General features: G+C 62.7%; 50 protein-coding genes (1 of these 50 running past the window's edge). 25 read left to right on the top strand and 25 right to left on the bottom strand.

Features of this window, described 5'->3' with window-relative positions; translation table 11 throughout:
• Together AC0L2V_RS28870 and AC0L2V_RS28865 are read right to left on the bottom strand one after the other, a co-directional pair.
• Window positions 1-1,038, bottom strand: the beginning of a protein-coding gene (locus AC0L2V_RS28870; RefSeq protein ID WP_473521838.1) for a heavy metal translocating P-type ATPase. Its footprint begins 1,479 nt before the window's first position; only the first 1,038 of its 2,517 coding nucleotides appear in the window; its start codon is at window positions 1,036-1,038; its stop codon lies off the left edge, out of view.
• Window positions 1,039-1,267: 229 nt separating this feature from the next.
• Complete coding sequence (locus tag AC0L2V_RS28865; protein WP_473521837.1) at window positions 1,268-2,434, bottom strand: FAD-dependent monooxygenase; 1,167 nt, start codon at window positions 2,432-2,434, stop codon at window positions 1,268-1,270.
• A gap of 208 nt (window positions 2,435-2,642) precedes the next feature.
• Between AC0L2V_RS28865 and AC0L2V_RS28860 the strand changes: the two genes are divergently transcribed.
• The 6 genes from AC0L2V_RS28860 (at window position 2,643) to AC0L2V_RS28835 (ending at window position 8,615) form a co-directional block, all read left to right on the top strand.
• Window positions 2,643-3,305: a hypothetical protein gene (locus tag AC0L2V_RS28860; RefSeq protein WP_236373921.1), complete on the top strand. Its 663-nt coding sequence runs from the start codon at window positions 2,643-2,645 to the stop codon at window positions 3,303-3,305.
• A gap of 447 nt (window positions 3,306-3,752) precedes the next feature.
• Window positions 3,753-4,472 carry a FadR/GntR family transcriptional regulator gene (locus AC0L2V_RS28855; protein ID WP_473521836.1) on the top strand — a complete coding sequence of 240 codons (720 nt, stop codon included), beginning with the start codon at window positions 3,753-3,755 and terminating at the stop codon, window positions 4,470-4,472.
• 60 nt (window positions 4,473-4,532) lie between these two features.
• On the top strand, window positions 4,533-5,507 hold the full coding sequence (locus AC0L2V_RS28850; RefSeq protein WP_027151856.1) for a sialic acid TRAP transporter substrate-binding protein SiaP: 975 nt from the start codon (window positions 4,533-4,535) through the stop codon (window positions 5,505-5,507).
• A gap of 79 nt (window positions 5,508-5,586) precedes the next feature.
• Window positions 5,587-6,159, top strand: a complete 573-nt coding sequence (locus AC0L2V_RS28845) for a TRAP transporter small permease (protein WP_023798555.1) — start codon at window positions 5,587-5,589, stop codon at window positions 6,157-6,159.
• Window positions 6,160-6,162: 3 nt separating this feature from the next.
• A complete protein-coding gene (locus AC0L2V_RS28840; RefSeq protein WP_473521835.1) occupies window positions 6,163-7,569 on the top strand; it encodes a TRAP transporter large permease in 1,407 nt (468 codons plus the stop codon).
• A 20-nt stretch (window positions 7,570-7,589) separates the two neighbouring features.
• Window positions 7,590-8,615 carry an L-idonate 5-dehydrogenase gene (locus AC0L2V_RS28835; RefSeq protein WP_473521843.1) on the top strand — a complete coding sequence of 342 codons (1,026 nt, stop codon included), beginning with the start codon at window positions 7,590-7,592 and terminating at the stop codon, window positions 8,613-8,615.
• Between the two features lie 43 nt (window positions 8,616-8,658).
• Here the strand turns inward: AC0L2V_RS28835 and AC0L2V_RS28830 are convergent, their stop codons facing one another.
• Entirely contained in the window at window positions 8,659-11,262 is a 2,604-nt protein-coding gene (locus tag AC0L2V_RS28830) for a TRAP transporter permease (protein ID WP_473508429.1), read from the bottom strand.
• A gap of 72 nt (window positions 11,263-11,334) precedes the next feature.
• Window positions 11,335-12,318 (bottom strand): TAXI family TRAP transporter solute-binding subunit, encoded by a 984-nt coding sequence (locus AC0L2V_RS28825; RefSeq protein WP_473508430.1) that lies wholly within the window; start codon window positions 12,316-12,318, stop codon window positions 11,335-11,337.
• Between the two features lie 117 nt (window positions 12,319-12,435).
• Here AC0L2V_RS28825 and AC0L2V_RS28820 point away from each other — a divergent pair, with 117 nt between their 5' ends.
• Entirely contained in the window at window positions 12,436-13,308 is an 873-nt protein-coding gene (locus AC0L2V_RS28820) for a MurR/RpiR family transcriptional regulator (RefSeq protein ID WP_473521834.1), read from the top strand.
• A gap of 12 nt (window positions 13,309-13,320) precedes the next feature.
• Here AC0L2V_RS28820 and AC0L2V_RS28815 read toward each other — a convergent pair whose 3' ends face one another.
• Entirely contained in the window at window positions 13,321-14,643 is a 1,323-nt protein-coding gene (locus AC0L2V_RS28815; protein ID WP_473508432.1) for an aspartate aminotransferase family protein, read from the bottom strand.
• Window positions 14,644-14,737: 94 nt separating this feature from the next.
• Between AC0L2V_RS28815 and AC0L2V_RS28810 the strand changes: the two genes are divergently transcribed.
• Together AC0L2V_RS28810 and AC0L2V_RS28805 are read left to right on the top strand one after the other, a co-directional pair.
• The gene (locus AC0L2V_RS28810; protein ID WP_473508433.1) at window positions 14,738-15,595 is read left to right on the top strand and encodes a beta-keto acid cleavage family enzyme; all 858 of its coding nucleotides are present in this window, start codon (window positions 14,738-14,740) and stop codon (window positions 15,593-15,595) included.
• Window positions 15,596-15,709: 114 nt separating this feature from the next.
• Window positions 15,710-15,985 carry a hypothetical protein gene (locus AC0L2V_RS28805; RefSeq protein WP_287051813.1) on the top strand — a complete coding sequence of 92 codons (276 nt, stop codon included), beginning with the start codon at window positions 15,710-15,712 and terminating at the stop codon, window positions 15,983-15,985.
• An 86-nt stretch (window positions 15,986-16,071) separates the two neighbouring features.
• Here AC0L2V_RS28805 and AC0L2V_RS28800 read toward each other — a convergent pair whose 3' ends face one another.
• Window positions 16,072-16,758 carry a N5-glutamine methyltransferase family protein gene (locus AC0L2V_RS28800; protein ID WP_473508434.1) on the bottom strand — a complete coding sequence of 229 codons (687 nt, stop codon included), beginning with the start codon at window positions 16,756-16,758 and terminating at the stop codon, window positions 16,072-16,074.
• A gap of 371 nt (window positions 16,759-17,129) precedes the next feature.
• On the opposite strand from AC0L2V_RS28800, the gene AC0L2V_RS28795 reads away from it, so the two are divergent.
• Complete coding sequence (locus AC0L2V_RS28795; protein WP_091593852.1) at window positions 17,130-17,804, top strand: LuxR C-terminal-related transcriptional regulator; 675 nt, start codon at window positions 17,130-17,132, stop codon at window positions 17,802-17,804.
• A gap of 67 nt (window positions 17,805-17,871) precedes the next feature.
• Here AC0L2V_RS28795 and AC0L2V_RS28790 read toward each other — a convergent pair whose 3' ends face one another.
• On the bottom strand, window positions 17,872-19,623 hold the full coding sequence (locus AC0L2V_RS28790) for a PAS domain S-box protein (protein ID WP_473521833.1): 1,752 nt from the start codon (window positions 19,621-19,623) through the stop codon (window positions 17,872-17,874).
• Between the two features lie 246 nt (window positions 19,624-19,869).
• Here AC0L2V_RS28790 and AC0L2V_RS28785 point away from each other — a divergent pair, with 246 nt between their 5' ends.
• Window positions 19,870-20,610, top strand: a complete 741-nt coding sequence (locus AC0L2V_RS28785; protein ID WP_473521832.1) for a helix-turn-helix transcriptional regulator — start codon at window positions 19,870-19,872, stop codon at window positions 20,608-20,610.
• 124 nt (window positions 20,611-20,734) lie between these two features.
• Here AC0L2V_RS28785 and AC0L2V_RS28780 read toward each other — a convergent pair whose 3' ends face one another.
• A complete protein-coding gene (locus AC0L2V_RS28780) occupies window positions 20,735-21,037 on the bottom strand; it encodes a DUF982 domain-containing protein (RefSeq protein ID WP_473508437.1) in 303 nt (100 codons plus the stop codon).
• A 188-nt stretch (window positions 21,038-21,225) separates the two neighbouring features.
• Between AC0L2V_RS28780 and AC0L2V_RS28775 the strand changes: the two genes are divergently transcribed.
• The 4 genes from AC0L2V_RS28775 (at window position 21,226) to otsB (ending at window position 27,162) form a co-directional block, all read left to right on the top strand.
• Window positions 21,226-22,287 (top strand): glycosyltransferase family 4 protein, encoded by a 1,062-nt coding sequence (locus AC0L2V_RS28775; RefSeq protein WP_473508438.1) that lies wholly within the window; start codon window positions 21,226-21,228, stop codon window positions 22,285-22,287.
• A 41-nt stretch (window positions 22,288-22,328) separates the two neighbouring features.
• Window positions 22,329-24,491, top strand: a complete 2,163-nt coding sequence (locus AC0L2V_RS28770) for an amylo-alpha-1,6-glucosidase (protein WP_473508439.1) — start codon at window positions 22,329-22,331, stop codon at window positions 24,489-24,491.
• A gap of 152 nt (window positions 24,492-24,643) precedes the next feature.
• A complete protein-coding gene (locus AC0L2V_RS28765; protein WP_473508440.1) occupies window positions 24,644-26,404 on the top strand; it encodes an alpha,alpha-trehalose-phosphate synthase (UDP-forming) in 1,761 nt (586 codons plus the stop codon).
• Window positions 26,401-27,162 (top strand): trehalose-phosphatase, encoded by a 762-nt coding sequence (gene otsB, locus AC0L2V_RS28760; protein ID WP_473508441.1) that lies wholly within the window; start codon window positions 26,401-26,403, stop codon window positions 27,160-27,162. The genes AC0L2V_RS28765 and otsB overlap by 4 nt, the downstream gene beginning before the upstream one ends.
• 69 nt (window positions 27,163-27,231) lie before the next feature.
• On the opposite strand, the gene AC0L2V_RS28755 is transcribed toward otsB, so the two are convergent.
• Genes AC0L2V_RS28755 through AC0L2V_RS28745 form a run of 3 tightly spaced genes read right to left on the bottom strand, consistent with a single transcriptional unit; the run spans window position 27,232 to window position 30,173 of the window.
• Entirely contained in the window at window positions 27,232-27,903 is a 672-nt protein-coding gene (locus AC0L2V_RS28755; protein WP_473508442.1) for an ABC transporter ATP-binding protein, read from the bottom strand.
• Window positions 27,900-29,141, bottom strand: coding sequence for an ABC transporter permease (locus tag AC0L2V_RS28750; protein ID WP_473508443.1), 1,242 nt, complete (start codon window positions 29,139-29,141; stop codon window positions 27,900-27,902). The genes AC0L2V_RS28755 and AC0L2V_RS28750 overlap by 4 nt, the downstream gene beginning before the upstream one ends.
• A 6-nt stretch (window positions 29,142-29,147) precedes the next feature.
• Entirely contained in the window at window positions 29,148-30,173 is a 1,026-nt protein-coding gene (locus tag AC0L2V_RS28745; protein ID WP_473508444.1) for an efflux RND transporter periplasmic adaptor subunit, read from the bottom strand.
• 131 nt (window positions 30,174-30,304) lie between these two features.
• On the opposite strand from AC0L2V_RS28745, the gene AC0L2V_RS28740 reads away from it, so the two are divergent.
• Window positions 30,305-30,988 (top strand): TetR/AcrR family transcriptional regulator, encoded by a 684-nt coding sequence (locus AC0L2V_RS28740; protein WP_473508445.1) that lies wholly within the window; start codon window positions 30,305-30,307, stop codon window positions 30,986-30,988.
• 84 nt (window positions 30,989-31,072) lie between these two features.
• On the opposite strand, the gene AC0L2V_RS28735 is transcribed toward AC0L2V_RS28740, so the two are convergent.
• The 5 genes from AC0L2V_RS28735 to AC0L2V_RS28715 form a co-directional block, all read right to left on the bottom strand.
• On the bottom strand, window positions 31,073-31,603 hold the full coding sequence (locus AC0L2V_RS28735; protein ID WP_473521831.1) for a cupin domain-containing protein: 531 nt from the start codon (window positions 31,601-31,603) through the stop codon (window positions 31,073-31,075).
• 14 nt (window positions 31,604-31,617) lie between these two features.
• Entirely contained in the window at window positions 31,618-32,493 is an 876-nt protein-coding gene (locus AC0L2V_RS28730; protein WP_473508447.1) for a class I SAM-dependent methyltransferase, read from the bottom strand.
• A 230-nt stretch (window positions 32,494-32,723) separates the two neighbouring features.
• Complete coding sequence (locus AC0L2V_RS28725) at window positions 32,724-33,230, bottom strand: c-type cytochrome (protein ID WP_473521830.1); 507 nt, start codon at window positions 33,228-33,230, stop codon at window positions 32,724-32,726.
• A 149-nt stretch (window positions 33,231-33,379) separates the two neighbouring features.
• Window positions 33,380-35,905, bottom strand: a complete 2,526-nt coding sequence (locus tag AC0L2V_RS28720; protein WP_473521829.1) for a two-component system VirA-like sensor kinase — start codon at window positions 35,903-35,905, stop codon at window positions 33,380-33,382.
• The gene (locus AC0L2V_RS28715; RefSeq protein ID WP_473508450.1) at window positions 35,902-36,924 is read right to left on the bottom strand and encodes a cytochrome-c peroxidase; all 1,023 of its coding nucleotides are present in this window, start codon (window positions 36,922-36,924) and stop codon (window positions 35,902-35,904) included. Before AC0L2V_RS28715 ends, AC0L2V_RS28720 begins: the two co-directional genes overlap by 4 nt.
• Before the next feature lie 137 nt (window positions 36,925-37,061).
• Here AC0L2V_RS28715 and AC0L2V_RS28710 point away from each other — a divergent pair, with 137 nt between their 5' ends.
• Window positions 37,062-37,844 carry a response regulator gene (locus AC0L2V_RS28710; RefSeq protein ID WP_473508451.1) on the top strand — a complete coding sequence of 261 codons (783 nt, stop codon included), beginning with the start codon at window positions 37,062-37,064 and terminating at the stop codon, window positions 37,842-37,844.
• A 59-nt stretch (window positions 37,845-37,903) separates the two neighbouring features.
• On the opposite strand, the gene AC0L2V_RS28705 is transcribed toward AC0L2V_RS28710, so the two are convergent.
• From AC0L2V_RS28705 to tpiA, 8 genes are all read right to left on the bottom strand, one after another.
• Window positions 37,904-38,206, bottom strand: coding sequence for a DUF982 domain-containing protein (locus AC0L2V_RS28705; protein ID WP_027151877.1), 303 nt, complete (start codon window positions 38,204-38,206; stop codon window positions 37,904-37,906).
• A 305-nt stretch (window positions 38,207-38,511) separates the two neighbouring features.
• Window positions 38,512-38,946: a PIN domain-containing protein gene (locus AC0L2V_RS28700; RefSeq protein WP_473508452.1), complete on the bottom strand. Its 435-nt coding sequence runs from the start codon at window positions 38,944-38,946 to the stop codon at window positions 38,512-38,514.
• A complete protein-coding gene (locus AC0L2V_RS28695; RefSeq protein ID WP_236374081.1) occupies window positions 38,943-39,194 on the bottom strand; it encodes a type II toxin-antitoxin system Phd/YefM family antitoxin in 252 nt (83 codons plus the stop codon). Before AC0L2V_RS28695 ends, AC0L2V_RS28700 begins: the two co-directional genes overlap by 4 nt.
• Window positions 39,195-39,525: 331 nt before the next feature.
• Window positions 39,526-40,065: a DUF1697 domain-containing protein gene (locus AC0L2V_RS28690; protein WP_473508453.1), complete on the bottom strand. Its 540-nt coding sequence runs from the start codon at window positions 40,063-40,065 to the stop codon at window positions 39,526-39,528.
• A 26-nt stretch (window positions 40,066-40,091) separates the two neighbouring features.
• Window positions 40,092-41,729 (bottom strand): CTP synthase, encoded by a 1,638-nt coding sequence (locus AC0L2V_RS28685; RefSeq protein ID WP_084646645.1) that lies wholly within the window; start codon window positions 41,727-41,729, stop codon window positions 40,092-40,094.
• Between the two features lie 137 nt (window positions 41,730-41,866).
• Complete coding sequence (locus AC0L2V_RS28680; RefSeq protein WP_473508454.1) at window positions 41,867-42,985, bottom strand: L,D-transpeptidase; 1,119 nt, start codon at window positions 42,983-42,985, stop codon at window positions 41,867-41,869.
• A 211-nt stretch (window positions 42,986-43,196) separates the two neighbouring features.
• Window positions 43,197-43,655: a preprotein translocase subunit SecG gene (gene secG / locus AC0L2V_RS28675; protein WP_023801242.1), complete on the bottom strand. Its 459-nt coding sequence runs from the start codon at window positions 43,653-43,655 to the stop codon at window positions 43,197-43,199.
• A 246-nt stretch (window positions 43,656-43,901) separates the two neighbouring features.
• Window positions 43,902-44,669: a triose-phosphate isomerase gene (tpiA, locus tag AC0L2V_RS28670; protein ID WP_473508455.1), complete on the bottom strand. Its 768-nt coding sequence runs from the start codon at window positions 44,667-44,669 to the stop codon at window positions 43,902-43,904.
• A gap of 146 nt (window positions 44,670-44,815) precedes the next feature.
• Here tpiA and AC0L2V_RS28665 point away from each other — a divergent pair, with 146 nt between their 5' ends.
• The 6 genes from AC0L2V_RS28665 (at window position 44,816) to lexA (ending at window position 51,197) form a co-directional block, all read left to right on the top strand.
• Window positions 44,816-46,708, top strand: coding sequence for a SurA N-terminal domain-containing protein (locus AC0L2V_RS28665; protein WP_473508456.1), 1,893 nt, complete (start codon window positions 44,816-44,818; stop codon window positions 46,706-46,708).
• Entirely contained in the window at window positions 46,705-47,715 is a 1,011-nt protein-coding gene (gene trpD, locus AC0L2V_RS28660) for an anthranilate phosphoribosyltransferase (protein WP_473508457.1), read from the top strand. The genes AC0L2V_RS28665 and trpD overlap by 4 nt, the downstream gene beginning before the upstream one ends.
• Window positions 47,716-47,719: 4 nt before the next feature.
• Complete coding sequence (trpC, locus tag AC0L2V_RS28655) at window positions 47,720-48,571, top strand: indole-3-glycerol phosphate synthase TrpC (protein ID WP_473508458.1); 852 nt, start codon at window positions 47,720-47,722, stop codon at window positions 48,569-48,571.
• Between the two features lie 66 nt (window positions 48,572-48,637).
• Window positions 48,638-49,135 (top strand): cyclic pyranopterin monophosphate synthase MoaC, encoded by a 498-nt coding sequence (moaC, locus tag AC0L2V_RS28650; RefSeq protein ID WP_473508459.1) that lies wholly within the window; start codon window positions 48,638-48,640, stop codon window positions 49,133-49,135.
• A complete protein-coding gene (locus AC0L2V_RS28645) occupies window positions 49,135-50,340 on the top strand; it encodes a molybdopterin molybdotransferase MoeA (RefSeq protein WP_473508460.1) in 1,206 nt (401 codons plus the stop codon). The genes moaC and AC0L2V_RS28645 overlap by 1 nt, the downstream gene beginning before the upstream one ends.
• Window positions 50,341-50,444: 104 nt before the next feature.
• Window positions 50,445-51,197, top strand: coding sequence for a transcriptional repressor LexA (gene lexA, locus AC0L2V_RS28640; RefSeq protein ID WP_027151887.1), 753 nt, complete (start codon window positions 50,445-50,447; stop codon window positions 51,195-51,197).
• On the opposite strand, the gene AC0L2V_RS28635 is transcribed toward lexA, so the two are convergent.
• Window positions 51,191-53,647: a ComEC/Rec2 family competence protein gene (locus AC0L2V_RS28635; protein ID WP_473521828.1), complete on the bottom strand. Its 2,457-nt coding sequence runs from the start codon at window positions 53,645-53,647 to the stop codon at window positions 51,191-51,193. The genes lexA and AC0L2V_RS28635 overlap by 7 nt on opposite strands.
• Before the next feature lie 103 nt (window positions 53,648-53,750).
• Between AC0L2V_RS28635 and gltX the strand changes: the two genes are divergently transcribed.
• Entirely contained in the window at window positions 53,751-55,175 is a 1,425-nt protein-coding gene (gene gltX, locus AC0L2V_RS28630; protein ID WP_473508461.1) for a glutamate--tRNA ligase, read from the top strand.
• 180 nt (window positions 55,176-55,355) lie between these two features.
• On the top strand, window positions 55,356-56,684 hold the full coding sequence (gene gltA, locus AC0L2V_RS28625; RefSeq protein ID WP_031255684.1) for a citrate synthase: 1,329 nt from the start codon (window positions 55,356-55,358) through the stop codon (window positions 56,682-56,684).
• The last annotated feature ends 72 nt before the right edge of the window (window positions 56,685-56,756 follow it).

Here is a 56,756-nt window from a genome sequence, read left to right as displayed (position 1 = left end):
CTGCACTTCCTCGAGCGGCACATCCGTCTCAGAACCGTCCGCCCCGATCCGCCGTGCCGTCTTCGGCGCCAGGTCGAGCAGTGCGCGGATGGCGGAGCCAGTGCGCTCCCTTGCCTTCAGTTCCAGCACCTGGCCGAGAAAGACCAGCGCGACGATTACTGCGGCTGCCTCGAAATAGACCGGAACCGTGCCACCGTGGCCGCGAAACTGGTGCGGGAAGATATCCGGGAACAACGTCGCCACGACGCTGTAGACATAGGCGGTGCCGACGCCGATCGAGATCAGCGTCCACATGTTCGGACTGCGGTTGACGATCGACTCCCAGCCGCGATGGAAGAAGGGGATCGCCGCCCAGAGCACCACCGGGGTCGCCAGCGCCAACTCAATCCAGGCTGCCGGATGTTCGCCGAGCCAGTCGCGGAACGGCAAGCCCAGCATCGGTCCCATGGTGATCAGAAACAGCGGGATCGACAGGACGGCACTTACCCAAAAGCGGCGGGTGAAGTCGACGAGTTCCGGATTGGGACCTTCGTCGCCGGTCGGCACGCCCATCGGCTCCAGCGCCATGCCGCAGATCGGGCAGGAGCCGGGCTTGTCGCGGACAATCTCGGGATGCATCGGGCAAGTATATTGCGTGCCCTTCGGCATCGGCTCCGGCGCTGGCTGGCCGCTCAGATATTTCTGAGGATCGGCCTCGAACTTGGCTTTGCACCCGGCGGAGCAGAAGTAAAAACCCTTGCCCTCATGCCGCACGAAATGCTTCGCCGTGGCGCGCTCGACTTTCATCCCGCAAACCGGATCGGTCGCATTCAGAAAGGCTTCTGGCTCCTTCTGGAACTTGGTCCGGCAGCCTTCCGAACAGAAATGATAGCTGTGGCCGCCCAAGGTCGCTGACGGCTTTCCCGCCGCTGGATCGACTGTCATGCCGCACACTGGATCGCGGATGACGACGATTGAGGCAGCGGCCGGCGCGCGCGAGGAACAGCACGAGCCATGCGATGCGTCGGTGTGGGTGGCATCATCGTGACGGTCGGTCATGGCGCACTCCTAAATGGGCAACTCCCCTTCCACCTACGGTTTCCAGTTACTGGAAGGTCAAGTGGCTTTCTGCAAAATGATCGCTTACTTCCGCCGCGATATGGCCAGCGTGTCCCCCTGTGGGCTGCCGCAGGATGAGATGGACGCCCCTTCACCTGCCGCCAGGGCCTTGGCCACTATGCCGCCGACAAGAAAAATTGGACGATTGGTGTGCATTTAATCGCCGGCGCTAGGCGGCGTTCCTGACAGGCTCGAAATCGATATCGAGAACCGCCTCGAGCTGCCGGTCCATGAAACGCTCCGGTATGCTCTTTACCAGCAAGTTGCGTAGCGGGACGACAAGCGGGTTCTGCCACTGCGCCACTTTCGCATAGAGGCGCGATTCAGCCGCAACCCTATGTGCCCTGCTGAGACGGCGCTTGTCATACTCGCGGATGGCCCGGTCGGTCGGAAGCCGCCCGAACAACGCTGCAAGAACGGCCGCGTCTTCGATCGCAAGTCCGGCTCCTTGTCCCAGATCGGGCGTCACCGCATGCGCGGCGTCGCCAAGCAAAACCGCTCGTCCGCACGTGAACGAGGGCATTGGATCGAGATCGAGAATATCCGTCCAGCTCAGTGAATCTGCCGGGGTCCGATCGAGGACCTCCGGGATTGGCTCGTGAAATCCGGAAAACATTGCCTGCACTCCGGCAAGATCTGCCTGAGCCAACTCGGGGTCGTCCAGGCGATCGGCGCCACAGCAGGCAAACCAGTAGACCCTTTCGCCGGGGATCGCGGCCAGACCGATGCGTTTTCCGGCCCCCCAGCTTTCGGTAAGACGCGCCGGGTCCATTCCTTGCGGGAAACCGGGCGCGATGGCGCGCCAGCAGGTGTAGCGGGCGAAATGCTCGCGCGACTGCGGAAACAGCGCCCTACGAACCGCGGAGTGAATGCCATCGCAAGCGAGCACCAGCTCGCTTTCCACAATCTCCCCATTTGCGAAGCGCAGGGCAATATTCTCACCAACCTGCCGTGCATCCACGCATTCCATGTCGGTGCGGATGACAGAACGCGGTAGTTCCGAAAGAAGGGCCTTGTGGAGATCGCCACGGTGCAGCACGGCCATGCTGAGGTGACCATATAGCTGACTGAAGCGCTGAAAATCCGTGGATTGGAGAACTTGTCCCTTGTCGTCGAGAAGGTCGAGTCTGTGTATTGGCTGCGCCTCGGCCACAACCGCTTCATATAGGCCGAGCGTACGAAGGGCACGAAGCGCATTGGCGCTGAGACTGAGACCCGCACCCAGAGGTTTCAGTTCGCTCGCCTGCTCGTAAATCTCGGTCTCCCATCCGAGGAGTCGCAGGCCCCTGGCAACTGCAAGTCCGGCGATGCCTGCACCAATGATGACTGCGCGCATGTTCACGCTCCCTTTCGCCTTTGCCACGCGGCAAAACACTTTGCGAGACCAAAGTGTTCCCGAGGAAACAGGCGGCTAACGCCTTCTCCAATTTCACTCGAAGGGAGGTCTGCGGTGTGGCGTACCGACGCCCTGGAGCTCTGACGATCGCGTCCGAGATTCGCGAACCCGTGTTACAGGCGCTAAATAACTTCGCATGGACAGGGATATGAGCCAGACGCAGAGTTCCGTCGGCGCTTCGGCTACGGTGGCATTCATCGATCTTGCGGGCTTTAGCGCCATCGCGGACGTTTATGGAGATGCAGCGGCAATCGATGTGCTCGAGATTTTCGAGAGCATGGTCCGCGAGGCGCTTGCTGGCTACGAGCCTCCGATTAAGTGGATCGGGGATGAAGCGATGCTCTCGTTTCCGGAGCCGGAGTTAGCGATCCAGGCGCTTGGAACGCTGTTGCAGGCATGCCGGGAAGAACCGCGCCTTCCGCTCACCCGGTCGGCGCTGAACCATGGACCGGTCATCCGCAGGGCAGGTGATCTGTTTGGATCGACCGTCAACATAGCGGCACGTATTGCTGCGCTTGCGTCCCCCGGTCAATTGCTTGCGACTCAACCCATTGCCGACGCCGCTGCCGCCAAAGGCATCTTGGTGCGGGATCTCGGAGAGGTGGCGCTGCGGTCGGTAGCTGATGAAATCCCTCTTTACGAGATCGAACTTGCCCCCTCGCCTGACCCGGCCTGGATCGATCCAGTGTGCAAGATGCATGCTCCGTATGCATCCTATCGACGGGCCGCCCCAGAAGGGCCATGGTTTTGTTCGCCGCGTTGTGAAGAGGCATATCGGAAGTCGCCGCAGACCTATCCACTAGCTCGATGACACGGCTCCCCTAGCTGCCCTGGCGCCCCCTCTCAGTCTATTACTCATTGCGCAGGTGAGATATGCTACGGTGCCGGAAGTCGCCGCAGCATGATCCGCTGCCACAAGTGGCACATTGGTGCCGATGAAGCGCACTTTCAGAGTTTCGCCGACTTTCATCCTGATCGTGTCCGTCGAAGGATAGGCGCGGCCGTTGATGGTGAAATAATTCGGCTGTCCGCCGGCGGAAAACCACGCGATAATCCTTCCAGCTGCTGGAAGTTCAAGAGTTGCCGTCCAGCCATGGCCGATCAGTCGTTTCCAAGAAGTCACGGAGAATGGGTTCCATCGGCGTTCTCTGCTGCTTGACTCTCAGCCTTTTTCGCGGCAGGTTTCGATCAATAGGTCAGACCAATTTACCGATCCGGGATCAGCCAGATGATTCCGTTGAAGTAGAACTGGGTAACAATGCCGATCCAGGCCGTGGAACCGCGTCGACTTTACCGACAGATCGCCGATCAGCTCAGGCAGTTGATCGACGCGGGCGAGTTCGCAGTCGGCGATCGGCTGCCGACCGAGCGCGAGCTGGCCGATCAGCTTGGCATCTCCCGCCCGACCGTCCGTGAAGCGCTGATCGCGCTCGAGGTCGAGGGGCGCATACGCATTCGCGTCGGCTCGGGCATCTACGTCACCGAACCGCCGCGTGCCGAAATTTTGACGGCAGAAATGGATGAAGGCCCGTTCGAGCTGTTGCGGGCACGCGAGTTCATCGAAGGGGCGATAGCCGCCGAAGCTGCCCTCCATGCTCGGCCTATCGACATCGAACATATGGACGACGTGCTGCGCCGCATGGAGGACATACCTCGCCCGACCAAAATGACGATCGCGCTCGATCGCGAGTTCCATACGATGGTGGCGGGCATTCTCGGAAACGCCGTTCTGGTGCGCTGCATCGGCGAGCTCTTCGATCAGCGCATGAACCCATATTTCGAACGCCTGTCGAGCTATTTCGAGAACAGGGACTCATGGCGGGCCGCCGCGGAAGAGCATCGCGCGGTGCGCGACGCGATCGCGGCGCGTGAGCCCGAACGGGCCAAGGCCGCCATGCAGGAACATCTGCGTCAGTCGCAACTGAGATTCTCACGCAATTTCGGTGAGAAATCCGCGGCCAGGGAGGCCGCGGGATAGGAGTCCGCCGACCGGGAGGGTCCTGTCGGCACCGTCAATCCATTCACAGGGAGGAATATGATGTTGAGGAAATACGCCGTTCTGCTCGGCACGATCGCCGCAATCGCTCTGCCCATGGCTTCGGCCTCTGCACAAACCGCGCTGAAATGGGCCCACGTCTACGAAACGTCCGAACCCTTCCACACCGAGTCGGTGTGGGCGGCAGAAGAGATCAAGAAGCGCACCGACGGCCGCTATACGATCGACGTCTTCCCGGCTTCGCAACTCGGCAAGGAAGCCGATATCAACCAGGGGCTGACGCTCGGCACGGTCGACATCATCATCTCCGGATCGAGCTTCGCCGCCCGCGAATACCCGCCGATTGGCGTGACCTACTTCCCGTTCACTTTCCGCGACGCCGATCACCTGCTCGCTTACACCAAGAGCGACAAATACAAGGAGTTGACCGCCGGCTTCGAAGAGGCCTCCGGCCATCACATCACCGCGACCACCTACTACGGCACGCGTCACACGACCTCCAACCGGCCCATCGAGAAATGCGCCGACATGCAGGGCCTGAAGATCCGCGTGCCTGATGTGCCGGCCTATCTCGCCATGCCGCGCGCCTGCGGCGCCAACACCGCGCCGATCGCCTTCGCCGAGGTCTATCTCGCCTTGCAGCAGGGCACGGTGGAAGCGCAGGAAAACCCACTGACGACGATCGACGCCAAGAAGTTCTATGAAGTGCAAAAGCACATTATCCTGACCGGGCACATCGTCGATCATCTCAACACGATCGTGTCGCAATCGCGCTGGTCGCAATTGTCGGACGAGGACAAGGCGATCTTCACCGAGGTGATGCAGGAAGCCGCCGCGCGAGCGACAAAGATCATCGTCGATCGCGAGAAGGCCCTGGTTGAAACCTTCAAGGAGCGCGGTCTCACCGTCACCGAAGTCGATCGCGCCGATTTCGAAAAGAACGTGATGGAGAAGGTGACGTTCGACGAGTTCGGCTACCGCAAGGAGGATTGGGAGGCGATCCGCGCCGTCAAGTAAGCCGCATCGATCCGGGCCCGGCGCGACAAGCGCGTCGGGTCTGTCGAGCCCGCTGTCCAACAGTGCCCGGAGCTTGCCGATGACCCAAGAGGTCCACACCCAGGTTACAGCAGAAGAACTGGCGCATGCCTTCGAGGAAGAAGCGCCGCCCATCGATCTGTCGCGATACGCGGTGGAGGACTGGGTCACGCTCGCCGTGTTCTGGGGCATGTCGTTCTGCGTGTTCCTGCAGTTCTTCACGCGCTACGTCATGAACAACAGTTTTGCCTGGACCGAGGAGATCGCCATCAACTGCCTCGTCGTCGTGGTCTTCCTGGGCTCGGTGATGTGCACGCGCACCACGCGCCACATCCACGTGGACGTGCTCTATCACTATCTCCCCGCTGGGGCGGGGCGCTACCTGGCGCTCGCGGTCAATGTGATTACCATTTGCTTCTTCGCCTACATGTCCTGGCTGCTCTGGCGCTATGTCGGGATCGTCCACCGCGAACGGATGGTCACCATCAACCTGCCGCGCAACGTCGTCTTCTACGCCGTCTTCGCCGGTTTCGTGCTGATGATGCTGCGCGCCATCCAGGTCTTCATCGGCAACATTCGCCGCGGCTACTCGGCGCTGGAGCGCCCCGCCGCGTTCGACGGATTGGGGGAATAGGCCATGCTGCTTCTGATCGGAGCCTTTCTCGTCCTGATGCTGATCGGCGTGCCTGTCGCTGTGTCGATGGCGGTGTCCTCGCTGCTCTATCTCGTCTTCTATGGCGTGGCGCCCGACATCATCGCCGCGCAGCGCATGATCGCCGGTGTCGAGAGCTTTCCGCTGCTTGCCGTGCCGTTCTTCATATTCGCCGGCAATCTCATGAACATCGCCGGTGTCACCGGGCGGATCTATTCCTTCGCGCTGGCGCTTGTCGGCTGGATGAAGGGCGGCCTCGCGCAGGTGAACATCATCGGATCGGTGGTCTTCGCCGGCATGTCGGGGGCTGCCCTTGCCGACGCCGCCGGCATCGGCACCATCGAGATCAAGGCGATGAAGGACCACGGCTATCCCGTGGAGGCGGCGGTCGGCGTCACCGCCGCCTCCTCGACGCTCGGCCCGATCTTCCCGCCGTCGCTGCCCTTCGTCATCTACGGCATGATGGCCAACGTCTCGATCGGGGCGCTGTTCATGGCCGGCATCCTGCCCGGCGTCGTCATGACAGCGCTGATGATGGTGACGGTCGCGATCTTCGCCCACCGCCGGGGCTGGGGTTCGGACACGCCGTTCAAATTGAACCGGCTCGCCGCCGCCTCGATCGAGGTCGCCGTCGTGTGCTGCTTTCCGCTGGCCGTTTATGTCCTTGTCCAGACGGGACTGTCGCTCAACATCGCCGTTGGCATCGTGCTCGTCGTCCTGATCGCCTGCGACTGGTATTTCGATTTCTCCGCCGTCATGGCGCTGATGACACCGATCATCCTGATCGGCGGCATGACCATGGGCTGGTTCACCCCGACCGAAGCGGCCATGGCCGCCGTCATCTGGTCGTTGTTTCTCGGGCTCGTGCGCTATCGGACGATGACACTCGCAGCCCTCGCCAAGGCCAGTTTCGACACGATCGAGACGACCGCGTCGGTCCTCTTCATCGTCACCGCAGCATCGATCTTCGCCTGGTTGCTCACGGTCAGCCAGGCGGCGCAGCTGTTCTCGGTCTTCATCACATCGCTGACCGAAAACAAATGGGTGTTCCTGATCCTGGTCAACATCCTGATGCTGGTCGTCGGTTGTTTTCTCGACACGATCGCCGCCATCACGATCCTTGTGCCGATCCTCCTGCCGATCGTGGTCCTCTACGGCATCGATCCGGTGCATTTCGGTCTGATCATGACGCTCAATCTGATGATCGGTCTGCTCCATCCGCCGCTCGGCATGGTGCTGTTCGTCCTCTCGCGGGTCGCAAAACTGTCGGTCGAGCGTACGACCATGGCAATTCTGCCCTGGCTCGTGCCGCTGATCGTCGCGCTGATCCTGATCACCTTCGTCCCCGCCATCACGCTGTGGCTGCCGACGCAAATGGGGCTGATCCGTTGATCGACAGTCCAATCGCCGCAATGCTGTTCGGCCCCGAGGATCTGCGCGTCGTCGAGCACCCACTCGGCCCGCTCGCGCCCGGAATGGTGCGCGTGCGCTTCGGCGCCGGCGGCATCTGCGGTTCCGACCTGCACTATTTCCGCCACGCGCGGACCGGCGATTTTGTCGTCACATCGCCGCTCGTGCTCGGCCACGAGGTCGCCGGAGAGATCGTCGAAATCAACGCGGACGCGCCAGGACTTGCCGTCGGTGATCGCGTGGCGGTCAACCCGTCGCGCTGGTGCGGACAATGCGCCCGATGCGCAGAGGGCCGCGCCAATCTCTGTGAAAACATCTATTTCATGGGCTCGGCGTCGAAAACGCCGCACATGCAAGGCGGTTTTGCCAGCCTGTTCGATGCCACGCCGGCGCAATGTGTCAAGGTTCCGCATGCTGTCGCCTACAAGGCGGCGGCGCTCGCCGAACCGCTCGCCGTCAGCCTGCATGCCGTGGCGCGGGCCGGCGACATTGCCGGCCGCAACGTCATCCTGATCGGCGCCGGCCCCATCGGGCTCCTGACCATGCTCGCCGCCAGGCTCAAGGGTTGTGGCGAGCTCACCGTCGCCGACATAGCCGAGGCGCCGCTCGCCTTCGCCAGCAAACTTGGAGCAGACAGGACGATCAACCTGTTCGGCGGCGATGACGAGCTCAAGGCCCTCGCGGCCGACAAGATGATCGATGTCGCGTTCGAGATTTCAGGCACCGCCGCCGGTCTCGCAGCTGCGATCGCCAGCGTCCGGCGCGGCGGCACGGTCGTTCAGGTCGGCAATCTGCCGGGTGGTCAGATCCCGGTGGCCGCCAATGCTGTGATGGCCAAGGAAATCAATCTAAACGGCACGTTTCGTTTCGGCGCAGAATTCAACGAGGCGGTCGACCTCATCGTCAGCGGGGATATCGATGTCCTGAATCTGGTGACCGCCGAACGCCCCCTCGCCTCGGCCCGCGATGCGTTTGCCTTGGCCTCCGACCGCTCGCGGAGCGTCAAGGTCGTGCTGACCGCCGACTGAGGCGTTTTCCCGGCGCCTCCCAACTGTATCAACCGTTCCGGTTTCAGCGCGCCGGCCCGGTTTCCTTCCTGTCGGCCTGCTTGCGCGCCCGCGCAAACTGCAGCCCGGCGACGCCGGCGGTCGCAGCGAGCGCCAGGCCGATCGGAATGAGGCTCGAGGGCTGGTCGGCCTTTCTGAGCACCGCCACCACGTCATACCCGACGTCCAGCCCGATGCGCTTGGCGTAGGATCCGAAATCGACATTGCTGATCATCAGCGCGTCGCCCGCTTGCGCGATGGTAAGGCCGATGCCGCGCAGCCGCTCCAGCGGCTCGCCCGGCTCGCCGAGCGGCACGTTGACCGTCTTGCGGACATCATCGCCCATGAGGTCGACGCCCTCGACGACGAAATTGATGCGGCCATCGGCCGGCGTCTGCGCCACCGCCGACAGGAACTCGCTCGCCGGCAACTCCTCGTAAGGCGGCGACACCTGGTTGAGCCACCAGTCCGGCCGAAACAGCGTGAAGCAGATGAGCAGCAGCGCCGCGCTTTCCCACAGGCGGCTTTTCGTCACGAACCAGTTCATCGTCGCCGCTGAAAACAGCAATATTGCGATCAGCGACACGGTTGCCACCCAGATCGTCTGGGGCCAGGTGTCGACTCCGATCAGCAGGATCGCCGGATTGAAGATGAAGACGAACGGCAGGATCGCCGTGCGCAGCGAATAGAGGGCGCCCTGGAAACCGGTGGCGATCGGATCCTCCTTGGAAATCGCCGCCGCCGCGAACGCGGCCAGCCCGACGGGCGGGGTGATGTCGGCCATGATGCCGAAGTAGAAGACGAACAGGTGGACCGCGATCAGCGGGATCGGCAGTCCGGCCTGGGCGCCGAGATCGACCACGACCGGGGCCATCAGCGTGGCGACCAGAATGTAGTTTGCGGTGGTCGGGATGCCCATGCCGAGCACAAGGCTGATCGCGGCGATCAGGATCAGCATCAGGATGACGTTGCCGCCGGAGATGAACTCGACGAGTTCCGTCATCATCAGGCCAAGACCGGTCAGCGTGATCGTGCCGACGACGATGCCGGCGGTGGCCGTGGCGATACCGATGCCGATCATGTTGCGGGCGCCGAGCGCCAATCCGTCGATCAGATCGTCCCAGGCAGCCCGCACCGAGGCGGCGAGATTTTCTTGACGGAACAGCGCCATCAGCGGCTTGCGGGTGGCGACAATAGCGAGGATTGAAACGGTCGCCCAGAACGCCGAGAGGCCGGGCGACATCTGCTCGACCATCAGGCACCACAGAAGCACCGCGATCGGGATGAGGAAATCGAGCCCGGTCCGCGTGACGTCCCAGGCGCGCGGCAGTTCCAGGATTGGGGCGTTCGGATCGTCGAGTGCGAGGTCCGGATAGCGCGAGGAATACCAGACCGAGGCCACGTAGAGAGCGACGCCGGCGAGCGCGAGCAGCGGCGGCGCGGCCCCACCGAAGACAGCCTGGATAGCAATGATGCCGTAATAGACGATACAGACGGCGAGAACGCTGCCCGACAGTCCCAGTCCCATCCGCAGCATCCGTTCTCTTGCCGGCGTCGGACGCTGCGGGATCGTCTTCAGGCCCGTCTTAATCGCTTCGAGATGAACCATGTAGAGCAGCGCGATATAGGAGAAGACCGCCGGCAGCAGCGCGTGCTTGACGATCTCCGCATAGGGAATGCCGACATATTCGACCATCAGGAAGGCGGCCGCGCCCATGACCGGCGGCATGATCTGGCCGTTGATCGAAGCTGAAGCCTCGATGGCGCCCGCCTTGACGCCGGAAAGGCCGGTGCGCTTCATCAGCGGGATGGTGAAGATGCCGCCTGAAACCACGTTGGAGACGGACGAGCCGGACACAACGCCGTTGAGGGCCGACGAGACCACCGCGACTTTCGCCGGGCCGCCGCGCAGATGGCCGAGCAGCGCAATGGAGATCTGCATCATCCAGTTGCCGGCGCCTGCCTTTTCCAGAAGCGTGCCGAACAGGACGAACAGAAAGACGAAGCTCGTGGACACGCCAAGGGCAATGCCGAAGACGCCTTCGGTTGTCAGCCATTGATGGTTGAGAAACTTGGTCAGCGACGCGCCGCGATGCTGAATCACGTCCGGCATATACTGGCCGGCAAAGGTGTAGAAGATGAAGGTACAGGCCACGACCACCATCGGCAGGCCGAGCGCACGGCGCGTCGCCTCGAGCAGCAACAGGATGCCAACGGTGCCGGTCACCAGATCGAGCGTGGTCGGCTGGCCCGGCCGTCCGGAAAGCACGACGTAAAAGAGAAAGAGGTAGGCGCCGGCAAATCCACCGACCACGGCCAGCACCCAGTCGAGCAGCGGCACGCGATCGCGGGGTGAGGATCTTAGCGCCGGATAGGCGAGGAAGGTCAAGAACAGCGCAAAGCCAAGATGGATGGCGCGCGCTTCCGTGTCATTGAGGATGCCGAAGCCGAACACGAACGGCAAAGGCGAAGCGTACCAGAGCTGGAAAAGCGACCACGCGACTGCAACCCACAGCAGGACTCGCCCGACCGTGCCAGCCGGATGCCGGCCACCAGTGTCGGCCTCCGCGACAAGTTGTTCGAGCTTTTCGAGATCGACGCCGGCCGGTTGTGCCTTCACTTCGCTCATGACGTCGTCTCCTGTTGCGGATGGCCCCGGCGGATCAGCTGGACCCGCCGGCCCGTCGTCAGGTCACGAAGCCTACTTCAACCAGCCCTTCTCCTTGAAGTATTTTTCAGCGCCCGGATGCAGCGGCGCGGAATTTCCTTCCGCCACCATCTTGGCGGGATCGAGATTGGCGAAGGCCGGATGCAGCGACTTGAACTCGTCGAAGTTCTCGAACACCGCCCTGGTCAATTGGTAGACGCTCTCATCGGGAACCTTGGCTGAAGTGACCAGCGTGGCGAGCACGCCGAAAGTCCCGGTATCGTCGGGATTGTTTGCGTAAAGACCGCCTGGGATGATCGCCTTGGCGTAGTACGGATTCTCGGCGACAAGCTTATCCACGACTTCTCCAGTTAACGGCACCAGCTTGGCGGCGCAGGTGGTCGTCGGATCCTGGATGTTCGCTGAAGGATGGCCGACGCCGTAGAAGAACCCGTCGATCTTGCCGTCGCAGAGCGCCGGCCCGTGCTCGTCAGCCTTCAGCTCCGATGCGAGCGAAAAGTCGGCCAGCGTCCAGCCCATCGCGCCGAGCAGACGCTCCATGGAAGCGCGCGTCCCGGAACCGGGATTGCCGACGTTGAAACGCTTGCCCTTGAAATCCTCGAACTTCGTCACGCCGGCATTGGGATGCGCCAGCACCGTGAATGGCTCCGGATGGATCGAGAAAACCGCGCGCAGATCGGTATGGGCGCCACCGTCCTTGAACGATTCCAGCCCCTTGTAGGCGTTATACTGCACGTCCGACTGGGCCATGCCGAAGTCGAGTTCGCCTTCCTTGATCGTGTTCACGTTGAATGCCGATCCGCCGGTCGATTCAACCGAGCAGCGGATGCCGTGTGTCTTGCGATCCTTGTTGAGCAACCGGCAGATAGCGCCGCCGGCGGCATAGTAGACGCCGGTGACGCCACCGGTCCCGATGGTAACGAAATTCTGCTGCGCCATTGCGCTGGCCGAAAACAGCAGCGCCGCCGACAAGGCGGCGATCTGCGCTCCGAGGCGTGCAGTCCGGGCATGTTTCATCTGGTTCTCCCTTGGTACTTTGCGTGCCGTCGCGGCCGTCCGGTGTTTTGGTGTCAAGGCACGTCGATGCATGCTACGATTGTTGCGCTTTATCAATCAAGGGAAATGCTTGTTACAATGGACAGTCGGGAGATGGGTTTCGACGCGCTTTTGGCGCGCATACTGACCGAACTCCCAAAATTGAGCTCGGAACTGCGCAAGGCGGCGCGTTTCCTGGTCGATCACCCCGACGAGGTGGCGCTGGTGTCCATGCGGGTGCTGGCTTCGAGATCAGAGGTGACACCGACGACCTTCGTGCGACTGGCGCGGCGACTGGGTTTTGGCGACTGGGCGGCGCTGCGCAAGCCGTTCGAAGACCGGCTGCGCTCCGGCAAGGCGCCTTTCGCGGCAAGGGCCGATGCGCTTGTCAGGCGCCGGTCGGAGGCGATCTTCGCCGAATCGCTGAGGACGACGGTGGCCAATCTGGCGACGGCCGAAGCCGTCAACGGCAGCGAAGAAATCGCAAGGGCCTGCGCGATACTGGAGAAGGCTCAGCGCATACGTGTCGCCGGGTTCCGAAGCTGCCGCGCGCCCGCCCACGCGCTTGTCTATCTCTGCCGGATGTTTCGGCGCGAGATCACGCTGCTCGGCGGCGACGGCGGTGCGATCGAGGCGGATCTGGCAGCGCTTGGAAGGAAGGAAGCGGTCGTCGCGATCGGCTTTTCGCCCTATTCGCGAGAACTCGGGCCCGTGGTGGAGGCTGCGCAACGACACGGCGTTCCGATTGTCGCGATCGTCGACAGCATGGCTGCTCCGATCGCGCGGCATGCGCAGGTTGTCTTGCGATTCTCTACCGACAGCCCGTCCTTCTTCCCGTCGGTAGCCGCAGCCATGGCTATCGTGGAAGCGCTGGCCGCAACGATGCTGGCTCGCAGCGGGCCGGCTGCCGCGGCTCGCGTCAGGGAGACGGAACTGGAGTTACAGGTGTTCGGGGCCTATCTGCCGGAATGAAGAGCGCTGGCGCTATGCCACTGCAGCGTCTATCGCGTCGCCGAGCCGTTCAACAACCGCGTCGATTGCCGCGGCGTCTATGATGAAGGGCGGCGCCAGCAACACATGATCGCCGCGCACGCCGTCGATCGTGCCCCCTGCGGGATAGACCAGCAGTCCGCGCGCCATCGCCTCGCGCTTGATCTTCGCATTGAGCTTCCGCTTCGGTTCGAAGGGCGCCTTGGTCGAGCGATCCTCGACCAGCTCTACACCCATGAAAAGGCCACGGCCGCGAATGTCGCCGACATGGGCATGGTTGCCGAACCGTTCGCCCAGTCGCCGCGAAAGATGCGCTCCCATCGCCCGGACATTGGCAAGCAGATCGTCGCGAGCGATCACCTCCTGGACGGCGAGCGCCGCCGCGCAGGCCATCGGATGGCACATATAGGTGTGGCCGTGCTGGAAGAAGCCGGAGCCTTCGGCGAAAGCGTCGAAGATGCGGCGCGAAAGCAGCACCGCACCGATGGGCTGGTAGCCGCCGCCGAGGCCTTTGGCGATCGTCATCAGGTCGGGCGCGACGCCGTCCTGCTCGCAGGCGTGCAGCGTGCCGGTGCGGCCCATGCCGCACATCACCTCATCGAGGATGAGGAGCACACCGTAGCGGTCGCAGATTTCGCGAACGCGCCTGAAATAGCCGGGAACCGCGGGCACAGCTCCTGCTGTCGCGCCGACCACAGGTTCCGCGACGAAGGCCATGACAGTGTCCGGACCGAGTTCGAGAATTTTATCCTCGAGCGCCTGGGCGGCGCGCAGTCCGTAGGCCGCCTCGCTCTCACCGGCTTTCTGGTAGCGGTAGGCATAGCATGGGTCGATGTGATGCGTGTCGATCAGCAAAGGGCGGAATTGGGCGCGGCGCCACTCATTGCCCCCGGCAGCGAGAGCGCCGAGCGTGTTGCCGTGATAGCTCTGGCGGCGGGCGATGACGTTTCGCCGTTCTGGCCTGCCGGTCTCGACGAAAAACTGCCGTGCCATCTTGAGCGCCGCCTCCACCGCTTCGGAGCCGCCGGACACGAAGTAGGCGTGGCTGATACCTTGTGGCGCGCCGGCGACGAGCTTGTCGGCTAATGTCTCGGCCGGCTCGTTGGTGAAGAAACTGGTGTGGGCATAGGCGAGCTTGTCGGCCTGCGCATGGAGCGCGGCTGTCACCTCGGGATGGCCGTGGCCGAGGCAGGAAACCGCCGCACCGCCTGACGCATCGATATAGGCGCGGCCATCGCGGTCGAACAGTTCGATGCCGTTGCCGCCCGCCGCGACGGGCAGGCTCGCATGGATCTGGCGGTGCAGGATGTGTGTCATGCCTTCCCCGATTGACGATGGCGCGATTTGCAGCGAACCTATCATGCAACATATGTTACACACTGCGCAATACTGAAACAATTGGACTGAGCTTATGACCGCCAACAGGGACGTGACCGGCTCCGGATTTATCGCACCGACGGCAATCGCCGTTGCGCCGAATGGTGGACGGCGTGGCAAGCAAGACCACCCTGCCCTGCCGATCGGCCCCTGGGAATTGGCCCGGACTGCCGCCGCCTGCCTCGAGGCCGGCGCCGCCATGATCCACACCCATGTCCGCGACCGCGACGGCGGCCATTTGCTCGACGCGCACGCTTATCGCGAGACGACGAAAGCGATACGTGATGCGGTGGGCGAGCGGCTGATCATCCAGATCACCAGCGAAGCGATCGGCCGCTACGAGCCGGCCGAGCAGATGGCGGTGGTGCGCGCTGCCCGCCCTGAGGCGGTTTCGCTGGCGCTGCGTGAACTGGTGCCGGACGCTGCCCATGAGACCGATTTCGCGCAGTTCCTGGCGTGGTTGAAAAGCGAGCGGATCGCCCCCCAAATCATCCTTTACGCGCCCGAAGAGGCGTCGGCCCTGGCCGCCATGCGGCAGCGAGGTCTGGTGCCTTTCGACGACATCCCGGTGCTCTATGTGCTCGGCCGCTACACGCCGGGACAGGTTTCGCGACCGGCCGATCTGCTGCCCTTCCTTGCGCAGGACCGCCCGCGCTTCGCGCACTGGATGGTCTGTGCCTTCGGTCGGCAGGAAACCGCTTGCGTTACGGCCGGTGCGCTGCTGGGCGGTCATGCCCGCGTCGGCTTCGAGAACAATTTTACCCTGGCCGACGGCACGACTGCCAAGGACAATGCCGCGCTCGTGACAGCGACCAAAGGCGCTCTGACTGGTTGCGGCGTCAGGATCGCACAAGCCAACGACCTGCGCGCCGCTTGGTCGATCCAGGGCTAACCCTCGGCCCACACGCCTCTTCGGTCCGTCACATTTGTCGAAAATCTCTTTGCTACGCTGCAACCGAACTTTTTGGCTGACGTTAAGGTTGCAGTGGGCGCTGGGGAGGCCTTTATGCAGACGTACCTCGTCGAACAAATGGAGGGCGATGACGTGATTACGGTGCGTGTCATCAACGCGCCGAGCCCGTTCAAAGCCGCCGCCATGTCGACAGATCGACATGTTACGCTGCGAAGGTGGGAAAAGGATTGGATCCGAGTAACCGACGAGAACCGGGGACACATCTTTGCATACAGCTTTGTCTCCGACGCAAACCCGGACAACAGCGGGCTTGCAATAGCACCGAATAAATCGAGAAAAGCCCAAAAAGCCGATCAGGGACGCGAGTAAGCGCCACCTTTTTTTTGCTTTTTGCTGGAGCGCGCCAGAAGCGTGAACACCGCGAATTGAGCCAGCCGTTGCGGCATGGCTGACGCTCACGGCGTGGTATGTCCCACAACCACCCTTCCCTCGCCGGCTTCGTTCGTGACCGCCCGGATCCCCTCGAAGGACCTGGAGCGCTCCAGCAGACGCATGACCTGCCGGTCCTGGCCGAGACCGACCTCGAAGAGCAGGATGCCTCCGCGCCGCAAGTAGCGCGGCGCGTCGTTGATCACCCGCATATGGATGCTCAGGCCGTAGGGGCCGGCTGCAAACGCTTCACGCGGCTCGAGCTCGGTCAGATGCGCGCGGTCGCCCTCGAGCCGCTTTTCCGAAATGTATGGCGGGTTGCAGACGATCACGTCGATCGTGCTGTCGAGCTCCAAGCCCGAGAAAGCACTGAACAAGTCACCCCTCAGCACCGACACGCGATCTGCCATGTTGTGATGGGCGACGTTGCGGCGCGCGACCTCGACGGATCCATCGGTGAGATCGCTCGCCCAGACCTGCGCGGCAGGAGCGTAATGCGCGATGGCGCAGGCCAGATTGCCGGCCCCGCAGCACATGTCGACAACCCGCGGCGCCGACAGGTTCATTTGCCGCAGAACATCAAGTGCTGTCGTGCCGAGCAACTCCGTCTCCGGCCGGGGAACGAGCGCACCGGGCGCGATGAGCAACTCCAGCCCCATGAAGATGGTGCGGCCTCTGCGGTAGGCTTCGGCGACACTGATCTCTTCGCTCACGACATCTCCCTCCCTGTCTTGCCGGTCGCAGTGCCGACAATTGAGTGGAAGTTAAATCACTAAGTTCCCGATCAGCAATCGAAAAACACGCCTCGCCATGGGCATTTGCGATCGCGAGTTATCGCATCGTCTCAAAGGCGTTGGCACATGGTCCTGGAGGATAGGAGCGCATGATTCGACGTGTCCAGCGGCTCCCGTTGACAGCGTTCAAAAAAAGAGGAGCCTTACCTGCCTTTTAGGATTATATTAGCAAGCTGGGCTTGCGGTGTTGGGGCACCGCTGGCGTTGACTGGATGGATTGACGAGTGATTGGCCACGACTCCAAAGGCCGGTGACCGTTCAATCCATGCAGGTTTCGTTGGGGTAGTTCAATGTATCGAATCGTCATCGCCGACGATCACGGCCTGTATCGTCGTGGCCTGCGCTTGGCTCTGAGCGCAGGCATTCCAGGTGTGGAGATATTTGAGGCGTCGTGTTTCGACGCCGCGCTCAGTCTGCTGGCCGAGCAGGAGTCCGTTGACCTTGCGATCCTGGATTTGAACATGCCGGGATTGTTCAATCAGGAAGTGCTCAGCGGCATTCTATCGGCTTATCCGGATACGCGATTTGCCATCGTTTCCGGAAACGATTCACGCTCGGAGATACTCACGGCTCTGTCGATCGGTCTCCACGGCTATATCGTAAAGTCGCAAAAAGACGAGGAGGTCGTCATGGCCGTCAACGAAATCCTCTCGGGCCGCATCTACGTCCCTGCACTTCTGTCGCGCCCCGGTGCTGCGCAAACAACTCACGTACCTGCTCCCGCCGAGCCTGTCCCGCAGCGACGTACCACCACCGGCAATCTTGGCAGGCTGACCTCGAGGCAAAAGGAGGTCCTCAAGCTGATGGCTGAAGGGTATTCGAACAAGGAAATCGCGCGCGATCTGGAGATCGCCGAAGCGACGACGAAAATCCATGCCGCTGCGGTTTTGCGTGAGCTTGGGGTGCGGAATCGGACGGAGGCTGCCGTTATGCTGAAGACATGGTTAACTAGGGATATCAATTAATTAGAGCGCTACGTTCTTTTGATACGCAAGGGGCGTTGTTAACGCTTCCGATCTTGGCCCGCTGGCGTCAAGGGCCGATTTCCTTGCGCGACAGCCGCAGCGAATAGCGCAGCCCGTGATCCGTCATTTCCAGCTTGGGGGAGTGACCGACAAGCGGCGCCCCATCCACTCCGATTATCATTGAACCGAAACCATGGCGGACAACTTTTGAAGGCGGCCGCCGCCGCCCTGATTCCACCCAATCGAACACGATGTCACCGCCCGCATCTTCCGATGCGAACGTCCAATTTACCTCGACCCGGCCCTTTGAATCGCCAAGCGCTCCATGTTTCAAGGAATTGGTCGCAAGCTCGTGAACAATCATCGCAAAGCTCTCGGCGGCGCCTCCCGACATCGTAACCGAGGGACCGCTGACAGATATTTCGCGTGTCCCCATATACGGTTGCAACTCCTGGGCAATGAGATCGTGAAGCAACCCCGACCCGCTGCTGTTGCCCGAAAGCAGCAGATGCGTTGCCTCGAGCGAACGAATCCTGTCGATCAGCGTCTCCTTGTACCTGGCGACATTGTTCTCGGGACCATTGACCATGTTCACCAGTGCCGTGATCACCGGGAACAGGTTGATGAACCTGTGGCGTTGCTCGAGCATGATGCGCTCCCGCTTCTTTGCCGCGGCACGCAGCAGCGTGGTTTGCCGTCGCTCGGTCAGGTCGGCGGCCACGCCGAGCCGCTGTAGACGATCATCGTATTTCTCTTCCCTTCCGCGCAGAGCAACCCAGCGGATATGTCCGTCCGGTCGTCGGACGCGAATCTCGACGTCGTAGTTCGTGACCGATGCGAGCTTTCTCGATACAGCCAGCTTTGGCCAGTCCGCCGGATGAATGACGGCCGACAGTTCCTCCAACCGGCGGCTGCCGGCGGGGGGCAGTCCGAGAATGTCCCAGAATGCGCCCGAACCGGTGACGATGCCGTCTTTAAGGTCGATCCGCCACGTGGCCAGGCGTCCAGCAGACAAAGCCAGATCCAGCCACTCCTTCTGAGCCCGAAGCGCTTCGTGCACGGCTCGTCGTCCCGAGATATCGTCGACCACAACGAAAATAGTCTCTGAGAGAACCCCGTCGGGCACGGACAAAGACAGCGTTAGCCGCGCCCAGAATGCCGAACCGTTCTTTCTTGACAGACGCACCTCCGAAGCGAACGAAGCAGAGTCTTTGCCCAGGCCAGCCAGCAATTGCGCCAAGGCATCACGGTCGTCCGGATGGACGAGTGTCTCCAGCTGCAATTGGGCAAGCTCCTCCTCCTCGTAGCCTGTCATCTCGCTGAGCCGTCTGTTGGATTGCAGCAGCTCACCTTTGTCGTTGATGTTGGCGAACCCCATGGCGGCGCGCTCGAAAGCCCAGCGATAGCGGCTTTCGGTTGCTTCGACGGCAGCGAGCCTGGCTTCGGCTACCTCCAGCAGCTCACGCACGTCCTGTCGCAGCCGATGGAATGTCATGGCAATCACGCCACCGGAAATCAGAAGCAGAATGGCGCGCGCCCAATCTTCGCCGGAGATCTGACCATGCAGGGTGCTTCGTGTCCACAAGCCGGCAGCCACCATCAGGACCGTTGCCGCAAGCGCAGGACCACGGTCTTCAAGGTAGGAAATGATAATAATAGCTGGAATGAATTCCAGGAAACTCGACCCTTCTCCGATGTATGCTGACGCTTTTGTTTCAAATATCAGCGTAGCAGCCAGCACCGATGCGGAGGCAATGTGAGTTAGCAGTCTGCCCGTTGGGTTCAAATCCGACCTGCGCGACTGCCAGTTCATCGACATAGACTACTACCTTATGACTAGGCCATCGAGACTAGAGCAAAAAACGTACAACCTAGTCCGACTGCGGGATTGCCATACCACTATCACAGCGCGCATTTTATCAAACAGGGGCGAACAGAACTCATCAGAATATAACGAGTTTCAAGACAGTAGGGAGCGCATTTTTTGCGAGCCCTGCGCAAGAAGACTGTTCGTAAATCCCGGGCAAGTTACTACGGGCTGATGGACCTTTGGGGAGGTTGGAAAATGGCTATGATCGATAGATACAGTGATGCCGTTGTGGGCGACCGGTACATCACGACAGGAACCAAGTATAACCCTGACGCGCAGGTGACGCGCCCCTCCTATACTTATCCTTCAGCTCGTGCATCAGATCGGCCGGAGACAGGGGGCGACGAACCAAGGAGACGCAGCCTGGAATCCGTCACCGGCATGCTTGATCGCCTTGGCTGTGGTTATCTCGTACTAGACCGCGACAGAAAAGTAATCGAATGGAACGCGGCCGCTCTAACCACGCTGGAGCGCCCCACACCGGAGCGCCCCACTCTGGAGCACAAAGGCGAAGCGGCTGATACAGCCAGTGCGCTTTCGGCAGCCCTAAGGCGGCTGGTCGCAAATGTTCCGGCGCCTTTCCTGCCGGGCTCCCTTTCCTGGGTGGTGATCCGCAGCACAGGTGACAGGCCGGTGGTACTGAAAGAGAACGGTCTTATCGCCCCCGACGGAACCAGCATCGTGGCATTGCTTGGCCGTGTGAACAGGTCGGGGCCAAATCCTCAGACACTGCAAAGGATGTTTGGCTTGACGAGCGCGGAAACGCATCTGGCTCTGCGTTTGGCTCAGGGCGATGCGCCTTTGGAGATCGCCCGCAGCTGGCGGCTCAGTCGCACCACGATCCGCTCACAGCTTGCCTCGCTGTTCGCCAAGACCGAAACGAGACGTCAGGCGGAACTGGTGGCTCTTCTGGGGCGCATTTCGGTCTTGCCATGATTTTGGGGTCGGCCTGGATCCAGGCGCCCGGGCTTCCTGCGCGCCGACGCAGATCGCCGGTGTCGCGGTGATGCTGCTCGCCAACTGGGCTGGTCGGCAAACTGGCACCTGAGAGCGCTGGCGTCTATCGCCGAGGCGTGTATGCGCTGTCCATCTTTTCGCCGCGTATCGGCAGCGCTATGTCGTCATCCAGGAGCCGGGTGATCCGGGCAAAGCCCACAAAAGCCTTTCTTGCTTCCTCGGCAGACATCTGACCTGCCAGTGCCGCAGCGGCGCAGTTCAGCGCGCATTGATACACCGGGCCGCGCCTACCTTTCGGCCAGTGGCGCAGAAACGTCATCGCTTCGCTGACATTGTCGATTTCTTCCACAGGTTCTCCGTGCCCGCGCGCAATTCGCACCGGCGTAAAGAATTCCAGGCGATTCATCTTTTCCTCCCGTCGATCGCGATGCGTTCGATCGAACCTAGTTAAATTCACGGCCAGCCAATTGGTTCCCGGCAAAAACGCCGGCTGGGTGAATCACCAGTCATCGCCCGACTTCTTGCCGTTGCGGAACGTTCGGGGGAGTGGTGCATTTCGACATCAGCGATGATCTTTCTGGGAAATGCCAGCCTATGAAAATAGCCCATGTGGCGCCGCTCCACGAATCCGTGCCGCCTCGGCTCTATGGAGGCACGGAGCGCATTGTCTCCTATCTGACTGAAGGGTTGGTGGAGCTCGGCCATGACGTAACTTTGTTCGCCAGTGGCGATACAAGGACCTCGGCAAAATTAGTGCCGTGTCGCGAGCGTGCGCTGCGTCTTGACCCAAGCCCGTTGAAATCCGAGACGGCCGCGCACCTTTCGATGCTTTCCGAGGTGAGGAAACGCGCTCAAGAATTTGACATCATTCACTTCCACCTCAGCCATTTCCTGCATTTTTCCTTCTTCGAGCACATCCATGAGCGGACGGTGACGACGCCGCATGGCAGGCTCGACTACGTCGATCTGGCACCGGCCTATAAGCGTTTTCCGCGCTTTCCGATGATCTCCGTGTCCGGCAGCCAAAGGACGGGGCTGGCCGACGCCAACTGGCTGGCGACGATCCACCACGGACTGCCGACCGAACTCTACAGGCCGGTTTTCGAGCCGAGCCCAGGGGAGCGCTACCTCGCCTTCCTTGGCCGGATGTCGCGCGACAAGCGTCCGGATCGTGCCATTGAGATCGCGCTGCGCTCGGGGCTGAAACTGAAGCTTGCAGCAAAGATCGGCGACGACGACCGGGCTTATTTCCGCAAAATGGTCGAGCCGCTGGTCGATGGTGATCGTGTCGACTATGTCGGCGAGATCGAGGAAGACAAGAAGGCGGAATTCCTCGGCAACGCGGCCGGCCTCGTATTCCCGATCGACTGGCCGGAGCCGTTCGGTCTTGCCGTCATAGAAGCGATGGCCTGCGGCACGCCGGTGATTGGCTGGAACTGCGGCGCCTTGCCGGAAATCGTCGATCAAGGCGTGACCGGTTTTATCGTGGATTCCATGCAAGGGGCGGTTGCCTCGGTGCCCGATTTGCTGCGGCTCGACAGGCGGAGGGTGCGAGCTGTCTTCGAAAGGCGGTTTTCTGCCAAAAGAATGACGCGCGACTATGTTTCCGTTTATGCGCGCCTGATCGGCGCCTCGGCCGAAGCAAGAGCGTCGTGAGCGGCATTACCTCAGGGGCGAAACGAGAGGATATGTAGAGAATGGCCCAACTCGACGAGCGTCAGCTTGATCCCGCGGTAGCACTTGCGTCCCTGGACGCCACCGCGCCTCGAGAGCCGCATCGGCTGTTCGCCCTCAAGCAAGGCGATTGCTTTGCCGTGTCCGACGCCTACGGCGATATCCGCGGCGCCGGCGACGGTTTCTTCCGTGACGACACGCGAGTGCTTTCCGAATTCCGGCTGACCGTCGGCGACCGGCAGACATCGCTGCTCGGTGCGTCGCTCAGCCAGGACAATGTGCTCTTCACCTCCAACCTGACCAATCTGCCGATGCAGAGCGTCCGCGGCCGGGACATTCCGCAGGGCGCGATCCATATCGAACGCGTCAGGCTGCTTTGGCAGGACCGGCTGTTTGAACGCGTCACCCTTTCCAACTATAGCCAGGAACACTCCACCATCCGCGTTTCGCTGCATTTTTCCGCCGATTTCCGCGACATGTTCGAAGTGCGCGGCTCGACAAGACTGAAGCGCGGCATGGCCCATGCGGCCAAGACGGATGCGACCTGCGTGCTGCTTCGCTACGACGGGTTGGACGGGCTGGCGCGGATGTCGGCGATATCGTTCTCGCAGGCGCCAGACCAGCTGACGGGCGACCGAGCGGACTTTCTGATTGCCGTGACGAGGCGCAGCAGCAAGGTGCTGTATGTCGAAGTCGGTCCCGAAATGGCGGAAACACCGAACCGCGACCGCTTCCGCGCCGCCGCGGCCCGGGCTCGCTTCGGCATGCGGGCCAAACGCCGCCATGGTGCTACGATGCACAGTTCCGGGCGCGTCTTCAACGATTGGGTCGAGCGCGCCCGCGCGGATGTGGCGCTGCTGACCACCGAGCTTACGACCGGACCCTACCCCTATGCGGGCATCCCCTGGTTTTCGACGGCGTTCGGCCGCGATGGCGTGATCTCCGCCTTGCAGATGCTGTGGCTCAACCCGGGCTTGGCGCGAGGCGTGCTGGCCTTCCTTGCCCAGCACCAGGCGACGGAGACATCGCCGTTCAGCGATTCGCAGCCGGGCAAGATCATGCATGAGACCCGCAAAGGCGAAATGGCGGCGCTGCGGGAACTCCCCTTCGGCCGCTACTATGGCGGTGTCGACACGACGCCACTCTACATCCATCTCGCCTGCGCCTATGCGGACCGTACCGGTGATATGGCGTTCGTCGACAGCCAGTGGCCGTCGCTCTGCGCTGCGGCTGAATGGATCGAGGAGGCGAGCCGGCCGACCGGCTTCGTCACCTATCAGCGTGCCGCCGAGACCGGCCTCGCCAACCAGGGATGGAAGGACAGCGGCGATTCCGTGTTCCATGCCGACGGCCGAATCCCGAAGGGACCGATCGCCCTGGTGGAGGTGCAAGGCTATGCCTTTGCGGCGTTCCGGGGATTGGCGGCGCTCGCCCGCCGCCGCGGCGAAATCGACAGGGCCGATCATTGGGAGAGCAGCGCCGAGGCCATGCGCGCCGCTGTCGAACGCCATTTCTGGCTGGACGATCTCGGCTTCTATGCCTTGGCGGTCGACGGCGCCGGCGAGCCCTGCAAGGTGCGGACGTCTAATGCCGGGCACCTTCTCTATGTCGGCCTCCCCGCGCCGGCACGGGCGCAGATGGTCGCCGACCAGCTGCTTTCGGCGTCCTTCCATTCCGGCTGGGGGCTGAGGACGCTCGCTGACGATGCTGTGTTCTTCAACCCGATGTCATACCACAACGGCTCGATCTGGCCGCATGACACCGCAATATGCGGCGCCGGTCTGGCACGCTTTGGCGAGCGCGAAAGCGTGATCCGGCTGATGAGCAGCACCTTCGAATCGGCTGTCCATTTCAACATGCGGCTGCCCGAACTGTTCTGCGGCTTTACCCGCGCGCCGGGCGAAGCGCCCATCGCCTATCCCGTCGCCTGCCTGCCGCAGGCGTGGTCGGCCGGTTCTGCCTTCATGCTGATGCAGGCCTGCCTCGGCCTCGAGATCGACGGCTGGGACGGCGAAATCCACGTCACGCGTCCCAGGCTGCCGATTGGTATCGACACGCTCACGCTGAGGCATCTTGGGGTTGGCACCAGGAAGGTGGATCTGACATTCCAGCGTGTCGGCGACAGGGTCGTCGCCTTTCTCGCCGAACGGCATGAGGGGTTGGTGCCGCTCGTCGTGCGGACCTAGCTTGGCTTTTCGCATGGAACCAACCGCGGGGCTGCAATTAGCGGAACCGATGGCCCGTCCGAGCGTTCCGACGCACGGCAGCTGATTGGCGGCCGCGAATTCGAAAAACAAATAAAATGGCCACCGACCGGCCGGAGAAGATCGTTGTTCCCATGTCAGACTTTGGCATAGAGGTACTCTGGGTTCTAATCATTGCAAGCCTTGGCCTTTCCGCTGTTGCCCTGGTGTTCTCGATATCCCGCTGGCGCCACATACCAGCGGCCGCATCCTCCGCAGGCGATGACTTGGCTTCGGAAGCGGCTCGCACCGTGCTGCGGGAGTTTGAAAAGAATGGCCACTCGGCCGATGCAGCGCTGATCACATGGTCGCCCGACACGTTGCGCAAGATCCTGGCCGACGATCTGCCGGAGACGCAGGTGGTCGTCGTATCCAACCGCGAGCCCTACATCCACAACACCAGGGATGACGGCATCGAGCTCCTGGTACCGGCCAGCGGGCTGGTTTCGGCACTTGAGCCTATCACCCGCGCCTGTGCCGGTACCTGGATTGCGTATGGCGGCGGAACAGCGGACCGTCTCACCGTCGACGAGAACGACCGGGTTGAGGTGCCGCCTGGCAATCCCTCCTACACGCTGCGCAGGGTCTGGCTGACCGAGGAAGAATACCAGGCCTATTATCTAGGCTTCGCCAATGAAGGTCTGTGGCCGCTTTGTCATATCGCCTTCACTCGCCCGATTTTTCGCGCCTCGGACTGGCAGGTCTATGAGGCGGTCAACCGGAAGTTCGCCGATACGGTGGTTGCCGAAGCGCGCAACGAGCGGCCGATCGTGCTGGTTCAGGACTACCATTTCGCGCTCTTGCCGCGCATGATCCGTGAGCGCCTGCCCGAGGCGATCATCATTACTTTCTGGCATATCCCATGGCCCAACTCGGAAGTGTACAGCATCTGTCCATGGCGTGAACGGATCCTGGAAGGCTTGCTGGGCAGCTCCATCATCGGCTTCCATACGCAGTTTCATGCCAATAATTTCACCGAGAGCGTCGATCGCTTCCTGGAAAGCCGGATAGAACGGGCGGACGCGGCGATCTCCTATGGCGGGCAAACGACGCTGGTCCACGCTTACCCCATCTCCATAGAATGGCCGGCCGAACTGCTGGCAAGATTGCCGGCTGTCGAGGAATGCCGTGCCCGTGTTCGCCAAAGATTCGGGCTGCCGGCGAACGTCAAACTGTGCGTCGGCGTCGAGCGCCTCGACTACACCAAAGGCATTCTCGATCGCTTTCACGCCTTGGACGAATTGTTCACGCGACATTCCGAATGGGTAGGCAGAGTGGTTTTCCTGCAGGTCGCGGCGCCCAGCCGGGGCTCATTGCCAGCCTACCAGCAGCTTCATGACGAATGCCTTCGCTATGCCGAAGAGCTCAACCAGCGCTATGGCGGAGAGAACTACAGTCCCGTCCTGATGCTCGCCGAACATCATTCGCAGGAGCAGGTCTACCAGATCTATCGCGCCGCCGACATATGCATGGTCACCAGCCTGCATGACGGCATGAACCTGGTGGCCAAGGAATTCGTCGCAGCACGCGACGACGAACAGGGCGTGCTGTTGCTCAGCACCTTTGCCGGCGCTTCGCGCGAACTGCTGGAGGCACTGATCGTCAACCCCTATGATGCGACCATGATGAGCGAGGCGCTGCTGCAGGCGTTGACCATGACGCCGGACGAGCAGCGCGAGCGGATGCGGCCCATGCGCGAGATGGTCCGCGACAACAACGTCTATCGCTGGGCCGGCAGCATGCTGCTGGACGCTGCGCGCCTTCGCAAGCGCGGGGTGACCGGCAACGGCGAGCGGCCATCCAACAGCAACAACGTCGTTTCCATCTTCGAGCGGGCACGAAAGGCGGCGTCGTGACGGACCTTCGACTGCCGCTGGCCCCCGACCTGCCGGAAGGGCAATGGGCGCTTTTTCTCGATATCGACGGCACCTTGCTGGAACATGCCGCTCATCCGGATGCCGTCTTCGTCGGTGATGAACTGCGTGAGCTTCTCGGAAAAATCGAGCGGAGGCTGGGCGGCGCCCTCGCCTTCATCACCGGGCGTTCGGTCTCTGCCGTGGACAGATTGTTTCATCCCCTGAAGCTGCGCGTTGCAGGGCTGTACGGACTCGAACATCGGTTGACGGCGGACGGTCAAGTCGAGCTTGCCGACGCTCCGGCGGATATCGCGGCTCTTGCCGACGAGATTGAGGCCGAACTGGGTGGAGGCAAGGTCTACGTCGAGCGCAAGGGACCGGTCCTGGCCATCCATACCCGCGCTGCGCCGCAACTGCTTGCCCGGGCAACGCAGCTTGTCGAACAGGCATTGACGCAACTTCCGCCCGGCTACCGCGTGATTGCGGGAAACGCTGGCGTTGAACTCATGCCGCTGGAAGCCGTCAAAGGAGCTGCCATCCGGCGTTTCATGGAAATCCAGCCCTTTGCCGGTCGGCGCCCCGTATTCCTTGGAGACGACACTTCGGACGAAAACGGTTTCGAGGCAATAAACGAAGCCAACGGCATCTCTATCCGCGTAAAACCGCGCGGGCCGACGGTTGCAAGCTATGGTCTCGACGACGTGACCGAGGCGATAGCCTGGCTCGCGGCCAATTTCGGCGCGGCGCGAGTGTCCTGATCGCGACCCCGGTGATCATTGGACAGGCTCGCGCCATGCCTGATCCGATGAACGCCGATTGGTTCCGGTTCAGCCGATCTTCCCGTCCACGATGTGAATGCGGCGATCCATGCGCGCCGCCATGTCGAGATCATGCGTAACTGCCACGACGGTCTTGCCACCCTCGCGTACCAGGTTCTCCAGGATTGCGAAGACCTGCTCGGAGCTCTTGCTGTCGAGGCTCCCCGTCGGCTCATCGGCGAGGATAAGCGGCGGGTCGTTGGCGAGCGAGCGTGCTACCGCGACGCGCTGACGCTGGCCGCCCGAGAGTTGGTCAGGCCGCTTGTCGAGATGTTCGCCGAGTCCCAGGGATGAGAGCAGCTCACCGGCCCGTTCGCGCATCTGAGGACGCGCCAGCCGGCCAAGCTTGCGCATTGGGATTTCGACATTTTCGCGCGCCGTGAACTCCGGCAGCAGAAAGTGGAACTGGAACACGAAGCCCAGCATCGAAAGCCTGGTCCGCGCGCGCTCCCTTTCATTCATCGGCTCGGCGTCGCGGCCGCCTATTGTCAACGTCCCGGCGGTCGGCCGGTCGAGCAGCCCGAGCAGATAGAGCAATGACGATTTTCCGGAGCCGGAGGGACCGGTGACGGCGACGAATTCCCTTTCGTTGATCGCCAGCGTGATGTCCTTGACCAGCGTGACGGGAACCGTCTCGGGCAACACGCGGGTCAGTTTCTTGGTCTCGATGAGTGCGCTCATGACGCGCCTCTGATGATCTCGACGGGGTTCAGGCGCGCCGCACGACGCGCCGGCAGGTAGCCGGCCACTGCCGCCGAGCCCAGCGCGAAAGCCGACGCGATGACGTAGTGCATCAAGCTCCAGGCGATCGGCAGGCGGGTCATCTCCTGGCCGGTCGCGGCGATCTCGAAACGCACCAGAGACAGCGCATAGGTCATGGAGACGCCGAGCAGCCCGCCGAGCACGGAGCCGGCAGCGCCGATCGCGACGCCTTCCAGCAGAAAGAGCCGGCGCATGTCGGATTCCGGGAAGCCAAGCGACTTCATGATGGCGATGTCGCGCGCCTTTTCGTGCGTGATGGTGGAGATGATGTTGTAGATGCCGAAGCCAGCGACTAGCATGATCGCGCCGACAACGGTGTACATGATGACGTTGCGTACGACGAGCGCTTCGAGGATCGATTCATTGGCCTCCTGCCACGCCACCGCCTTGTAGCCCAGTTCGGCCTCGGCACGCTGCGCCACCGCCGGAGCGCGGTCAGGATCGTCGAGCTTGATGCGGATCTCGTTGATGGCGTTCGGACGCGCCGAGAGGATCTGCGCGTTTTTCAGAAGCACATAGGCCTCGCCTTCGTCGCGCGCGGTGGTGCCGGTGTGGAACAGGCCGGCGATCTTGAAGTTGCGCGTCAGTCCCTCGGCGGAAACCGCCGTTATTGTGTCACCGAACCCGGCGCCGAGCCGGCTCGCCATCGTGTCGCCGATGAGCACGTTGTTGCCGCCCGCGGCAAGCGCCGAAAAGCTGCCTTCGACGAAGTTTCCGACAATCGGCGACACGCCGGACTCGCGCTCTGGTTCGATGCCAATGATCGCCGCGCCGACTTCGCGGCTGGAAAAGCGGATCACACCCTGCGTTTTGAGGCTTGCCGCGAACCGACCGGGAATCCAGCTCTCCAGCCAGGAGGTCGCGGCGGTCGGGTTGATGATGCCGCGTCGATCGTCACGTGGCCTGAGCCCGGAAATCGCCACTGTCGCAAAAGCATCCTCAGCCGGTTGACGGCGGGCTGTGCGCTGCTCGTCGGTGATGTCGACATGCGGCATCGTGTCGACGAGCTGCCTGACGAAATCGTCCTGCCCACCCTGCATCAGCGCCGCCATGGCAATGGAGAATCCGACACCGACCGCAACGCCGATCACGGCAACCAGCGTCTGGCGACCGCGGCCGGCAATGTGCGTGAGGGCGATGTCGAAGATGAGCGGCATCCTGCTTCATCGCTCCTGGGCGCCAGTGATGTTGGCGCGCGCGCCGTCGGTGAGGTCGGCGGGATAGGGCGAGACGACGCGAGCCTTCTCATCGAGCCCCGACAGAACCTCGATGCCATTGGTGCCGCGAATGCCGGTTCGGATTTCACGTCGCCAGGCCTTGTCGCCTTCGACGACGAACACCTTATTCCCGTCCACAGCAACGGGCGGGATCAACAGCGCATTTTTCGAAACGCGGATGACGATGTTCACGTCGGTCGACATGCCGATACGAAGCGGCGTATCGTCCGGCAGGCGGAACCGGACGCGATAGGTCTTCGTCACCGGATCGCCCTTGGGTGTGATGCTGTCGACCACGGCTTCCAGGTTCTGCTGGAGGAACGCGTCGGATTTAAGCAGCGCGCGCTGGCCGACCTCGACCCGGGGTATGTCCTCCTCGTTGACCTCGGCGACCACCAGGAGCGGCTTCGGCTCGCCGACCCAGAACAACACCGTGCCGAGTTCGGCGACCTCACCCACCTCGCCGTCCTGCCTAAGCACGACACCGGCGCTCGGCGCGCGTAACACGTAGGTGTCAAGTCGCGCTTTCTGTCCGGCGACCAGCGCTTCGATCTGGCCGAGCTCGCTCTGCGCACGATCGAGAGCCTGCTGGCTCGCCGCACGCCTTTCGGCAAGCACCGTCAGCCGCCGGAGCTCTTCCTGGGCAAGCGCTTGACGCGCTTCGAGTTCGCCAAGCACGGCCCGGGCCTCGCTGTCGTCGAGCGTGGCGAGCACGTCGCCTTGTGCAACCCTCGACCCCTCGCAATTGCATTGCTCGACGATCCTTTCGCGAACCACCGGAGTTACCTTGGCCCAGGTTCGCGGCTCGACGGAGCCACTCGCGTAAACGATTTCCGCCGCGTCGCCGCGTTGTGGCGTCACCAGCGAAACCTTGGCCGGTTGCCAAAGATACCAAGCGCCGAAAGCAGCCGCGGCCGCGACAACAACGATGCCGACAGTCCAGCGTATCCGTCGCAAGGGACTCTCCTTCATGATCGAATCCGAATGTCCTGCGGTGACAGATAATAGCACTAGACCGACCGTCGGTCTATAAAAGTTGCATAAAGCTCCGGTTCGTGCTCCTCTTGCTCCACCTGCACTTTGTGAGGTTCGATTTGCCCCGAATGATAAAGCCGCCGGAGATACGATCCGCCGAGCTCCTCGACTGCGCCCAGCGGCTTTTCTTCGAGCGCGGCTACGACAACACGACGGTGAACGACATCATCCGCGAGGCCGGCCTGTCGAAGGGCGCGTTCTACCACTATTTCGCATCGAAAGAGGCCCTGCTGGAGGCGCTCGCCACACGTCTCGCCCGCGACAGCTTCACCGAGTTGCAGCCCGTGCTCAACGATCCCTCACTCGATGGGCTTGGCCGGCTCAATGCCCTGTTTGCCGGCTCGCGGCGGCTGAACGTCGAGCTTGCTCCGCACATGCGCAAGACATTTTTCGTCCTGTTCCGGCCCGAGAACCTTGCCCTCTTCCATCGGGTCGACCAGGCGGCCAGGGAATTGGCCATGCCGATAATCACCGATCTGCTCAGGAAAGGCAGCGACGAAGGCATCTTCGACGTGCCCGACCCGGAAGCCTTCGCCGAGATGTTCTTGCAGCTGCGGCTGATCTTTCGGGATGTAATGCACCGCGCCCTGCTGAAGGCCGAGCAGGGCAATATCGACGAAGCGGCGCGGCTGCTCGACGATCGGATGCGGCTCTACGGCATCGCAATCGACCGGCTCTTGAAGCTGCCCGATGGAACGATAGAAGCAGCGCAACCCGGGTTTGCCCGGGCTTTCCTCGAAGCAGGCCCGTGAGCCGCCGAGCCAGGCCACCGCGCCTGACAGATCGCCGCAGCGACTCCGCGTGCTGCCGTGGAAGCTTTGCCGGCGCTGTCCAGATCAGCGGGGCGTCGGTGAAAGACCTACACTCGCATTCTCTTCCGGCGTTGCGTTCCAGTAGCCATATGCCGCGGCGGTCTTCAGGAAATGCTGCATCGCATCGGCTGAGGGAAGATCAGAATGCCTGCTTTCCCCGGTGATCGGCTTGCCGATTTCCCGGAAGAACCGGCCGATCGTTGACGTGCTGACGAGGATCATCACGGCCGGCCCGGTCGACAGGTTCCGAAAGGCGTGCTTCGCCCCGCCCGGCACGTGGAAAATATCGCCCGGCCGGATGGCTACCCAGACGAAGCCTTCCGGCGACTGCGAAAGCCCTTCGATCTCGCCGGAAATCTGGATGAAGGTCTCCGGGTCGGCGTGGCTGTGCAGCGGCACGACTACGCCCGGCGGTATGGTGCCGCGCATGACGCAAGGCTCGCCATCGCGCGACGGTGTAAGAAACTGGACCACAGGTCCCAGCACGTCGAGCGTCTCGACATTGTATGGATCGACGAGATGGCCCGCGTGCTCGCTGATGGCAGTGTCGAGCATCGATCTCTCCTTCGTCATCCCTGCGTATTTGCCCATGCGCCGACAAGGGGCGGCAGCATAATGCACATCTGCTGTTCGACGGCCTCGCTGCGCAGTCGCTCGGCGAGCGTATCAACCCTCATTTCGGTGGCGGTCGCGGCGCCGACCGCCTCGGCCATCGGCATCAGGCTGCGCAAGGTCTCGGCAACATAGTCGTAGACCGGCGAGTCGGGCCCGCTACCGGCGAGGCCGGCGGAATTCATCTGCGGCGCCGGCAGCCCTGCGCCGGCGAAGACCATCGGTAGCCTGCCACCCATGTCGACCTCGAAACCTGCCCGCTCGATCGTCTCGATTATCCAGCCGCGGCATTTGCTGAACAGCGGCGCCTCCGGAAAACTGCGGGTGAGCGGCATTGCCATTTCCTGGAAGGCGACGATGCCGCCCGGCCGAAGAAACCCGACAAGCCTGCGCAGGGTTGCGGCCGGATCGGGCAGATACATCAGGACGAGCCTGCCGATCACCGCATCGAACGTCTCGTCGGGTGAGAATGTATCAAGCTCGCTGGTGGTAAAGCGTGTCCAGTAGCACTGGCCGGATTCGGTGGCGCGCCGCTCGGCAATGTCCACTGCCCCCGCCGAGCGATCGACGCCGAGCACTCTTCCCGAGGGCCCGACCAGCTTCCCGGCCAGCAAGGAGACGTCGCCGACGCCGCAGCCAATGTCGAGCACGCGCATGCCCGGTCCCAGCCCCGCGCGGCGCAGGAAATCCTCCGTAAGGTCGTGAATGAGCGCTCCCTGCAGTTCCAGGCGCTGGAATTCACGTTCCGTGTAGCCCAAGGCATAGGGACGCGGATCCGCGGTGCCTTGATCTCGGTCGATCTTCGGCGCGTATTGGCCAAGCAGATTGTCCATTATTTGACTCCCTGATCGATTTATCTGGTTTTGACTTTTCCTGATCGCCGGGCATCCATCTGACCGCCCCGGTTGGACCGTCACGATCGGCGATCAGTGCTACAACGCGATTTCCGGAATCGGGAATTGCGTTACGACCGAAACAGACGGCCGTGTCTGACGTACCGCACAGGCGGAGAACATCCCCCTGCCCCCGGATCTTCGGCGGCGACTACGTCTTTCGGACGCGGCTACGGCTTCGGAGCCTGCGGGACGAACACGATATGCGGTGTCTTCGACGGACGACCGGGCGGCACATAATCCGGAACCGGCGTATCGTCTGCCGGCAGCGAAAGCACATAGCGGTGGATGGCGCGCAGGTCGGCCTCGGTCATGGCGCGCAGGTTGAACCACGGCATAGGCGGGCGCGTCTCGATTGTACGCGCTGACTTTACCCACTCGTCTTCGCTCATCGTGCGCAAAAGCTGGCGAAGATTCGTCGGGTAGGTCGTGCCCCACGGCCCATTGAAGCCAAGCGAGTCGCCGATCAGCCATCGATCCTCCGGAACGTTGCCGGCCTTCTCCAGATAATTTGGCGTGTGGCAATCGTTGCAGCCACCGATCTTTGCCAGGTATCGACCGCGCTCGATCGAGTCGATCGCCGCCGCCGCACCCATCTCACTGGGGTCGAGCGTTATGGTGGCGAGCAACCCGCTCAGGCCAAGGGCGGTAATTCCGATGAGAACCCACCGTGTCATCAGCTTCTCCTGCCGGTCCACTTTTTCGGGATCATGGTCTTTTCGCGATCACGATCTGGGCGTGAAACATAGAAACGCCCGGCTACAGGTTGATTTCAGCCAGGCGGAATTTTGGTTACGGTTGTAACGAGGAGCCCGGCCGACCGTGATCAGCCTGAATGCAGATGGCGGGCAAGGCATTGTGCAACAGAGGCCGACAGCAGCGGTTTCTTGATGACTTCGCTTATGCCGGCCGCCGCCAGTTGACGCGATCGCAGCGTGCGGCCGTAACCGGTCATCAGGACAATTGGCAGGTCAGACCGGATCTCATGCAACTTGCCGGAGAACTCGACCCCGGTCATGTCAGGCATGACCTCGTCCGTCAGCACCAGGTCGAAGCGCCCCGGATCGGCACGGAAGGCATTGAGAGCCGCGGGGCTGCGGTCGAACCCGACCGGCTCGTAGCCAAGCGCGGCGAGCATCTCCTCGGCAAGTTGCACCAGCGGCGTATCGTCATCGACAACCAGGATCGTCTCGCCGGTGCCATACTCGACCGGAACCTCGGTGGCCTCGCCCTCGCCCTCATCCGCTTGGGCTGAAGCGGGTTCGATCTGCGGAAAATAGATCTCGAAGGTCGTGCCTTGGCCCAGTTGGCTCATCACGTCCACCGCACCCCGATGTGCCGCGACAATGCCGTGCACCGTCGACAGGCCGAGCCCGGTGCCGTGCCCTGCCGGCTTGGTCGTAAAGAACGGCTCGAAGATGCGCTCGAGAGTCGCCTGATCCATGCCGCTGCCGGTGTCCCTGACGGCAAGGCGGATATAACGGCCGGCAGGCAGGTTGCCGTGCGACAGCGCCTGCGCCTCGTTGATCTCCGTCATGTCGAGAGCGATCTCCAATACGCCGCGGCTGTTCATCGCCTGCGCCGCGTTGGTACCGAGATTCATCACCACCTGCTGAAGCTCGGTCGGATCGCCCGTCATCGCGGCATCCGCGGCTGCAAGATGCGTCTCCACTGCAAGCGTGGCGGGGAACGAGGCGCGCAGCAGATCGACCGCCTCCGCAATCACGGGCTGCACCCGCAGCGCGTGATGCTGCCGCTCGCGGCGACGGCTGAAGGCAAGGATCTGCTCCGTGACGTCCTGCGCCCGCCTGCCGGCCTTCATGATCTGCTGGACGTAGCGCCGCGCACGAGACTCCTTCAGCAGCACCACCAGCGCCATCTCGCTATAGCCGAGGACGGCGCTGAGAATGTTGTTGAAGTCGTGCGCTATGCCGCCGGCCAGCGTTCCGATTGCTTCCAGCCGCTGCGATTGGTTGAGCCGCGCCTGCAGCGCTTCGCGTTCCCGTTCGTTGTGTTGGCGCGCGATGGCATTGGCGAAGATCTCGGCGGCAGTGCGCAGCAGCGCGATGTCGTCGTCGGTCCAATGCTTTTCGTGCGTTACGCCATCGAGAGCCAGAAAACCCAGCCGCTCTTCGGCATGCCACATCGGTATGCACAGCCACGATCGAATTTGATGCGCCTGCAGGCATGCCCTCTCCCGCCCCTCCGGAAGCTCGCCGACGCGGGGGACGTCGATACAGCCTTGCCGTTCATGATCCGCGAGCGTCCAGCGTGAAGCCAGATCGATCAAATCATTCGGCAGGCGGCGGGCCGTCGCGCTTCCGCTCGGGCGGCGATAGAAATAGCCGCCGGAAAGATCGGCATCGTATGTGCGGCTGACGAAAATCTGGGCGCCGTCGAGCCCGGCATGTTCCACCAGGCGCGCGAGGCCCTTGCTGATGCCGGCCCGGATGCGGTCACGCGGCAGATTGATGAACTGTGTCGAGATCGAAGCGATCAAGCCTTCGAATTCCAGCCGCTCGCGCAGGATCCGCGCATTGTGGCGCAGGCGGGCGAACAGGTAAGCCACATAGCCCACCAGGACCAGCGCCGCGACGTAGAGCAGCGTCTGGAACCGCGCAGCCCGTGCCGCCGCGCGCCCATGCATATCGAGATACAGGTCCTGCAGAGCGCGGGCCCGTTCGCTCGTTGGCGCAGTCTGCAGGCGGGAGACGAGATCGTCGACCGCCGGAAGCCTGGTGACGATAAGCCGGCCGTGGGAGACAAGGGAGAGGACATCGCTTGCAGCCACGGCATCGACGGATGGCCTGGCCAGCCGGTCAAGCGAGGCGGTCACTGCCCTTGCCGCCTCCGGCCGGGGATCGCTGATGAACCGCGACATGGCGATCATCAGGGCTCCGATCTCGACCGCTCGAAGGCCGTCGCCCTCGGTCGTGAGCCGGCCGCTCATATAGTTGAAATAGTTCAAAGAGTTCTGCAGCAGCGCGTTGTCCGACTTGAACGCCTCGACGAGCGTTTCCTCGTCGCGCACCGCGGCAATGACATCGGCAATCCGCCTCTCGATGTCCGCCCGTGCTTCGCCGCTTGCGACGTCCCCGGCAGCCGGCAGCGTCCGCGTCGCCTCATTCAGGTTCTCGATCGACCGCACAAGCGGATCGTAGCTGCGCAACAGCCCCGCCCGTGCCCGCAACACATCGCGCTGCAGGGCAGCGTTATAGAGGATGACGGTCCTGAGAGCGTCGAGCGTGCGTTCGTGGCGCGCGGCATTAGGAGCCGCGCCCTGCAGCAGGAGGTAGGTCAGGACGATGAGCAGGCACGCGACGACCGGCGCCAGGATGGATAGCGACTTCATTGCTGCAGACGATCCGCTGCGCTGGTCAACGGCTGGCCGCGATATTCCCCCGTCAGCGTCGCAAGGAACTTGACGATGAGATCGGTATCGCGCTGGTCGAGTTCCCGGCCGAGTTGGCTCCGCGCCATGATCTTTACTGCGTCTGCGAGCGATGCGGTGCGGCCGTCGTGGAAATACGGCGCCGTCACCGCGACATTGCGCAGGCTGGGAACGCGGAAGACATGGCGGTCGCTCTCGACGCCGGTAATGGCGAAGCGGCCGAGATCCGCCTGGGACAAGGTTTTCTGACCGGCGAAGGGATTCCGAAAGATGCCGAACTTCTGAAACAAATTGCCGCCGACATTGGCGCCCTGATGGCAAGCGACGCAGCCAAACGCCTTGAACAATTGATAGCCATGCTCCTCGTCCGCCTTGATGGCGTCGCGCTCGCCCTTGAGATAGCGGTCGAAACGGGCGTTGGGCGTGATCAGCGAGCGTTGAAAGATGGCCAGGGCGTCGAGCACATCCGTCCGGCCGGGAGCCGCGCCGTAGAGCGTCACGAACCGCCGCGAATAGTCCGGGTCGGAGCGCAGTTTCGGCAGCAATTCTTCCCAACTCGTATTCATCAGCCTGTCATCGAGCAGGACTGCCTCGTTCTGCTCCTCGACAGTGCGGAAATTGCCGCGCCAGTTCAGCCGGAAATTGAGCGCTGCGCTGAAGACGGTCGGCGCATTGAAATCGAGCTGCCCGCCATCCGCCGCCGTGGAACGAGCCCTGCCGTCGTCGCCGCTGAGATCGAGCCTGTGGCAACCGCTGCAGGCGATGACATCGTCATGCGACAGCCGGACATCGTTGAACAGGCTCTCGCCAAGGGCGATCTTCGCCTGTTCGAAAGGACCAGTGCCCGTTATCGGAGCAATCGGCTCGCCGATCGGCGCGGCCGGCTGATTGACCAGGGCCAACGCAAACGGTGCCGCCGCTGCCAGGCAAAGCGGAACCAAAAGCCCCGCCCGAACCTTACCAATCTGGCCATACGCCATCGAGTGAGCCTGTGGTATCCGATCACGAAGATTATCGGTGCTTACCAACAAATCGCCGTTAATCGGCGTTAAGTCTAATGTTAAGTCTAATAAAGCAACGGCTCGGTCATGGGTTCCATACCTGCGGACGGTCTGAGATGTTAGCCGAACAGAACACGCGCTACGAAGAGCAGTCGAAAGGCACAATCGAACAGGCAGCGGCGGCGAAGCATATTCTTGTCGTCGATGACGACCCCGAAATTCGCGAGATGCTCACCAATTACCTGGAGAGCGAGAATTTCAGGGTTAGCGCTGTTGCCGACAGCCGGGCCATGTCGCGCGTCCTCAATGAAAGACCGGTAGACCTGGTGCTCCTCGACATGCGGCTTGCCGACGAGGACGGGTTTGAAATCATGCGGCAACTCGGCAGTCCGCCGGAAGCGCCGCCCATCATCATCATCACCGGCCACAGGCGCGACGAGGTGGATCGCGTCGTCGGCCTGGAACTCGGGGCTGACGACTACATCACCAAGCCCTTCAGCCTCAGGGAACTGCTTGCGCGCGTTCGCGCCGTGCTGCGGCGATCGGGGTCAACACGCCAGCAGTCGCCTGGCAAGAAGCCCAAGCGTTACCGCTTTGCCGGCTGGGAACTCGACATGCGGATGCGGCGCCTGAGGTCGCCTGCCGGCGAAGCGACGCCGCTGACCGCCGGCGAGTTCAACCTGCTGGCAGCCTTCCTGCAATCGCCGCAACAAATCCTGAGCCGCGAGCAGCTTCTCGCTGCCAGCAGGATTCACGACGAAGAGGTGTTTGACCGCAGTATCGATGTGCAGATACTGCGCCTGCGCCGCAAGCTCGAGGTCAGCCCGAGCGAGCCGAAACTCATTGTCACCGAGCGGGGCGCTGGCTACGTCTTCGCTGCCCCGGTCGAGGTGCAGTGACTTTCGAGGTGCTGTGACTTTGCCGCGCCCCGTTCCTGGCAGGGGTCAAATAGGAACGTTCATCGCCTCAGCGCATGCACGCTATCAACATTGCCGCCGCCTATCGGCAGAGCCATGTCGTCGTCGAGCAAGCGCGTGATGCGGGCGAAGCCGGTAAAAGCCTTCCTTGCTTCCTCTGCCGACATCCGGCCCGCCAGAGCCGCGGAGCAGCAATTCACCGCGCATTGGTAGACGGGCCCACGCCGGCCGATTGGCCATCTACGCAAGAACTCCATCGCTTCGGCTACGCTATCAATTTCTTCGGCAGGACTTTCCTGCCCGCGCGAAATACGCACAGGCGTAAAGAATTGCAGGCGATCCATTGTTTCCTCCCGGTCGATCGCTATGTGCCTGATCGAACCTTTAAACTCACTGTTGACCATGTGGTTTCCGGCAAACAGGGCCCTATGATGAAAAAGTCGGGCCAAAAACGAAGTCTTTCACATCACGCGGCCGAAATCGAATCACCAAACGTGACAAACATGTGATGAACCGTTGCTCGCCGCCGCACTGCGACGTCAACTATCCCGAGCGGGGGCCTGGAGGCGCTCATCCCGCATTTGAGGTATGCGGATTACGCAACCGGATTTGGCTAGCCGCAGCAGACCCCTTTGGGATCTCTTCTCCGTCAAAGCGTCAGTGGATCGAGGCAGGGAACTCCTAAGGGCTGGAAGTGTCTCAGGTTCCCAGTCAGGAGCGTCAAGGAGTTCGCTTTAGCGGTCGCAGCGATGAGAATGTCAGCCAGCCCTGGATGACTCCCTGCGGCTGTGGCGGCGTCTTCCATGAGGCCTGCCTCCAACGCCACCGCCGCATCGATCGGTAAGATTTCCGCCCTGTAGCCCGTCATGATGCCCTGCAGCCACGCCATTAGCGTCTGAGCCTTCGCCGTGGCTCCCGAGCGGTCGAGCTTGGCGATGCCTCTCCGAAGTTCGTGGAGGGCAAAGGCAGGCACAAACAAGTTGCCCGTCTGCTGCAATAGCCAAGCTGCCGCATTTGGGGGCAGCGGAGGCTTTCCCGGCGCGGTCGCCGACAGCACCGAGGTGTCGAAAAGGTATGAGGTCAAAGGTTAACCTCGCGGCTTTGCTGGGTGCGGTCGCGCTCCGGTTCGAAGCCCTCGGGCCAACCGGGGAACGACAGCAGGTATTCCGCAAGGCTGGGCTTCTCGGGGTAAATCTTCCTCGCTTCGTCGATCGGAACGATAGCTGCCACTGGCTTGCCGTGCCTCGTGATCGTGATCGGGTCGCCGGCCTCGGCCGCATCGACGAGTGCCGTCAAAGTGGCCTTGGCTTCGCGAATGTTGATGTGTTTCACTGCCGTTGCCTCCATTGTGGTTGCACGCAACTACACTTAGCAAATCCGTCGTCGATTACAAGTGGACACTTCCCGGAGAACAGGCCCAGCACGGGGTGGTGTTGCGGATCGATCTCGATGGACAGGCCATGCGCCTGGATCAAGGAACATGGTCTTCATTGGGCTGCTTACAGGTGCCCACAGGAGATTGGATCCAGCAAAGGCGACCACGCTCCCGGAAGGATTCACGCCAAAGACATTCCGAAATCTCGATCACCTCTCGAAGGAAATCGCGGACAGTTTCGACGCCAAGATTTCCAATTTCCCCTTCTTCCTGGGCGAAGGGGGAGTCCTATTTGCCGACCATCTCGGCCAATTTGCGCACGGTGTTCCAGTTGCGCGAGGTGCCGATGCCGAGCCGTTTATGGCTTATCGCCGCCACAAGGCGCGAGCTTGGCGTCTCGCGCGAAAAGAACATCCAGATGTCACCGCCGACCGCCTGCATCCGCTCATCCTTGCCGATATAGGCCTCCAGCGCCGCAACGGCCTCAGCGGCAACGGGCCTGCGCATCACGCGCACCGCTACCTGATCCCCGGCGACAGCCGATTCGGTGGGAAACGGATTGCCGGCCGCAAGCTTCAACCAGTCATCCGCGCGGCGCACGATGATGTCGACATGGCGGCCAAAAGTCTTTTGGAACGCCGTCTCCAATCGGCGCTCCAGCGCGGCAATCTCTGTTTCTTTCGTCTCGAAAACCAGATTGCCGGTCGCCACCAGCGTGCGCGGGTTGTTCAGGCCCAGGCCTTCTGTCATGGCCCTGAGATCGGACATGACGACACGCCGCCCCTCGCTGAGCACGATGCTGTAAAGCAGAGCGACGTAGGTTTGCATGCTAGCCCGGACGATAGCCTGTCGATTTAGACCAAGCGGCTCTGCTCCACCGCCGCCTCGATGAAGCTGGCAAACAGCGGGTGCGGGTCAAGCGGCCGGCTTTTCAGCTCGGGATGATATTGCACGCCGATGAACCAGGGATGGTCGGGATATTCGACCGTTTCCGGCAGCACGCCGTCCGGCGACATGCCGGCAAAAACCAGGCCGCAATCTTCTAGCCGCTCCTTGTAGTCGACATTGACCTCGTAGCGGTGGCGGTGGCGCTCGGAAATCTGCGTGTCGCCATAGATCTCGGCGATCTTCGAGCCCCTGGCGAGGTCCGCCTGATAGGCACCGAGCCGCATGGTGCCGCCGAGATCGCCGGTTTCCCTGCGCTTCTCCAGCATGTTGCCTTTCAGCCATTCCGTCATCAGGCCGACGACCGGTTCCTCGGTCGGACCGAATTCGGTCGACGAGGCGTGCTTGACGCCGGCCAGCGAACGCGCTGCCTCGATGCAGGCCATCTGCATGCCGAAGCAGATGCCGAAATACGGCACTTTTCGCTCGCGGGCGAACTTCGCCGCAAGGATCTTGCCTTCCGCGCCGCGCTCGCCAAAACCGCCGGGGACCAGAATGCCGTGGACCTTTTCCAGCCACGGCGCCGGGTCTTCCTTCTCGAATATCTCGCTCTCGATCCAGTCGAGCTTGACCTTGACGCGGTTGGCGAGACCGCCATGCGACAGCGCCTCGATCAGCGATTTGTAGGCGTCCTTGAGGCCGGTATATTTGCCGACGACGGCGATGGTCACCTCGCCCTCCGGGTTGTGGATGCGTTTGGACACCGCTTGCCACGGCTCCATCCGCGGCTTCGGCGCCGGATCGATGCCGAAAGCGGCGAGCACTTCCGAATCCAGCCCTTCATTGTGATAGGCCATCGGCACGTCGTAGATGTGCGGCACGTCGAGCGCCTGGATGACCGCGCTCTCGCGCACATTGCAGAACAGCGACAGTTTGCGGCGCTCTTCCCTGGGGATGGGGCGGTCGGCGCGGACCAGCAGGATGTCGGGCGCGATGCCGATGCCGCGCAATTCCTTGACCGAATGCTGGGTCGGCTTGGTCTTCAATTCGCCCGCCGTTGGAATATAGGGCATCAGCGTCAGGTGCACGTAGACGGCGTTGTTGCGCGGCAGGTCGTTGCCAAGTTGGCGGATCGCCTCCAGAAACGGCATCGCCTCGATGTCGCCGACGGTGCCGCCGATCTCGCACAGGACGAAGTCATAGTCGTCATTGCCGTTGAGAATGAAATTCTTGATCTCGTCGGTGACATGCGGAATGACCTGCACGGTGGCGCCAAGATAATCGCCGCGTCGCTCCCGCTCGATGATATTCTTGTAGATGCGGCCCGTGGTGATGTTGTCCTGCTGGTTGGCCGAGCGGCCGGTGAACCGCTCATAATGGCCAAGATCGAGATCGGTCTCGGCGCCGTCATCCGTCACGAAGACTTCGCCATGCTGGTATGGCGACATCGTGCCGGGATCGACATTGAGATAGGGATCGAGCTTCTTGATGCGCGCGCGATAGCCTCGCGCCTGCAAGAGAGCCCCAAGGGCCGCTGCAGCGATGCCTTTTCCGAGTGAGGAAACCACGCCGCCTGTGATGAATACATATCGCGCCATGGGAGTCATCGCTTAACGCGGCCGAATTGATTCCGCCAGAGAAAAAACCGCCGCGAAGGCTTTTTCCCAAGAAGGCGCCCTGGTGATGCTCGAACCAAAGCAAAAGGGCCGGCGAGGCCGGCCCTTTTGTTTGACCCGTCAAGGCGTCAGATGATGACGACCCTGGTGCCCACTTTCACCCTGCGATAAAGGTCCATGACGTGCTCGTTGATCATGCGGAAACAGCCGTTGGAGGAGCTCGTCCCGATCGACTGCGGCGCAATGGTGCCGTGAATGCGCAGATGGGTGTCCTTCCTGCCGTCGTAGAGATAGATGGCGCGCGCGCCGAGCGGGTTATCGCCGCCGCCGGGCATGCCGTCCTTGTACCGGCCGTAATTCTTCGGCTCACGCTTCTGCATGTCGAGCGTCGGGATCCAGCGGGGCCATTCCTGCTTGTCGCCGACGGCGACCGTGCCCTTGAACTGCAGGCCGTCACGACCGACCGCAATCGCATAACGGCGGGCGGTCCAGGAGGATTCGACGAGATAGAGGCGGCGCGCACTCGTATCGATGACGATGGTGCCGGGGCTGTAGCCGGTGAACTCGACCTCTTGCGGCACGAACTCCGGCTTCACCTTGAACTGCTTCCTGGCTTCCTTGCTGGCGAGCGCGGCATCGAGGGCGCGGGTCTCGGGGAGCAGCGACATCGACGAGGACGTGCCGCCGAACAGGCCGGCGAACAGCCCGACGCGCTGGGGCTTCTGTCCGACCGGCTCGCTGCGCAATTCGCCGTTGTTGCCGGTCAGCGCGACGTTCATGGCCTCGGCGGGAATTGCCTCGGCCGACTGGATTGCGGCGATGGGTTGAATCGGGTCGATGATCTTGACCGGCCTGGCATCGGCCAGCCTGGCCTTGCCAGCGGACTTATCCTTCTTGACGAGGCCCTTCCTGGCAAGAAACGCCTGCCGTTCCGCGTCCGACCTGGCTTTGGCCGCCTCGCGCATCGCCAGCTTCCTTGCCTCGATCGCCTTTACTCGAGCAGACTGCTTGTCAGCCGCGATCTTGGCTTCGATCTTCCTGATCTGGGCAAGATCTGCCGCGCTCGGGTCTTTTTTCTTCTTGAGGAGCTTGAGTTGCGCCGTGTCGCTTTTGGCGGCGACGTAGACGACGTCAGTTGTGACTGCGGATTTAGGGGCCGAATTGCCCGCCGGCATGGCCGCGTAAGCGGGCGCACCAAGGCTGAGCACGGCCCAAAGGCCGGCTAAAATGAAGCTGCGAAGCTGCATGGCGAAGATCCGATCGTTCAATGCTTGTTGCCACGGCGTCGCCCGGCGTCCCCCAAGGACCCCGAATGTGCCGCGCGCAATCTATAATCGATTAATCGGAGACGCCTCAAGCGCCCTGGCGTGCCGCGCCCGGTCGAATCCTCGTGATCGTGCGGCATTTGCCGCGACTGTGTTCAAACAACAACAGATCGCGGCGACGGACGTCTGCTGATTACTGGTTTGGAACCTGCGGCGTTACTGGCTGGGTAGCGCCGTTTGTGGCCGGCGGCGTGGTCGCTCCCGCCGCTGGCGGTGCAGCGGGGGCCGGCGCTGCGGCATCATTGCCGGAAGGCGGCGTTGGCGCCGTATTGCCGGACGGCGGTGTCGGCGTCGTGGTGCCAGGCAACTGGTTGAGCACGCCGCCCCCGCCGTTCGTCACAGGCACGCGATCGAGAATGTCGATCGGCTTCTCGCCGTAACGGGCGACGATCGACAAGGTCAGCGAGGTGGCGAAGAACGCCGCCGCCAGGATCGCCGTCGCCCGCGTCAGCGCGTTGGCGGCACCGCGCGCGGTCATGAAGCCCGATCCGCCGCCGATGCCGAGGCCGCCGCCTTCGGAGCGCTGCAGCAGCACCACGCCGACAAGAGCGAGCACGACCATGAGGTGGACGACGATCAGTACGGTTTCCATAATTTATCCTGGCAAAGCCTTGCGCGGCCGCAGATACGACCGGTGATTTGGAGGCGGCTCAATACAATGCTTTGACGGCAATTCCAAGCCCGTGGCCGGAATATGGGAAGCAATGCGGCCGTTGCAACATTTTCCGCTGCGAAACAGTATCCGAAGTGCCCGACAGCCTTTCGATGCTAAAGCATGTCGCGCAAAAGCATGCCCTTGGGCCTGACCCCGCATTAGGCCGGCCAAACGCGACGCGCTTTAGGAGATATTTCGATAAGCTTCGGCAATGCCGAGAAAGTCCGCCGCCTTCAGGCTGGCGCCGCCGACCAGCGCGCCGTCGACGTTGTTTACGCCAAGCAGTTCGACCGCGTTCGACGGCTTGACCGATCCGCCATAGAGGATGCGCATCTTTGCCGCTGCGCTGCCAAGCCTTTCCGACAGTTTTTCGCGAATATGCGCATGCGCCTCAGCAACGTCGGCGACAGTCGGCGTCAGTCCCGTGCCGATCGCCCATACCGGCTCGTAGGCGATGACGGTATTCGATGCCGTTGCAGTCGGCGGCACCGAGCCGGCGACCTGGCGCGACAGCACGTCGAGCGTGGCGCCCGCCTCGCGCTCGGCTCTCGTCTCGCCGATGCAGATGATGGCAACCAGCCCGGCGCGCCACGCGGCGGACGCCTTTGCCTGGACAATGGCGTCGTCCTCATTGTGATCGGCGCGGCGTTCGGAATGGCCGACGATGACGTGGCTGGCGCCCGCATCTTTCAGCATCTCGGCCGAAATACAGCCGGTATGGGCGCCGCTCTCCTTGCTGTGGCAATCCTCGCCCCCGGCCCGGACCGGCGTGCGCGACAAGATCTCCGCGGCATGCGCAAGCAGCGTCGCCGGAACGCAGACCAGCGCTTCGGTCTCGGCATCGAGCCCGCTCATGAAGCCGTTGCCGATCATCCTGAGTTCGTTGAGCGAGGCGCTGGTGCCGTTCATTTTCCAGTTGCCAGCGACCAACGGGCGGATTCCAAGCGTCATGGGATTTGCTTCTCCGGGCAATATTCGGCTGCGTCCTCACTACCAAACTCAGCCCACAAAGCAATCGACAGTGGGCCGGAAGGACGCTATTGCGCTTGTTTCAGACTCGGCGCATGCGAAAATGCGCGAAAAAATCGGAAGTGACCATGCTTGGTATCTTGAGAAGCGCCGCGGGGACCTGGATCGCGAAAGCGCTGCTGATATTGTTGGTGTTGAGCTTCGCCGTCTGGGGCATTTCCGGACAGATGGTCGGTGGTTTTGCAGGCCACGACGCCGTTGTCACGGCCGGCGGCACTAAAGTGTCGATCAACGAGTATCGGCTGGCCTATGACCGGCAGATCAGCGTGATGTCGCAGCAATTCGGCCAGCGCATCAGCCGCGAGCAGGCGACGGCGCTCGGCCTCGACAACCAGGTGCTGGCGCAACTCGTGTCGGGCGCGGTCCTCGATGAGCAGGCCCGCAAGCTCGGGCTTGGGCTGTCCAAGGACCGGCTGGCCCAACTCACGCATGAAGACCCGGCCTTCAAGGGTCCCGGCGGCAACTTCGACAGAAGGACTTTCGAATACATACTGCAACAGGTCGGCATGCGGCCGGAAGACTATCTCAGGAATCGCGCCCAGCTGGCTGTGCGCCAGCAGATCGTCGAGGCGGTTTCGGACGGCCTCAAGGCCCCGAATACGTTCTTGAGGGCGGTGGCGCTTTATCGTGGCGAAGACCGCACCATCGACTATTTGACCTTGCCGAAATCGCTGGTCGAGCCGATCGAAGCGCCATCCGACACTACGCTTTCGGCCTATTTCGAGGAAAACAAGAAGACCTATGCGGCGCCCGAATACCGCAAATTCTCCTATGTCAGGCTCGAGCCGGAAGACATCATGGATGTGAGTGCTGTGACCGACCAGCAGGTCAGCGACGACTACAACAAGAACAAGGGGCGCTACACCACGCCGGAAACGCGCACCATCGAACAGCTCGTGTTCAAAACGCCCGATGCCGCGAAGGCCGCGCTCGATTCACTCGAGACCGGCGCGACCTTCGACAAACTCGTCGCCGCCGAGGGCAAGACGCAGGCCGACACGCTGCTCGGCACGCTGTCCAAGGACAAGATCGCCGACAAGGCGGTGGCGGATGCGGCCTTTGCGCTCAAGGTCAACGAAGTCAGCCCGGTCGTTCAGGGCGCCTTCGGTCCGGTTCTGCTGCGCGTCACCGAGATCAAGCCCGAAGTGGTGAAGCCGCTGGCCGAAGTGGCCGCCGACATCCGCAAGGACCTGGCGCTCGGCGAGGCAAGCCGCATTCTGCTCGACGTCCATGACAGCTACGAAGATAGCCGCGCTTCGGGCAGCACGCTCAAGGAAGCGGCCGAAAAGCTGAAGCTGAAGGTCGTCACCGTCGACGCGATCGATCGCACCGGCCTGAGGCCGGACGGCGCCATCGTCAAGGATCTGCCGGAATCGCCGGAGCTCATCAAGGCGGTGTTCGATGCCGAACCCGGCACCGAGAATCCCGACCTCACCACCGCCAACAATGGCTTCGTGTTCTACGAGGTGGATTCGGTCACGCCGGCCCGCGACCGCACGCTGGATGAAGTCCGCCAGAAGGTAGTGGCCGACTGGACGGCGGCGGAAACGACCAAGCGGCTCACCGCAAAAGCGCAGGAGCTCGAAAAGCGTCTCGAGGCCGGCACCACGCTCGACGTGATCGCGAGCGAGCTCAAGCTTGAGAAGCAGACCAAGCGCGGCGTCAAGCGCGGGGCGGACGACGCCGAATTCGGCAAGGAAGGGGCGGCTGCGATGTTCGGCGAAGGCGAAGGCGGGACCGGATTGATCTCCTCGCCCACCGGCGACGGACAGATCCTGTTCAGGATCGCCGAAGTCTTCGAGCCTGCCGGTGCCGACGCCAGCTCGGTGCCGGACGACGCGCAGAAATCGTTCACCGCCGGCATGTCCGACGACCTGCTCGACCAGTTGGTGGCGCAGCTGCAGACGCAATATGACGTTCGCATCGACCAGACCGCCGTTGCCCAAGCCCTGACCAGATGAGCGCGCTCAAGACCCATATCGCCAAGGTCGCCGCCGGCAGCTCGCTTTCCTTCGAGGAAGCGCGCGATGCCTTCGACATCATCATGTCGGGCGACGCTACGCCCGGCCAGATCGGCGGCTTCCTGATGGCGCTGCGCGTGCGCGGCGAGACGGTGAGCGAGATTTCCGGCGCTGTCGCCACCATGCGCGCCAAGATGCTGCGCGTCGACGCGCCGGCTGGCGCCATCGACATCGTCGGCACCGGCGGCGACAATTCGCACAGCGTCAACATCTCGACCGCATCCGCCTTCGTCATCGCCGCCTGCGGCGTGCCGGTGGCCAAGCACGGCAATCGCGGACTGTCCTCGCAGACCGGCGCCGCCGACGTGCTGACCGCGCTCGGCGTCAAGCTCGACATCCCGCCGGAAACGATCGGCCGCTGCATCCACGACGCAGGCGTCGGCTTCATGTTCGCGCCGGCGCATCATCCGGCGATGAAGCATGTCGGCCCGATCCGCGTCGAGCTCGGCACCCGCACCATCTTCAACCTGCTTGGCCCGCTCTCCAATCCGGCTGGTGTCGTCAGGCAGATGGTTGGCGTCTTCTTGCCGGAATGGATTATTCCGGTGGCCGAGACGTTGAAGGCACTGGGCGCCGACCACGCCTGGGTCGCCCATGGCGACGGCTATGACGAGATCACCACCACCGGCGAAACCCAGGTCGCCGAACTGGTCGGCGGCGAGATCCGCAGCTTTACGCTGACCCCGGAAGCGGTCGGGCTGAAGCGGCATACCAAGGACGAGTTGCGCGGCGGCGATGCCGCCTACAACGCCCAGGCGCTGCGCGACATGCTGGGCGGCGCTGCCGGTGCCTTTCGCGATACGGTGCTGATGAACGCCGGCGCCGGACTGGTGGTGGCGGGAAAGGCGACGACGCTTGCCGATGGCATGGCGACGGCGGCGCAAGCCATCGACAGCGGCCGGGCGCTGAAGGTGCTTGACCGGCTGGTCGAGATTTCGAACGGATAGCGCCGTGTCTGATATCCTGCGCAAGATCGAAGCCTACAAGCGCGACGAGATCGCGGCGGCGAAGGCGCGGGTGCCGCTTGCCGAAATCAAGGCGCGGGCAAAGGATACCGACGCACCACGCGGCTTTCTCTCGGCCCTTGAAGCCAAACGCAAATCCGGCAGTTTCGCGCTGATCGCCGAGATCAAGAAGGCGAGCCCGTCCAAGGGCCTGATCCGCGCCGATTTCGATCCGCCGGCGCTGGCCAGGGCCTATGCCAAAGGTGGGGCTGCCTGCCTCTCGGTGCTGACCGATGCGCCGTCTTTCCAAGGGGCGCCTGAATTCCTCACCAATGCGCGCAGCGCCGTGACATTGCCGGCTTTGCGCAAGGATTTTCTATTCGAGCCCTATCAGGTGTTCGAGGCCCGTGCGTGGGGCGCGGACGCCATCCTGATCATCATGGCGAGCGTCGATGACGCCGTGGCCAGGGAACTCGAGACGACGGCGTTCGAGCTCGGCATGGATGCGCTGGTCGAGGTGCATGACGAGGCCGAGACGGAACGCGCGCTGAAACTGTCGTCGCGGCTGATCGGCATCAACAACCGCAATCTGCGGACGTTCGAAACCAGCATCGAGACATCGGAGCGGCTCGCGGCGATGGTGCCGGCCGACCGGCTGCTGGTCAGCGAGAGCGGTATTTTCTCGCACCAGGACTGCCGCAGGCTGGAACGGAGCGACATTGGCACTTTCCTCGTCGGCGAGAGCCTGATGCGGCAACAGGACGTGGCCACTGCGACGCACCTGCTTTTGACGGGCAAGGCGCCCGCCAATGCATCTGCCCGAAAATCGGAATCGATGTTCGGAGAGCATGATGCATAGATGCAAAGCGTCAGAGTGTACTTTGTGCGTCCAAACGGACGCACGTCGCTCCAGGGTGACCTGACGATGTCGGCCGCCCTCACCCATCTTGGCGCGAAAGGCGAAGCCAATATGGTCGATGTCGGCGACAAGGCGGAGACGACCCGCACGGCAATCGCCGAAGGTCTTGTCTCGATGCGGCCCGAAACGCTGAAAATGATTCTCGACGGCGATGCCAAGAAGGGCGACGTGCTGGGCACGGCGCGCATCGCCGGCATCATGGCGGCCAAGAGGACGCATGAACTGATCCCGCTCTGCCATCCGCTGCTGTTGACCAAGGTATCGGTAGACATCGAACCTGACGCGACGGTGCCCGGCCTGAAGGTCACGGCGCTGGCCCGCGTCACCGGCAAGACCGGCGTCGAGATGGAAGCGCTGACCGCCGTCTCGGTCGCCTGCCTGACCATCTATGATATGGCCAAGGCGGTCGATCGCGGCATGGCGATCTCCGGCATCAGGCTGGTGGAAAAAACCGGCGGCAAATCCGGCGACTACAAGGCGGATGCCCAGGGGGCAGGCCAATAATGGCGCTGCTGGCGGTCGCCGAGGCGCTCGAGCACCTGCTTGCGGATGCTGCGCCCTTGCAGGCTGAAAGCGTCGCCCTGATGGATGCCGCCGACCGCGTGCTGGCGGAGCCGCTCATGGCGCTCCGCACCCAGCCGCCATTCAACGCGTCGGCCATGGACGGCTATGCCGTGCGGGCCGACGATGTCGCGTCCGTGCCCGCGAGACTTTCGGTGATCGGCATGGCGCCGGCCGGACGAGGCTTTGCCGGAACAGTCGGCCCGGCGCAGGCCGTGCGCATCTTCACCGGCGCGCCGCTTCCTGCAGGCGCCGACACCATCGTCATCCAGGAGAATGTCCGCGACCTCGGCGGCGGCATGGTCGAAGTGACCGCGCCCACGGTTGAAGGCCGCAACATCCGCCGCCTCGGGCTCGATTTCTCGAAGGGCGACGCGCTGCTGGAGAAAGGCCGCCTGCTTGATCCGGCGGCATTGTCGCTGGCGGCGTCGGCCAACCACCAGCAGGTCCGCGTGGTGAAACGGCCGCTGGTCGCCATCATCGCCACCGGCGACGAATTGCTGCCGCCGGGCAGCGACCTTGGCCCCGACCAGATCATCTCCTCCAATGCGTATGGCGTCGCCGCCGCGGCCCGCTCGGTCGGCGCCAGCGCACTCGATCTCGGCATCGCCCCCGACCGCAAGGAGGCGATCGCCGCGCTGGTGACAAAAGCCGTCGACGCAGGCGCGGACGTCATCGTCACGCTGGGCGGCGCCTCGGTCGGGGACCATGACCTCGTCCATGACGTGCTGACCGGCGAAGGCATGGCGCTTGATTTCTGGAAAATCGCCATGCGGCCCGGCAAGCCACTGATGTTCGGGCGGCTGGGCGCCATCCGCTGCATCGGCCTGCCCGGCAATCCGGTGGCCAGCCTGGTCTGCACGCAGCTCTTTCTGAAGCCGCTGCTGGCGCGGCTCGGCGGCCGCGCCTTCCGCCAGGACATGCGTCAGGCGCGGCTCGGCGCCGCCATGCCGGCCAACGATCTCAGGCAGGACTATGTACGCGCGGTGGTGAAGGAAGAAGCCGGCACGCTTGAGGCAACGCCGTTCAGTATCCAGGATTCCTCGATGCTCAGAATGCTGGCCGACGCCAACGGACTGGTCGTGCGCGAGCCATTCGCTCCCGCAGCCGCAGCGGGCGCCGCCTGCAGCGTGCTGATGCTACGCTGAACAAAACGTCAACACATTCATTAAACTTTAAATGGTTGCGGAACACAACTGGAACAGATAGTGTTTGTTCTGGGTTTGTTTTTCTGATTCTGTTGGGGGTCGCGATGCTGACACGCAAACAACATGAACTGCTGATGTTCATTCACGAACGACTGAAGGAAAGCGGCATTCCGCCCTCGTTCGACGAGATGAAGGAAGCGCTCGACCTCGCCTCCAAATCGGGGATCCACCGGCTGATCACGGCGCTGGAGGAACGCGGTTTCATTCGCCGCCTGCCCAACCGCGCCCGCGCGCTGGAGGTGCTGCGGCTGCCCGATTCGATCGCGCCGGGCCTCAATGCGGCGCGCAAATTCTCGCCGAGCGTCATTCAAGGCAGCCTTGGCCAGGGCGGGCTTGGACAGGGCGGCCTCGGACGGCAGATCAAGCCGGCGCCTTCGCGCATGCGTGCCGCCGGCAATGACGACGACGTCGTTGCCACCGTCTCCATACCGGTGATGGGCCGCATCGCTGCCGGTGTGCCGATCGACGCCATCCAGCACCAGACGCATTCGATCTCGGTGCCACCGGACATGATCACCGGCGGCACGCACTACGCGCTGGAGGTCAAGGGTGATTCGATGATCGAGGCCGGCATCTTCGACGGCGACACGGTCATCATCCGCAACGCCGACACCGCGCAGCCTGGCGAGATCATTGTCGCTCTGGTCGACGAGGAGGAAGCGACGCTGAAACGATTCCGCCGCAAAGGTGCCTCGATCGCACTGGAAGCCGCCAATCCGGCCTACGAGACGCGCATCTTCGGGCCGGACCGGGTCAAGGTGCAGGGCAAGCTCGTCGGACTGATCCGGCGTTACTGAAGGGCAGGCTTCTGGGGTTTCTCGGCCCTGCGGTATGGCGGCAGGCCCCTCGCCTCGCGCGAAAATCGCCGCTGCTCATGCCAGGGCCTGTATGGCTGTCTGACGGCAAAACGGATTTCTGCGCGCGTCGTCGCCGATAGCGGATCGAAGAAGACGGCGGCACTGCCCATGCGAGCGAGCTGCCGTTTGGTGACGACGAGAACCAGCGGGTTGCGGCAGGGTTTGTAATAGGCTGTGGCGTCGTCGATGACGATCAAATCCGCAAAGGCACAGGCCGGCCGCGCGGTTTTGCGGTTGTCGGCGAGCGCAATGAGCGCGCCGGACGGATGCCGGGCCAAGCACAGGCCGGCAGTGCAGGTGAAAGGCGCTCCCGGCGGCAGGTCGGCCGGGTCGGCGATGTCGAACTGCACATCTCCTTTTTCGAATGTCTCCGGCTCGACGATCGTTGTTGAAACCAGCGCATGTTTCCAGTTGTCGGTGGTGAATTCGTTCGAACGCATCCGGTTGACGGCAAGTTCGCCGCCGCCGATCGGCAGCGCCACCAGGTGCGCATCCTCCGAGATCAGCACGTCGGGGGTGCGCGTCTCGGAAATCGTCAGCAGGCCGGCGAGCGCAAAGGGAAGTGCGGCAAGCCGCAGCCACGTCGTCGCCATCGTGGCGATGACCAGGGCGACCGTCACCAGCAGAACCGATTGCAACGAAATCAGTCCGACTGCATCGATCGGCGAACGCTCCGAGATCCATCCCGAAATTGCGATCATCGCCGTCAGGCCCTTGCCCATCATGTAGAGGAAGGGGCCGTCGAGGCCGAAAGGCATTGACAGGGCGCTGAGGACGGCCAGGAACATGACGATCGTGACGATCGGCATGACGGCCAGATTGGCGAACAGGCTGAGCGGCGAGACGCGCTGGAAGTGCCAGATGGCGAAGAGCGCGGTGGCGCTGCCGGCAATGATGGAGGTCATTGCGATGGTGCCTGCCCCGGCGACGACCTTGCGCGTGACGAAAGCGGCCGGTGACCGTCGCTGTCGCGGCGCCTTGGCCTTGTCGGCACGATAGTCGGACCAACCGGCATAGGCGCCCACGAGAGCCGCAGTCGCGGCGAACGACATCTGGAAGCTTGCGCCGACCACCTCGTGCGGCGACACGACGATAACGGCGATGGCCGAAATCGCCAGGTTGCGCATGGTGAGTGCCGCCCGGTCGAACAGCACGGCGACAAGCATTACCGCCAGCATGATGAAGCTGCGTTCAGCCGCGACCACGATACCGGAAAAGATCAGATAGGCAGCGATGGAGACGAGTGCGGCAGCAGCCGCATATTTCTTGACCGGCCGGCGCGACGAAAAGTCGGGAAACAGCGCAAAGGCGCCGCGCAGCAATCCCATGACGGTGCCGGCGACAAGCGCCATGTGCAGGCCGGAAATGGAGATGATGTGGTAGATGCCGGTGCGCCGCATCGATTCGTTTATCTCTTCGGGGATGCCGGCACGCACGCCGACGATCAACGCAGCGGCAATCTCCCCCTCGGCACCACCGATGCTGTCCCTGATATGGTCGGCGATGGTTTCGCGCGCCTTCTCGATCGACGAAGAAAGGCGTGCGGATAACGGTGCATCTTCGGAGACGACGATCTTTGGACTGCCGAGGAAAAAGCCACTGGCACCGATACCGGCGAAATAGCTGTCGAAGGAGAAGTCAAAGCTGTCCGGTCTGACCGGGCCAGTTGGAGGCAGAAGCCTCACATAGCCGGTTGCCACCGAGCCTGCGGTCATCTCAGCGGGAATCTTGCGTGCCGACACCCTGACACGTTCGGGTGCATAACGCAGTGTCGGCCGGGCGGTCGACATCACGTCGATGGTCAGCCTGATCCGGCCGTTCGCCATCTGGTCGAGCCTGACCACACGGCCGGTCAGCCGGGTCTGGATTTCCGAACCGAGCATCTTCGTTCCGGCGCGCCAGGTTTCAACCTTGGCGGCGAGCACACCAAGCGCGCACAGCAACGCTGCCATGAAGCACAGATGCGTTTTGCGGCGTGAGCGCGTGACGGCCGCACACAATGCCGTGAGGACCACGACGGCGACGGGCTGGGCAAAGTCCGGTTCGACGGCAAGCGAAAAATAGACGATCACCCCGCATGCCAGAAAAACCGGCACCAGCAGGAAGGCGACGCCGCGGTCGAGTTCCAGGCCGGCTGCCGAGGCCACGCTGTTGCGGACACCGGATGGTGAAAGATGGCTGAGCTGTCGGCGAAAACGAATGACAGGGCCGGGTGCTGGAGCCGGTATCGGCGCCGAGCGATCCGGCGAAAGAGGCTGGATGCCCGGCGGCGACGCAGGCAGCGAAACGGGTAGCGGCTCAGCGTGAGGAACGTCGGCGAACAGCGATCGTTCGCTGACGCTTGCGTTCGCGCCCTCGCTCTCGTCCACGCCGCGGCCTGGTCCAGCCATAGGGTTCGCCCCTTGCGCCCTTGACCTCCTATGCTACATGAACGCGCAACGCGCGAAAGTCCGCGCAGCCACATCCGTTTCCTGCGCTTGCCCCGAGAGTTCCATGTCCGACAAGGTCGTCACCCGTTTTGCCCCTTCGCCCACCGGATTCCTGCATATTGGCGGGGCGCGCACGGCGCTGTTCAACTGGCTGTATGCGAAACACACCGGCGGCAGGATGCTGCTGCGCATCGAGGACACCGATCGCGAGCGTTCGACCGATGCGGCAACCGCTGCCATCCTCGATGGGCTCTCCTGGCTCGGCCTCACCTGGGACGGCGAGCCGGTATCGCAGTTCGAGCGCGCGCCGCGCCACCGCGCGGTCGCCGAGGAGCTGGTGCGCCTCGGCAAAGCCTATTACTGCTATGCGGCGCCCGCTGAGTTGGAGGCAATGCGCGAGAGTGCGCGGGCCAAGGGCTTGCCTCCCCGCTATGACGGCCGCTGGCGCGACCGCGACCCGTCAGAGGCGCCGGTTGGCGCCAGGGGCGCGATCCGCATCAAGGCGCCGGCCGAAGGCGAGACGGTGGTGCATGACCGCGTGCAGGGCGAAGTCCGCTTCCCCAACAAGGACCTCGACGATTTCATCATCCTACGCTCGGACGGCAACCCGACCTATATGCATGCCGTCGTCGTCGACGACCACGACATGGGCATCACCCACATCATCCGCGGCGACGACCATCTGACCAATGCCGCCCGCCAGATGGTGATCTATCGAGCCTTGGGCTGGGAGGTGCCGTCAATGGCGCATATCCCGCTGATCCATGGCGCCGACGGCGCCAAGCTGTCGAAGCGGCACGGCGCCCTCGGCGTCGAAGCCTATCGCGCCATGGGCTATCTGCCCGAGGCACTGCTCAACTACCTGGCGCGGCTCGGCTGGAGCCACGGCGACGACGAGGTCATGTCGATCGCCGACATGATTGCGTGGTTCGACATCGGCGATGTCAACAAGGGGGCCGCCCGCTTCGACTTCGCCAAGCTCGAGGCGCTGAACGGCGTGCATATGCGGCGCATGAACGACGCCGAATTGCTCGATATCTTCATCAACACCTTGCCCTATCTCGAAGGCGGCCCGGCGATCGCAGCGCGCCTCGACGACACACGCAAGGCGCAGTTGCTGGCCGCCCTGCCCGGCTTGAAGGAGCGCGCCAAGACGCTGGTCGAGCTGGTTGACGGTGCCGCCTTCCTGTTTGCCGAGCGGCCGCTGCCGATCGACGAGAAGGCGGCGGCGCTGCTCGGCGGTGAGGCGCGCGAGATCCTGCGGGGCGCCCATGCGGCGCTGAAGGCGATTTCAGGGGATTGGACGGCCGCAGCGGCCGAAGCGGCGATCCGCCAATATGCGCTCGCCGGCGGCCATAAGCTTGGCGCTGTGGCCCAACCTCTGCGCGCGGCGCTCACCGGCAAGAGCACCTCGCCCGGCGTGTTCGACGTGCTTGCCGTGCTTGGCCGCGAGGAAAGCCTGGCGCGCGTCGCGGATCAAATCGATTAGCAAAACTGGCCCAAGAAGATTGGCATTGAAAGGTGGGTTTCGCAGTGCAACATTAGGTCTTGGCCCAATTTGGCACGCAATCCAATTGCGGGCGCAAACGCGCGAACTCCGATACTTTCGACGTGTTGCGTTGCAGAAATTTTGCCTTTGCCGACATGAGAAAACAAAAAGGAGTTTGCAATGTCCGAAGCTGCGACAAAAATGGAATTTGGCGGCAAAACCCACGCGTCGACCGCGAAACTTGAATTCGGCGGCAAAACCCACGAACTCAAGGTGCGAAGCGGCTCGGTCGGACCTGACGTCATCGATATCGGCGCGCTTTACAGCACCACCGGGGCCTTCACCTACGATCCCGGCTTCACCTCGACAGCAAGTTGCGAGTCGGAAATCACCTTCATCGATGGCGATGCCGGCATCCTTTTGCATCGCGGTTATCCGATCGACCAGTTGGCCGAGCACGGCGACTTCCTCGAAGTCTGTTATCTCCTGCTCTACGGCGAACTGCCGACCAAGGCGCAGAAAGACGATTTCGACTACCGGGTGACGCGCCACACCATGGTGCACGAGCAGATGTCGCGCTTCTTCACCGGCTTTCGCCGCGACGCCCACCCGATGGCGGTGATGTGCGGCGTGGTCGGTGCGCTGTCAGCTTTCTATCACGATTCCACCGACATCTCGGACCCTTACCAGCGCATGGTCGCATCGATGCGGCTGATCGCCAAGATGCCGACGATCGCGGCGATGGCTTACAAATACCACATCGGCCAGCCCTTCATTTACCCGAAGAACGAGCTGAATTTCGCGGCCAACTTCCTGCATATGTGCTTTGCCGTGCCGTGCGAGGAATACAAGATCAACCCGGTGCTGGCGCGTGCGATGGAGCGCATCTTCATCCTGCACGCCGATCACGAGCAGAACGCCTCGACCTCGACCGTTCGCCTCGCCGGCTCGTCCGGCGCCAATCCGTTCGCCTGCATCGCCGCCGGCATCGCCTGCCTGTGGGGACCGGCCCATGGCGGCGCCAACGAGGCAGCCTTGAACATGCTGGGCGAGATCGGCCAAGTCGACCACATCCCGGAGTTCATCGCCCGCGCCAAGGATAAGAACGATCCGTTCCGATTGATGGGCTTTGGCCACCGCGTCTACAAAAACTACGATCCGCGCGCCAAGATCATGCAGAAGACCGCACATGAGGTCTTGGGCGAACTCGGCATCAAGGACGATCCGCTGCTCGACATCGCCATGGAACTGGAAAGGATCGCTCTGACCGATTCCTATTTCATCGAGAAGAAGCTTTATCCGAACGTCGATTTCTATTCCGGCATCACGCTGAAGGCGCTGGGCTTCCCCACCACCATGTTCACCGTGCTGTTCGCGGTCGCCCGCACCGTCGGCTGGATCGCGCAGTGGAAGGAGATGATCGAGGATCCGCACCAGAAGATCGGCCGCCCGCGCCAGCTCTATACAGGTGCGCCGGAACGCGACTACGTGCCGATTGCTAAACGGTGAATAGTGAATAGTGAATAGTGAATAGTGAATAGTGAATAGTGAATAGTGAATAGTGAATAGTGAATAGTGAAT

The sequence above is a fragment of the Mesorhizobium sp. WSM4814 genome, from assembly GCF_055811595.1.
This window is presented reverse-complemented; position numbering and strand designations above follow the sequence as displayed.

What these genes read in the sequence shown, in the direction of transcription:
- AC0L2V_RS28865 (WP_473521837.1), bottom strand. Translation starts at nt 2,434, where the DNA reads ATGCGCGCAGTCATCATTGGTGCAGGCATCGCCGGACTTGCAGTTGCC.
- AC0L2V_RS28860 (WP_236373921.1), top strand. Translation starts at nt 2,643, where the DNA reads ATGAGCCAGACGCAGAGTTCCGTCGGCGCTTCGGCTACGGTGGCATTC.
- AC0L2V_RS28855 (WP_473521836.1), top strand. Translation starts at nt 3,753, where the DNA reads ATGCCGATCCAGGCCGTGGAACCGCGTCGACTTTACCGACAGATCGCC.
- AC0L2V_RS28850 (WP_027151856.1), top strand. Translation starts at nt 4,533, where the DNA reads ATGTTGAGGAAATACGCCGTTCTGCTCGGCACGATCGCCGCAATCGCT.
- AC0L2V_RS28845 (WP_023798555.1), top strand. Translation starts at nt 5,587, where the DNA reads ATGACCCAAGAGGTCCACACCCAGGTTACAGCAGAAGAACTGGCGCAT.
- AC0L2V_RS28840 (WP_473521835.1), top strand. Translation starts at nt 6,163, where the DNA reads ATGCTGCTTCTGATCGGAGCCTTTCTCGTCCTGATGCTGATCGGCGTG.
- AC0L2V_RS28835 (WP_473521843.1), top strand. Translation starts at nt 7,590, where the DNA reads ATGCTGTTCGGCCCCGAGGATCTGCGCGTCGTCGAGCACCCACTCGGC.
- AC0L2V_RS28830 (WP_473508429.1), bottom strand. Translation starts at nt 11,262, where the DNA reads ATGAGCGAAGTGAAGGCACAACCGGCCGGCGTCGATCTCGAAAAGCTC.
- AC0L2V_RS28825 (WP_473508430.1), bottom strand. Translation starts at nt 12,318, where the DNA reads ATGAAACATGCCCGGACTGCACGCCTCGGAGCGCAGATCGCCGCCTTG.
- AC0L2V_RS28820 (WP_473521834.1), top strand. Translation starts at nt 12,436, where the DNA reads ATGGACAGTCGGGAGATGGGTTTCGACGCGCTTTTGGCGCGCATACTG.
- AC0L2V_RS28815 (WP_473508432.1), bottom strand. Translation starts at nt 14,643, where the DNA reads ATGACACACATCCTGCACCGCCAGATCCATGCGAGCCTGCCCGTCGCG.
- AC0L2V_RS28810 (WP_473508433.1), top strand. Translation starts at nt 14,738, where the DNA reads ATGACCGCCAACAGGGACGTGACCGGCTCCGGATTTATCGCACCGACG.
- AC0L2V_RS28805 (WP_287051813.1), top strand. Translation starts at nt 15,710, where the DNA reads ATGCAGACGTACCTCGTCGAACAAATGGAGGGCGATGACGTGATTACG.
- AC0L2V_RS28795 (WP_091593852.1), top strand. Translation starts at nt 17,130, where the DNA reads ATGTATCGAATCGTCATCGCCGACGATCACGGCCTGTATCGTCGTGGC.
- AC0L2V_RS28790 (WP_473521833.1), bottom strand. Translation starts at nt 19,623, where the DNA reads ATGTCGATGAACTGGCAGTCGCGCAGGTCGGATTTGAACCCAACGGGC.
- AC0L2V_RS28785 (WP_473521832.1), top strand. Translation starts at nt 19,870, where the DNA reads ATGGCTATGATCGATAGATACAGTGATGCCGTTGTGGGCGACCGGTAC.
- AC0L2V_RS28780 (WP_473508437.1), bottom strand. Translation starts at nt 21,037, where the DNA reads ATGAATCGCCTGGAATTCTTTACGCCGGTGCGAATTGCGCGCGGGCAC.
- AC0L2V_RS28775 (WP_473508438.1), top strand. Translation starts at nt 21,226, where the DNA reads ATGAAAATAGCCCATGTGGCGCCGCTCCACGAATCCGTGCCGCCTCGG.
- AC0L2V_RS28770 (WP_473508439.1), top strand. Translation starts at nt 22,329, where the DNA reads ATGGCCCAACTCGACGAGCGTCAGCTTGATCCCGCGGTAGCACTTGCG.
- AC0L2V_RS28765 (WP_473508440.1), top strand. Translation starts at nt 24,644, where the DNA reads ATGTCAGACTTTGGCATAGAGGTACTCTGGGTTCTAATCATTGCAAGC.
- AC0L2V_RS28755 (WP_473508442.1), bottom strand. Translation starts at nt 27,903, where the DNA reads ATGAGCGCACTCATCGAGACCAAGAAACTGACCCGCGTGTTGCCCGAG.
- AC0L2V_RS28750 (WP_473508443.1), bottom strand. Translation starts at nt 29,141, where the DNA reads ATGCCGCTCATCTTCGACATCGCCCTCACGCACATTGCCGGCCGCGGT.
- AC0L2V_RS28745 (WP_473508444.1), bottom strand. Translation starts at nt 30,173, where the DNA reads ATGAAGGAGAGTCCCTTGCGACGGATACGCTGGACTGTCGGCATCGTT.
- AC0L2V_RS28740 (WP_473508445.1), top strand. Translation starts at nt 30,305, where the DNA reads ATGATAAAGCCGCCGGAGATACGATCCGCCGAGCTCCTCGACTGCGCC.
- AC0L2V_RS28735 (WP_473521831.1), bottom strand. Translation starts at nt 31,603, where the DNA reads ATGCTCGACACTGCCATCAGCGAGCACGCGGGCCATCTCGTCGATCCA.
- AC0L2V_RS28730 (WP_473508447.1), bottom strand. Translation starts at nt 32,493, where the DNA reads ATGGACAATCTGCTTGGCCAATACGCGCCGAAGATCGACCGAGATCAA.
- AC0L2V_RS28725 (WP_473521830.1), bottom strand. Translation starts at nt 33,230, where the DNA reads ATGACACGGTGGGTTCTCATCGGAATTACCGCCCTTGGCCTGAGCGGG.
- AC0L2V_RS28720 (WP_473521829.1), bottom strand. Translation starts at nt 35,905, where the DNA reads ATGAAGTCGCTATCCATCCTGGCGCCGGTCGTCGCGTGCCTGCTCATC.
- AC0L2V_RS28715 (WP_473508450.1), bottom strand. Translation starts at nt 36,924, where the DNA reads ATGGCGTATGGCCAGATTGGTAAGGTTCGGGCGGGGCTTTTGGTTCCG.
- AC0L2V_RS28710 (WP_473508451.1), top strand. Translation starts at nt 37,062, where the DNA reads ATGTTAGCCGAACAGAACACGCGCTACGAAGAGCAGTCGAAAGGCACA.
- AC0L2V_RS28705 (WP_027151877.1), bottom strand. Translation starts at nt 38,206, where the DNA reads ATGGATCGCCTGCAATTCTTTACGCCTGTGCGTATTTCGCGCGGGCAG.
- AC0L2V_RS28690 (WP_473508453.1), bottom strand. Translation starts at nt 40,065, where the DNA reads ATGCAAACCTACGTCGCTCTGCTTTACAGCATCGTGCTCAGCGAGGGG.
- AC0L2V_RS28685 (WP_084646645.1), bottom strand. Translation starts at nt 41,729, where the DNA reads ATGACTCCCATGGCGCGATATGTATTCATCACAGGCGGCGTGGTTTCC.
- AC0L2V_RS28680 (WP_473508454.1), bottom strand. Translation starts at nt 42,985, where the DNA reads ATGCAGCTTCGCAGCTTCATTTTAGCCGGCCTTTGGGCCGTGCTCAGC.
- secG (WP_023801242.1), bottom strand. Translation starts at nt 43,655, where the DNA reads ATGGAAACCGTACTGATCGTCGTCCACCTCATGGTCGTGCTCGCTCTT.
- tpiA (WP_473508455.1), bottom strand. Translation starts at nt 44,669, where the DNA reads ATGACGCTTGGAATCCGCCCGTTGGTCGCTGGCAACTGGAAAATGAAC.
- AC0L2V_RS28665 (WP_473508456.1), top strand. Translation starts at nt 44,816, where the DNA reads ATGCTTGGTATCTTGAGAAGCGCCGCGGGGACCTGGATCGCGAAAGCG.
- trpD (WP_473508457.1), top strand. Translation starts at nt 46,705, where the DNA reads ATGAGCGCGCTCAAGACCCATATCGCCAAGGTCGCCGCCGGCAGCTCG.
- moaC (WP_473508459.1), top strand. Translation starts at nt 48,638, where the DNA reads ATGTCGGCCGCCCTCACCCATCTTGGCGCGAAAGGCGAAGCCAATATG.
- AC0L2V_RS28645 (WP_473508460.1), top strand. Translation starts at nt 49,135, where the DNA reads ATGGCGCTGCTGGCGGTCGCCGAGGCGCTCGAGCACCTGCTTGCGGAT.
- lexA (WP_027151887.1), top strand. Translation starts at nt 50,445, where the DNA reads ATGCTGACACGCAAACAACATGAACTGCTGATGTTCATTCACGAACGA.
- AC0L2V_RS28635 (WP_473521828.1), bottom strand. Translation starts at nt 53,647, where the DNA reads ATGGCTGGACCAGGCCGCGGCGTGGACGAGAGCGAGGGCGCGAACGCA.
- gltX (WP_473508461.1), top strand. Translation starts at nt 53,751, where the DNA reads ATGTCCGACAAGGTCGTCACCCGTTTTGCCCCTTCGCCCACCGGATTC.
- gltA (WP_031255684.1), top strand. Translation starts at nt 55,356, where the DNA reads ATGTCCGAAGCTGCGACAAAAATGGAATTTGGCGGCAAAACCCACGCG.